This is a genomic window from Pseudomonas sp. R19M, assembly GCF_050312585.1.
In the GTDB taxonomy this organism is placed as follows: Bacteria; Pseudomonadota; Gammaproteobacteria; order Pseudomonadales; family Pseudomonadaceae; genus Aquipseudomonas; species Aquipseudomonas palleroniana.
This window is the reverse complement of sequence record NZ_JBNPJV010000048.1, coordinates 1-55612: the sequence shown is the minus strand read 5'-3', so window position 1 is coordinate 55612 and position 55612 is coordinate 1. Positions and strand designations below refer to the sequence as shown.

Sequence of the window (55612 nt, the reverse complement as noted above, 5' to 3'; positions counted from 1 at the left end):
GTGAAGGTCATAAAGGCATCGCGCACATGTTGTGGCCGAATTTCGAATTCACCTGGCCGCTGCTCAACAACCCGGACCCGAAACTCTTCCCGCCGCCGGAAGGCACCATCAGTCCGTGGGGCTTGCCGCTGGTGAATACGATCTTGCTGGTCAGCTCCAGCGTGACCATCACCATTGCCCATCACGCGTTGCGTAAAGGTCATCGTGGCGCGCTGAAATTATGGCTGGCGCTCACCGTGCTACTGGGTTGGGCGTTCCTGGGCTTCCAGGCCGAGGAGTACATGCATGCCTATAAGGAGCTGGGGCTGACCCTGGGTTCGGGGGTGTATGGCGCAACTTTCTTCATGCTCACAGGCTTTCATGGCGCTCACGTGACCATCGGCACGCTGATTCTGTTTGTGATGCTGATGCGCATCTTGCGTGGGCATTTCAATGCCGAGCATCAGTTCGGCTTCGAGGCGGCCAGTTGGTATTGGCATTTCGTGGATGTGGTGTGGATCGGCCTGTTTTTCTTCGTTTATGTGCTGTGAGGCGCCTTACCACGGCGCATGAGAAACCAGCTGGCCGCTGAAAAAGCCCCAGGCGATCAAGCCCACGGTGATTGCGGCCAAGACGACACGCACGGTCAGGGCGGTGACGAGGCGGTTGGAGTGGCCTTCGTCCTTGACCAGAAAGAACAAGCCACTGAACAGGCTCACGACAGTCGCTATCAGCATCAGGGCAATGGCGGCTTTGAGCATGGTCTGGCTCCAGGGCGTTTATAGGGAGGGGCGATGAAAACCAGTATAGCCAGTGCCATCGCGCGCTTTCGCCCCGGTATCGCTCCCACGTTGGTGGTGCTGGTGTTGCTGCCGTTGATGGTGGGCCTGGGGTTCTGGCAGTTGGCTCGCGGCCATGAAAAACAGCTGCTGGTGGACCGGTATGCCGAGCGGCGTGTGGCCGACCCGATCAGCGGCGCGCAACTCGGTGACATGGCCGATCCCGCCTTCCACCGCGTGCGCTTGCGTGGTCAGTTCGACGGCGAACATAGCGTGCTGCTCGACAACCGCATGCGTGACGGCCGTGCGGGGGTGGAACTGCTGCAGCCGTTTCACGACCAGGCCAGCGGCCTGTGGTTGCTGCTCAATCGTGGTTGGCTGCCTTGGCCGGACCGACGCACGCCGCCGGTCTTCACGACACCTGAACACCCTGTGAATCTGGACGCCTGGGTGTACGTCGCCCCTGGCGAAACCTTCCAGTTGCAGGCCGACCCGGCAACTCGGCAATGGCCGCGCCTGCTCACCGCCCTGCACCCCGCAGCGTTGTGGGCCGAGTTGGGCCGTAGCGGGTTCGCCTACGAGCTGCGCGCCGAGCCCGGCCCTGGTACGTACGACACCACCTGGGCGGTGGTCGCCATGGGTCCGGAAAAACACTTGGGATACGCCGTGCAGTGGTTCGCCATGGCACTGGCGTTGCTGGCGCTTTACCTCTACCTCGGATGGCACAACAAGAAGGAGAAGTCCCATGGGAGCGGCCATGAATCCACCCAGCATGTCTGAGGCCCCTGACCGGCGCAAAGGCCGCTGGCAGCTGATTTTGATCCTGATGATGGTCATCGGGCCAATGGTGCTGGCCACCTTCATGTACAAGTTGCAGTTCTGGGTGCCGGACAGTCGCAGCTACCACGGTGAAATGATCGGCAACGGCCAGACCCGCGCCGACATCGGCGTGCAGGCGGATGAAGAGCGCTGGCAACTGCTGGTCACCGCGCCCGCCCCCTGCGCCGACGATTGCCGGCAACTGGTGTACCTGGCGCGCCAGCTGCAAATCAGCCTGGGCCGCGATGCTTCCCGGGCCAGTCACGCACTGGCCAGTGCCCAGCCGGTGAGCGTTGAGTACGAGGCCAGGCTCAAGGCCGAGTACCCGCAACTGCAGCGCTATGCGCTGGACCTGTCGACCTTCACCAAAGACGCTGCCGCACCGGGTGAGGCGCAACTGTGGATCGTCGATCCTCACGGCAACCTGGTGTTGCGCTACGACGCCAAGGTCAAGGGCAAGGACCTGCTCAACGACCTGCGCCTGCTGCTGAAACTGTCGAACATCGGATAAGGGCATCGTCATGGCCAAACCTGGATTTCGCCTCGCGTTGTTTGCCACCTTGCTGGCGCTGCTGGTCGTGCTGTTGGGTGCCTACACCCGCCTGACCCACGCCGGCCTGGGTTGCCCGGACTGGCCCGGTTGCTACGGCTTTATCAGCGTGCCCAAGACCGAAGCCCAGTTGGCCCATGCCGAGCTGCATTTTCCCGACACGCCGGTGGAGGCGGACAAAGGCTGGGCCGAAATGACTCATCGCTACTTTGCCGGCACCTTGGGCGTGCTGATCGTGCTGCTGGCGGCGCGTTCGTGGAGCCATCGGCGTGACCCCGGCCAGCCGGTAAAATTGCCGCTGTTCTTGCTGACGGTGGTGTTCGCCCAAGCGGCATTCGGTATGTGGACAGTGACATTGAAGCTGTGGCCGCAGGTGGTCACCGGCCATCTGCTGGGCGGCTTTGCGACCCTGAGCCTGCTGTTCCTGCTGACTCTGCGCTTGTCCGGCGTGTTGCCCGCGTTGATCGTGCCCAAGCGCCTGCAATATTGGGCAACGGCAGGGTTGGTGCTGGTGATAGGGCAGATCGCGCTGGGCGGCTGGGTCAGTTCCAACTATGCGGCGGTGGCCTGTATCGACCTGCCGACGTGCCACGGCCAGTGGTGGCCGGCGGCGGACTTTGCCAATGGTTTTCACCTGACCCAGCACATCGGCCCCAACTACCTGGGCGGGCAGCTCGATAGCGATGCGCGCACGGCCATCCACCTGACCCACCGTATCGGCGCGGTTATCGTCGCGGTGGTGTTATTCGGCCTGGCCTGGCAGTTGCGCGCCGTGGGTATGACCCGGCTGGCGGGCTTGCTGCTGATCGCCCTGGCGGCGCAAATCGGCTTGGGCCTGAGCAATGTGTATTTCCATCTGCCGTTGCCGGTGGCCGTCGCGCATAACGCAGGGGGCGCGGCGTTGTTGCTGACGCTGGTGCTGGTCAATTACCACGCGCGTACCAGCCTGGTCCAGGTGCGCAATCAGTTGCCGTTCGGTTGGCGCTTCATTGCGCGCAAACAGGTGTCGGGCCTCATTACGCTCAAGGGAGAAATGCCATGGCGGCCTTGATCGGCGCACGTCACGATCAGGCGATCTGGCGTGACTACCTGGAGCTGACCAAGCCTAAGGTAGTGGTGCTGATGCTCATCACGTCTCTGGTGGGCATGTTCCTCGCCACCCGAGCGGGCGTGCCATGGACGGTGCTGGTGTTCGGTAACCTGGGCATTGCCCTGTGTGCCGGTGGCGCGGCGGCGGTCAACCATGTGGTGGATCGACGGATCGATGCGGTGATGGCGCGCACCCACAAAAGGCCATTAGCCGAGGGGCGGGTCTCTCCAGTGGCCGCGTTGGCCTTTGCATTGTTTCTGGCGGTTGCGGGCCTGGTTCTGTTGCTGGTGTTTACCAACCCACTGGCGGCGTGGCTGACATTGGCCTCGTTGCTCGGTTACGCGGTGATCTACACCGGTTTTCTCAAGCGTGCGACCCCGCAAAACATTGTTATCGGCGGCCTGGCCGGTGCAGCTCCGCCGCTGCTGGGCTGGGTTGCCGTCACCGGGCACGTCAGCGCCGAACCGCTGTTGCTGGTGTTGATTATCTTCGCCTGGACCCCGCCACACTTCTGGGCCCTGGCCATTCACCGCAAGGAGGAATACGCCAAGGCCGATATCCCGATGCTGCCGGTTACCCACGGCGAGCATTACACCAAGGTGCATATCTTGCTCTATACCTTTGCCTTGCTGGCGGTGAGCTTGATGCCGTATGTGATTCACATGAGCGGCCTGCTGTACCTGGCCTGTGCGCTGGTATTGGGTGGGCGCTTTCTGCAATGGGCCTGGGTGCTGTACCGTGGCAGCAAGCCGCACGCGGCGATCAGCACCTTCAAGTACTCTATCGGGTACCTGTTTTTGCTGTTTATCGCCCTGCTCGTAGACCACTACTTACTGTTGAACCTATGACCCGAACTCAAAAAACCGTGTTTATCCTGGTGGCCATCGTCGCGTTGATCATGGGCCTGACCGTCAATAAAGTGCTTTCGGGCAAGGGTCAGGGCGATCCTACCGCGCTGATCGACGCCGGCATCATCTTGCTGCCCCAGAGTCGCCAGTTGCCGCCGGTGACCATGACCAATCAGGACGGCCAGCCCGTGCTGGTCAACGAATTGAAAGGCAAGTGGAGCCTGCTGTTCTTCGGCTACACCTTCTGCCCGGACATCTGCCCGACGACGCTTGCGCAGCTGCGTCAGATCAAGAGCGAACTGCCCAAGGAGGCGCTGGACAAGCTGCAGGTGATCCTGGTCAGTGTCGACCCGAACCGCGATACGCCGACCCAGCTCAAACAGTACCTGGGCTATTTCGACCCGCAGTTCCAAGGTTTAACCGGCGCAAATGTCGAGGAGGTGCAGAAGGTCTCGAATGCCGTGAGCATTCCGTTCATTCCGGCTGATACCAGCAAGCCGAACTACACCGTCGACCACAGCGGCAACCTGGCGCTGATCGGGCCGGATGGAACGCAGCGTGGGTTTATTCGCGCGCCGTTGAACAACCAGAAGCTGGTGGCGCAGTTGCCGGTTTTGCTACAGCGCAAATGAAGCGGGACGCAGAGCGTCCCGGGCTGCTTTCCCACGCGGAGCGTGGGAACGATCACTAGGTTGGATCAGAACGCCGGCAGAATCGCGCCCTTGTACTTCTCCAGAATGAACGCTTTCACTTCAGGCGTGTGCAGGGCTGCCACCAGCTTCTTCACCGCATCCGAGTCCTTGTTGTCTTCACGGGTCACCAGGATGTTCACGTAAGGCGAGTCGTTGCCTTCGATCACCAGCGCATCCTTGGAAGGGTCCAGCTTGGCTTCCAGGGCGTAGTTGGTGTTGATCAGCGCCAGATCGACCTGGGTCAGCACGCGCGGCAAGGTGGCGGCTTCCAGTTCGCGGAATTTCAGGTGCTTGGGGTTGGCGGTGATGTCCTTGATGGTCGACAGGATGTTGGTCGGGTCCTTCAGGGTGATCAGGTTGTGCTTGGCCAGCAGCAACAGTGCGCGGCCGCCGTTGGTGGCGTCGTTCGGGATCACCACGTTGGCGCCGTCCGGCAGGTCTTCCAGCTTTTTGTACTTGCTGGAGTAGGCGCCCAGGGGCTCCAGGTGCACCGCGCCGACGCTCACCAGGTGAGTGCCCTTGGCCTTGTTGAACTCATCCAGGTACGGCTGGTGCTGGAAGAAGTTGGCATCCAGACGCTTTTCAGCCACTTGTACGTTCGGCTGTACATAGTCGGTGAAGACCTTGACGTTCAGGTCCACGCCTTCCTTGGCCAGGGCCGGCTTCACGAATTCGAGGATCTCTGCGTGTGGCACCGGCGACGCGGCGACCGTGAGGGTCTCGGCAGCATGGGCGGAAAACGCGGCAACGGCGGCGAAAGCAACCAGTAGTTTTTTCATCCAGCAAGCTCCTTGTTCGGGCATGTGTCGGCAGGGCCGGCAATGGCCGTTATTTTCGAGAAAAGTGCACCACCAGCTTGTCGCCGACGGTTTGCAGAATTTGCACCAGGATCAACAGCAGCACCACGGTGACCACCATCACATCGGTCTGAAAACGCTGGTAGCCGAAGCGGATCGCCAGGTCACCCAAACCACCGGCGCCGACCACACCGGCCATGGCGGTGTAGGAAACCAGTGTAATTGCTGTCACCGTAATCGCCGCGAAAATGCCGGGGCGTGCTTCGGGCAGCAACGCGTTGGTGATGATCTGGCGGGTGCTGGCGCCCATGGATTGGGTGGCTTCGATGATGCCGCGGTCCACTTCACGCAAGGCGGTTTCCACCAGGCGTGCGAAGAACGGCGTAGCACCTACCACCAGTGGCGGAATCGCGCCGGCCACACCCAGCGAAGTGCCGGTGATCAGGACCGTGAACGGGATCATCACGATCAGCAGGATGATGAACGGCAACGAGCGCAGGATGTTCACGATCAGCGACAGCAACGCGTACAGGCCCTTCTGTTCAAACAGTTGGCGCGGGCTGCACAGGAACAGCAGCACGCCCAGCGGCAGGCCGAGCAGTACGGTGAAGAACAGCGAGCCGAAGAGCATGGTCATGGTGTCGCCGGTGGCGAGCCAGATTTCGGACCAGTCGATATTGGCGAAGAAACTCAACAGGACTTCCATTAGCGCAGAACCTCCATGTGGACGTCTGCCGCAGTAAAGCGGGCGAAAGCGGCTTCCATGTCCCCGCCGGTAACGGCGAGGGTCAGTTGGCCATAGGGAATATCTTTGATGCGGTCGATACGACCGGCCAGGATGCTGTAGTCCACACCGGTTTCACGAGCGACGGTGCCCAGCAGCGGCGCGTAGGTCGCTTCGCCCTGGAACGTCAGGCGAATGATTCGACCCGGTACATGGGCAAAGTCATCCCGTTGCTCGCTTTCATCGATCTGATCGGCTTCCTGCACGAAACGCTTGGTGGTCGGGTGCTGAGGGTGCAGGAACACTTCGGCGACCGAGCCTTGCTCGACGATCACACCGGCGTCCATCACGGCCACCTGGTCGCAGACGCGGCGGATCACGTCCATTTCATGGGTGATCAGCACGATGGTCAGCTTCAGCTCGCGGTTGATCTCGGCCAGCAGTTGCAGCACCGAAGCGGTGGTCTGTGGGTCGAGGGCACTGGTGGCTTCGTCGCACAGCAGGATTTTCGGTTTGGTCGCCAAGGCACGGGCGATGCCGACGCGTTGCTTCTGGCCGCCGGACAACTGCGCCGGGTACTTCCTGGCGTGGTCCGACAGGCCGACGCGGGCGAGCAGTTCGGCCACGCGCAGGTCGATGTCCTTGCGTGACAATTCGCCGGCCAGGGTCAGCGGCAGCGCCACGTTGTCGGCGACGGTCTTGGAGGCCAGCAGGTTGAAGTGCTGGAAGATCATCCCGACTTGCTGGCGGAAACGACGCAGGCCGTTGGCATCCAGCGCGGTGACTTCTTCACCGTCGACAGTAATTTGGCCGCCGCTGGGTTGCTCCAGGCGGTTGATCAGGCGAAGCAGTGTGCTTTTACCCGCCCCGGAGTGGCCAATCAGGCCGAATACCTGGCCGTTTTCGACGCGCAGGCTGGTGGGGTGCAGGGCGGGGATTTCCTTACCGGCGACGCGGTAGGTTTTATGGACGTTATGAAACTCGATCACGTAGCGAACCTTGTGGGGCGCATGGAAAAGGGAGCAGCGGTTAGCCGGGCGCGCATTTTAGCCTGTCCGTATAGCGTTTCTTAGCATTTATTTCGCATTCAACCAGCGATTTGGCAATAACGCGATCAAAGGTCATAAAAAAGGAACGGTGCATAAAGGGATCAGTCACTACTTAGGCAATTCGAAATCCCCAGGTGCCGTGCCTGGGGGTTGTTCTAGAAGAGCCGGGGATCGCTCTGGCCACTTAAGAAGGAGTTTTTGCCCGATGAGTACTAAAAAGCCAGTCACCCCGCCAAAGAGTGAACTTGCGGGGACCGACACCCTGGACCGTGGCAATACCAACGCCAAGCTGCAAGCGCTGGAGGAGTTTCGCTCCGATGCTACCGGCCAGGCCCTGCGCACCAACCAGGGTGTGAAGATTGCCGACAACCAGAACACCCTGAAAGTTGGCGCCCGTGGCCCCTCGTTGCTGGAAGACTTCATCATGCGTGAAAAGATCACGCATTTTGACCATGAACGCATCCCGGAGCGCATCGTGCATGCCCGGGGTACCGCGGCCCATGGTTATTTCCAGACTTATGAGAACCACTCGGCGCTGAGCAAGGCCGGGTTTTTGCGCAATCCTGAGCATAAAACCCCGGTATTTGTGCGCTTCTCCACTGTGCAAGGCCCTCGGGGTTCGGGCGACACCGTGCGCGATGTGCGCGGCTTCGCCGTGAAGTTCTTTACCGACGAAGGCAACTTCGATTTGGTTGGCAACAACATGCCGGTATTTTTCATACAGGACGCCATCAAGTTTCCTGACTTCGTACACGCGGTGAAGCCTGAGCCGCACAACGAGATTCCTACCGGTGGCTCGGCTCACGATACATTCTGGGATTTCGTTTCGCTGCAGCCGGAGTCGGCGCACATGGTGCTGTGGGCCATGTCCGACCGCGCCATCCCGAAAAGCCTACGCGCCATGCAGGGGTTTGGCGTTCATACTTTCCGCATGATCAACACCGAAGGTCAATCGAGCTTTGTGAAGTTCCACTGGCACCCGAAAGTCGGCACCTGCTCGCTGGTGTGGGACGAGGCGCAAAAGCTTGCCGGTAAAGATACCGATTACCACCGTCGCGACCTGTGGGAAGCGATTGAGAGTGGCGACTACCCGGAATGGGAATTGGGCGTGCAGATCGTAGCCGAAGAGGACGAGCACAAGTTTGACTTCGACCTGCTCGACCCGACCAAGATCATCCCCGAAGAACTGGTGCCGGTGACGCCGCTGGGCAAGATGGTGCTCAACCGCAACCCGGACAACTTCTTTGCCGAAGTCGAGCAGGTCGCCTTTTGCCCAGGCCATATCGTGCCGGGTATCGACTTCACCAATGATCCGTTGCTGCAAGGCCGTCTGTTTTCTTACACGGATACTCAGATCAGCCGACTCGGTGGCCCGAACTTTCATGAGTTGCCGATCAATCGCCCGGTCGTGCCTTTCCACAACGGCCAGCGTGATGCTCAGCACCGTACGGTGATCGACAAAGGCCGTGCCGCGTATGAACCGAATTCGATCGACGGAGGGTGGCCGAAAGAAACGCCTCCGGCTGCCGAGAATGGTGGTTTCGAAAGCTATTACGAGCGCGTCGACGCCAACAAGGTACGTGAGCGCAGCGAGTCGTTTGGTGACCACTTCTCGCAAGCCACGCTGTTTTTCAACAGCATGAGCCATCACGAGAAAGAGCACATCATCGCGGCCTACAGCTTCGAGTTGGGCAAGGTGGAGCGCGAGTTTATCCGCGCTCGCCAGGTGAATGAGATCCTGGCCAATATCGACCTGGAACTGGCCAAGCGCGTTGCACAGAACCTGGGCTTGCCGGCGCCGACCAAAGGTACGGTGCCACCACGTAAGGCGTCGTTGAAGGTATCGCCGGCCTTGAGCCAGGTGAACCTGCTGTCGGGCGATATCAAGACGCGCAAAGTCGCGATTCTGGCGGCTAACGGTGTGGATGGTGCGGCGATTGCGGCGTTGAAGGCAGCGCTGGAAGCCGAAGGTGCGCACGCCAAGTTGCTGGGGCCGACTTCAGCACCGGTGAAGACCGCTGATGGCAAGAGCCTGGCGGTAGATGCGTCGATGGAAGGCATGCCGTCCATTGCGTTTGATGCGGTGTTTGTACCGGGCGGTAAGGAGTCGATCAAGGCGCTGAGCGGGGATGGCGTGGCGTTGCACTACCTGTTGGAAGCGTACAAGCACCTGAAGGCGATTGCCGTTGCCGGTGATGCCAAACCCTTGCTGGAGCTGCTCAAGCTTGAGGTGGACGCGGGATTGATCGTGGGAGCGGATGCAAAAGCATTCAAGGCGTTTTTTGCCGCGATTGCCCAGCATCGGGTGTGGGAGCGTGAGCCGAAGGCCAAGGCTATTCCGGCTTAAGTGATCGCAGAACGCTATCGGGAGCAAGCCCCCTCCCACACTTGAATGATGAAGTTGTTCAAGTGTGGGAGGGGGCTTGCTCCCGATGCTTTTACTGGGTTTTGCGCGGAATCAGCACAACCTGCGCCGGGATCTTTTTCAGAATCTGCCGGTGGATCTTCAGGTCATATCCCGAATCAATTCGCTTCACCCGTTTGCTCAGCAAGGTGGACAGCCATGGGTAGTCCTGGGTGCGCGGCACTTGAATGCTCACGTCGCACTGGTAATTCACCACGTCGGTGGCAATCGCATCCAGTTGATGGCGAAGTTCTTCTATGTCGGTGAGGTTCAGCGCCACGGTCGTGCTTTCGGCTGCCGGGTCGATGACTTTGGCGACAGGCTTGGTTTCGGCGGCTTTCAACGCCGCTTCGGCTTTATCCAGCTCGGCTTTGCGGGCGTGGCTGATGGCGTTGTTGACGCCGCCGGTCAGCGCGGGCGCCTTTGGCATCAATGCGCGTGCACGGCTCAGCGCCGTGGCGGCGGCGTTGACGTCACCCTTTTGCAAGACGATCTGGCTGCGTTGCAGGTAGGCTTCGGCCAACTGGCGTTGGTAAGTTTCCAGGGCCGGGTCGTCAGGCGACTGGGCCTGCAATGCGGCGAGTTGATCTTCAGCGGTGGCCAGCTCGCTACTGGCCAGGTTTTGCTCCAGTTGCGCGATGGCCGCGGCACGCGCATCCGGGGCTGCGGGAGCGGCCGGCGGTGTGCTTTGGCAGGCGCCCAGCAGCAGGGAAATTGCGGCAAGGAGCAGATAACGTGCGTTGAACGGCTTCATTCCTGCGACTCTCTAATTGCGCAAAAAGCGAGCAAGTCTACACCCCTCGACGGGGCAGGACAAAACTCAGCAGAAACAGGGCGGCCGCCGTTACCACAATCGACGGTCCTGCGGGCGTGTCCTTGAACCAGGACAGCGCCAGGCCCCCGCACACTGCCAGCATCCCCAGCAGGCTGGCGCCGATGGCCATCTGCTCGGGGGAGCGGGCATGGCGCTGGGCGGCTGCGGCGGGAATGATCAGCAGCGACGTGATCAACAATACGCCGACTATCTTCATCGCAACAGCAATCACCACCGCGATCAACAGCATCAGGGCCATGCGCAGGGCCGGCACGGGCAAGCCTTCCACCGTGGCCAGTTCTTCATGCACCGTGATTGCCAGCAACGGGCGCCACAGGGTTACCAGCAAAACCAGTACGGCGGCGCTGCCGCCGAGTATCCAGGCAAGGTCGCCGGGGCTGATTGCCAGCAGATCGCCAAACAGGTAGGCCATCAGGTCGATTCGTACTTCGTGCATGAAGCTCAGTACCACCAGGCCCAGGGATAGGGTGCTTGGCGCCAGGATGCCCAGTAGCGTGTCGGAGGCCAGCGGCTGGCGTTGTTGCAGCATCACCAGCAGGACCGCCAGCAGCAGGCAGCCCACGGTGACGGCGAGGGTCGGGCTCACATCCAGCAAAAAGCCCAAGGCGACGCCCAGCAGGGCGGCGTGGGACAGGGTGTCGCCGAAATAGGCCATGCGCCGCCAGACCACGAACGAGCCCAATGGGCCCGCCACCAATGCCAAAGCCAAGCCTGCCAGCAGGGCGTAGAGCAGAAAATCAGCCATGCTTGCAGCTATCTCCATGAACGTGGGTATGAGGTTTGGCCGGATCAGTCACGACGGCGCCATGCAAATCATGGGCATGATCGTGATGGTGGTGGTAGATCGCCAGGCTCTGCGCGTTCTTGCCGAACAACTCGACGAAGGCCGGGTCACCGCTGACCTGTTCCGGGTGGCCGGAGCAGCACACATGGCGGTTGAGGCACACCACTTGGTCGGTGGTGCTCATCACCAGGTGCAGGTCGTGGGAGACCATCAGCACGCCGCAGCCATGGCGGTCGCGCAGGCGGGTGATCAGGCTGTACAGCTCGGCCTGGCCTGCGACGTCGACGCCTTGTACAGGTTCGTCCAGTACCAGCAGTTCGGGCTCGCGCAACAGGGCGCGGGCCAGCAAGACGCGCTGCATTTCGCCGCCGGAGATGCTTTGCACCGGGCTGTCGATGACCTGCTCGGCGCCGACCTCCTTGAGCGCGGCCAGCGCGCGGGTACGGTCGACACCGGGCACCAGGCGCAGAAAGCGCAGTACCGACAGGGGCAGCGTCGGATCGACGTGCAGCTTCTGCGGCATGTAGCCGACACGCAGCTTGGGTTTGCGCCATACACGGCCGCTGTCGGGCTTGAGCAAACCGAGCACGGCACGCACCAGGGTGGTCTTGCCCGCGCCATTGGGGCCGATCAGCGTGACGATCTGCCCGGGCTCGACGCTCAGCGGGATGTTATCCAGTACGTTTTGCCCGGCGAACGTGACCGTGACCTGTTCAAGGCGGATTAACGCGTTGCTCATCAAGCCCCCTGGCAACCCGAGCAGAGCCCGACCACTTCGACCGTTTGCCCTTCAACCTTGAAGCCGACGTCGGCGGAGCTCTGGATGATGGCATCGCTGATGCTTTTCTGTTCAAGCTCGATGGCGGCGTGGCACTCCCGGCAGATCAGGAACTGGCCTTGATGCGCGTGCTCCGGATGGCTGCAGCCGACAAAGGCGTTGAGGGAGGCGATGCGATGCACCAAGCCGTTTTCCAGCAGGAAGTCCAGCGCGCGGTATACGGTCGGCGGCGCGGCGCGGCGGCCGTCCTGCTCGCTGAGCACGCCAAGAATGTCGTAGGCGCCCAGCGGCTTGTGGCTTTGCCACACCAGTTCCAGTACCCGACGGCGCAATGCGGTCAGGCGCAGGCCCTTCTGCGTACACAGGGTGTCGGCTTCCGACAGCGCGGTATGCACGCAGTGGGAGTGGTCGTGGGGACGGCTGGCAAGCGGTGTTTTAGGCATGAGCGGCGACAGACATTTGATAGAGACGTTATTATGTTACCCGTTCCTACGCCATCGAGTGGTCATCGTGTTCCGACTTTTTCCCGTTTTTGTCGTATTTGTCACCAGTTTGTTCGTTACCGCAGCCGCTCAGGCTGAGGTCAAGGTGTTGACCAGCATCAAGCCGTTGCAGCTGATTGCCGCTGCCGTGCAGGATGGCGTGGCGATCCCGAAGGTCTTGTTGCCACCTGGCGCGTCGCCGCATAACTATGCCTTGCGCCCATCCGACGTACGGCGCGTGCAGTCGGTGGACCTGCTGTATTGGATCGGCCCGGACATGGAGAGCTTCCTGCCGCGTGTGCTCAAGGGGCGTAGCCTGCCGACCGTCGCGGTACAGGATCTTCCAGGCATGAAGCTGCGTCGTTTCGCCGAAGATAGCCACTCCCACGCTGACGAAGCCGACGAACATGACCACGATCATCGCCCGGGCAGCCTGGATGCGCACCTGTGGCTATCGACGGTCAACGCGCGCGTGATCGCGGCACGCATGGCTGCTGATCTCAGCGCTGCCGACCCGGCCAATGCCGCGCGTTATCAGAGTAACGTGAAGGCTTTCGATGAGCGTCTGGATGCGTTGGACGCACGGTTGAAGGCTCGCCTGGCGACCATCGGCGACAAACCCTACTTCGTGTTCCATGAGGCCTTTGATTACTTCGAAGACGCCTATGGGCTCAAGCACACCGGTGTGTTCAGCGTGGCTGCCGAAGTGCAGCCGGGTGCCCAGCACGTCGCGGCGATGCGCACGCGCCTGCAGGAAGTGGGCAAGACATGTGTGTTCAGTGAGCCGCCATTGCGTCCGCGTTTGGCTGAGACGCTGGTGGCCGGCCTGCCGGTGAAGTTGGCGGAGCTGGATGCATTGGGCGGCTACACACCGGCCACGGCTCAAGGGTACGAGCAGGTGCTGGAGAAGCTGGGTAACGATTTGGCCGGGTGCTTGGAGTCGCTCTGACGGTTAACGCATGTGGGAGCTGGCTTGCTCCCACATTTTTTGACCGAGTGGGTCTTTTAAAGGGCGAACGGCAGTTGGATCGTAACCTGCTGGCGCTGCGCCAAGCGGTGCTCGAACTCGGCGGGGTCGTGAATCAGCACATCCTGCCCGGCAAACGACTCAGCGGCGATCAGCCGTGACAGCCAGAACCGCACACAAGCCACCCGTAACATCGTCGGCCACAATTCGGCCTCCTTCGCCGTGAACGGCCGCAGGCTCGCGTAGGCGCCCAGCAGTGCGCGGGCACGCGGCCCATCAATCACGCCTTGCGCATCCGAGCACCAGTCATTCAGGGCGATTGCCACGTCGTACAGCATCGGGCCGGAGCAGGCGTTGTAGAAGTCGATCAATCCTGTGAGATGCGTGCCTTCAAACATCGCATTGTCGCGGAACAGGTCGGCATGCACGTTGGCGCGTGGCAAGGCCAGGATCTCGGCCTTGTGGGCGTCGATCTCGGTCAATGCCGCTTGCAGTAAACGTTGCTGCGCTTCGTTCAAGTGCGAAATCAGCTGTGCCCCTTCACTGAGCATCCAGTCCAGCCCGCGATCGGTCTTGCGTTCCAGCACCTTCTCGCCTTGGGTGGCCAGGTGCAGGTGGCCCAGCAAGTCACCGACCTGGGCGCAATGCTGGGCGTTGGCGTCCTTGATGTGCTTGCCGGCCAGGCGCGGTTGCAGCAGCGCCGGTTTGCCGGCCAGCGTGCGCAGGGCGACGCCGTCGGTGGTGCGCAGGGCATAAGGCACTGGCAGGTCAGCGTCGTGGAGCACGTCGAGCAACTCGATGAAGAACGGCATCTCCGCGACGGGGCCGCGCTCAACCAGGGTCAGGACGAATTCGCCCTGTTCCAGGCTGATAAAGAAATTGGTGTTTTCGCTGCCAGCGGCAATCCCCTGGAAATCAAGCAGGCGGCCGAGCCCATAAGGGGCGAGAAAGGTTTCCAGCTCGGGCCGAGCCAGGGGGGTAAACACAGACATGGTTAAAACTGCCAGTACGGGCGCCGCGATGTGCGGCGCCAATTGAAGTTAAGAAATCATTTCCATTCGAAGATCTTCCATGACGGGATCAGCATATCCGGCTGGTCAGAGCGGATGAAGTTCGCGTCGGTTCCGTCCGCGCGCACCAGGAAATACGGTGGGGCACCCTTTACAGTGACCTTGATTGCGTACAGGAAACCGTTTTGGCGGTACTCCTGGATGGTTCTGTCGCCTTCCGTGCGAATGGTAACTTCCGGATCGCCCGAAGGGGCGCTGTCTGCCGCCATGGCAGCCATCGGAGCGAGTGCAATCAAGCCAGTGAGGAGCAGGCGATTGAATGTACGCATGATAACCTTGTCCCTTTGTCGTCATTGGTCCGGCTATTCTAGCGCCTGACCCGCCGAAAAGGTTGATCCTGCTCATGAGCCAAGCCCCCCTCGTCCTGGTGGACGGTTCTTCTTATCTGTATCGCGCGTTCCACGCGCTGCCACCGCTCACCACTTCCAAAGGCCTGCCGACCGGTGCGGTCAAGGGCGTGTTGAACATGCTCAAAAGCCTGCGCAAGCAGTACCCGGACAGCCCTTTCGCCGTGGTGTTTGACGCCAAGGGTGGGACTTTTCGCGATGACATGTACGCCGAATACAAGGCCAATCGCCCGAGCATGCCCGATGACATGCGCCTGCAGATCGAGCCGCTGCACCAGAGCGTGATTGCCCTGGGCTTCCCGCTGTTGTGCGTCGAAGGCGTCGAGGCCGATGACGTGATCGGCACCCTGGCCCGCAGTAGCGCTGCGGCCAACCGACCGGTGGTGATTTCCACGGGTGACAAAGACATGGCGCAGCTGGTCGATGGGCACATTACCTTGGTCAATACCATGACCGGTAGTTCGATGGACATCGAAGGCGTAAAGGAGAAATTTGGCGTCGCTCCGGAGCAGATCATCGACTATCTGGCGTTGATGGGGGATTCGTCTGACAACATTCCGGGCGTTCCGGGTATTGGTCCGAAGACCGCTTCCGGCTTGCTGGTGGGCGTGAATGGTGGGATCAAAGAGCTGTATGAGCAGTTGGATATCGTGCCGACCCTGCCGATCCGTGGGGCCAAGACCCTGCCGGCCAAGTTGGAAGAGCATAAGGAGATGGCATTCCTTTCTTACCAACTGGCGACGATCAAATGTGATGTGCCGCTGCACGTCGGCCTGGAAGACCTGCACCTGATCGAACCGGATCGTGAAAAGCTGCTGGAGCTGTACACGCTGCTGGAGTTCAAGAGCTGGTTTGACGAGATCCAGCGTGATGCCAAGCGCGTGGAACTCAACACGGCGCCCGTTGCTGAAGCCGTTGTGGAGGCGGTGGTGGTTGCGCCTGTCGAGGCGCGTTACACCACAATCCTTGACCAGGCGACCTTCGATACCTGGCTGCAGAAGCTCAATGACGCGAAGTTGTTCGCGTTCGATACCGAAACCACCGGCATCGACGCCCAGCAGGCGCAGCTGGTCGGGGTTTCATTCGCGGTGCAGCCCCATGAAGCCGCGTACATTCCGTTGACGCATTCCTACATCGGCGCGCCGCCGCAGCTGGATCGCGACAGCGTGTTGCTCGCGTTGAAACCATTGCTGGAGGATCCGACCAAGCTAAAGGTCGGCCAGCACGCCAAGTTCGACATGAACATCCTGGCCAACTGCGCCATCGGTGGCGACCCGGCGCGGGGCATTACCGTGCGTGGTATCGCCTTCGACACCATGCTCGAATCCTATGTGCTCAACTCCACGGCAACCCGGCACGACATGGACAGCCTGGCCAAGAAGTACCTGGACTACGACACCGTCAGTTTCCAGGACATCGCCGGCAAGGGCGCCAAGCAGCTGACATTCGACCAGATCCCGCTTGAACAAGCCGGTCCTTACGCGGCGGAAGATGCCGATGTGACCTTGCGTCTGCATCAGGCGCTGCATGCGCAACTGGCGGCCATTCCAAGCCTGGCCGGCGTACTGACCGACATCGAGATTCCACTGGTGCCGGTGTTGGCGCGGATCGAGCGTCAGGGGGCCTTGGTGGATAAGGATCTGCTGGGCGTTCAGAGCATCGAGCTGGGCAACAAGATGGTTGAGCTGGAGCGTCAGGCGTTCGAGATCGCCGGTGAGGCGTTCAATCTGGGCTCGCCCAAGCAGCTAGGGGCGATTCTCTACGAGAAACTGGGCCTGCCGGTATTGAAGAAGACCGGCAAAGGCCAGGCGTCGACTGCTGAAGAAGTACTGGCCAAGCTGGCCGAAGATGACTTCCTGTTGCCCAAGGTGCTGATGCAGTACCGCAGCATGAGCAAGCTCAAAAGCACCTATACCGACCGGCTGCCGGAGCAGATCAACCCACGCACCGGGCGCATTCACACGTCTTATCACCAGGCGGTGGCGGCAACCGGGCGTTTGTCTTCCAGCGATCCGAACCTGCAGAACATACCGGTGCGCACCGCCGAAGGGCGGCGGATTCGCCAGGCATTCGTCGCGCCCAAGGGCTACAAACTGCTGGCGGCGGATTATTCCCAGATCGAATTGCGGATCATGGCGCACTTGTCCAAGGACGAGGGCCTGATGAATGCCTTCCGCAACAACCTGGACGTGCATACGGCGACGGCCGCCGAGGTGTTCAAGGTCGAGTTGGCCGAGGTCACGTCCGACCAGCGTCGCAGTGCCAAGGCGATCAACTTTGGCCTGATCTACGGGATGGGGGCGCAGAAGCTCGGCAAGGATATTGGAGTCGATACCAAGACCGCCAAGGCCTACATCGATGTGTACTTCGCACGTTACCCGGGCGTTCGCGAATATATGGAGCGCACCCGCGCCCAGGCTGCCGACCAGGGCTATGTAGAAACCTTCTTCGGGCGTCGGCTGTATTTGCCCGACATCAACTCCAATAAACCCCAGGACCGCGCAGCCGCCGAGCGCACGGCGATCAACGCGCCGATGCAAGGCACCGCGGCGGACATCATCAAGAAAGCCATGGTGCGGGTGGATGACTGGCTGACGGAGTCGGGTCTGGATGCCAAGGTTATCCTCCAGGTGCACGACGAACTGGTGCTTGAGGTGCGTGAAGACCTGGTGGCGCAAGTCAGCGAAAAGATCCGCGAACACATGAGTGCGGCGGCGCAATTGGATGTGCCGTTGGTGGTGGATGTGGGAGTGGGCAATAACTGGGACGAGGCGCACTGATTTGGCGGCTCTGCCATCACCAACCGTGATGGCAGGGCGCTTTAGATCAGAAATCGATACTGGTTATTTCCAATAGTTTTTTGGATCTGCCGGAACTTAACCCGTGAACTGCCACTCAGAGTTACTGAATGGGTGGTGAAGCCCTTCAATGCTCCTATGTTGTGTTAAGTGTTGGCAGATATCTGGACCCCGCCCTAGCGGTCCGGAACTTGAACCCCGAACTTCCCCTCCCCATACGAAGTCCGGGGTTTTTTTTGCCCGCAGAAAAGCTATTCCGCGATTTCAGCACCCTTGTCCGCCAATTCCATCCAGCCGGCCAGCACGGTGTAAGCCTCTTCCAGGCCCATGCGCTTGGGTGCCGAGAACAGTTGGATGGTGATCGCATCACCCCAACCTTTGCGGATTTCCGATTGGACCTTGAGCAGCGTGTTCTTGGCTGCGCCGTAGGTCAGCTTGTCGGCCTTGGTCAGCAGGATATGCATCGGCATGCCGCTGGCTACGGCCCAGTCGAGCATCAACAAGTCGAAGTCGGTCATTGGATGACGGATGTCCATCATCAGGATCAGGCCCTTCAAACTCTCGCGGCCACCCAGGTAAGCCTCCAGGTGACGCTGCCAGTGCAGCTTCAGCGGGATAGGTACTTTTGCGTAACCGTAGCCCGGCAGGTCGACCAGACGCCGATCATCGTCTAGCTTGAAGAAATTGAGCAGCTGCGTGCGGCCCGGGGTTTTCGAGGTGCGCGCCAGGCTGGCATGGGTCAGGGTGTTCAGTGCGCTGGATTTACCGGCGTTGGAGCGACCGGCAAAGGCGACTTCAAAACCTTCGTCATCGGGGCATTGGTCAACTTTGGCGGCGCTGAGCATGAACGTGGACTGTTGGCACAGACCGAGGATGGGATTCTTGAGTTGCATGAGATTTCCGATGTGGGCGGTGCCGAGAAAGGGTGCGGCAAGCGGTGTCGTTTCCGTTTCAGTAGCGCCAGTATATAATGCCGCAGATTTTGTGTGTGCTTTGTCCCAGCGAAGGATGAAGTTCACGGGAGCGAAAGACCTTCATTGCGCATTAGAACGCAAAACGCTCTCAAACCCTGAAAAGGTCGATGTATGACCCGCAGGTTGCTCGCTTTTGGTGTCCTGATTCCGCTTTATGGCGCTCAGGCTACACAGGAACCGGAAGCGGTGTACAACCGAGTTTGCGTGGCTTGCCATGCCGGCCAACTGCCCAACGCCCCTGAACGGGGTGATCAGGCAGCGTGGGCGCCCAGACTGGCGCAGGGCATGGATACGCTGGTGCAACACGTAACCCAGGGTTTCAAGGCAATGCCGCCGCGTGGTTTGTGCATGGACTGCAGTACTGAGGATTACCAGGCCGTCATTGAATTGATGGCGAGTAAACCCGGTAGATAACTCTTAAACCCTTAGCCGTAGTTGGATTAGCTGATGAACAAACTGATCGTGAGTCTGCTGTTGACCTTGGGCATCACCGGTGTTGCCCATGCTGCAGGCGACGCTACAGCGGGCCAGGCGAAAGCCGCCGTGTGTGGTGCTTGCCATGGACCGGATGGCAACAGCCCGGCGCCGAACTTCCCCAAACTGGCCGGCCAGGGTGAGCGTTACCTGACCAAGCAGATGCACGACATCAAGGATGGCAAGCGCACGGTGCTGGAAATGACCGGCTTGCTGACCAACCTCAGTGATCAGGACCTGGCAGATATCGCGGCGTATTTTGCCAGCCAGAAAGGCAGTGTGGGAGCTGCCGATCCGAAATTGGTCGAAAAAGGCCAGGCATTGTTCCAAGGTGGCAAGCTCGCTGAAGACCAGCCTATTGGTGGCATGCCCGCCTGCAAGGCGTGCCACATCCCGGACGGCGGCGGTCTCGCTGCTGCAGGCTTCCCTCATCTGAGTGGCCAGCACGCCCAATACACCGCCAAGCAATTGAAGGATTTCCGCGAGAAAGTTCGTTATATCGATGGCGATGCGGGTAACAAAATGATGGGCGACATTGCTGCCAAGCTTTCGGATAAAGATATCGACGCAGTGTCCAGCTACATCCAAGGGCTGCACTGACAGGGCCGGCGACGTTAACGCTCGATTAATCCATCGATGCAAGCATAAAAAGGGTGGCTTAGGCCGCCCTTTTTTGTGGCCGCTGCCGTTACACTAACGAAATCATGTCCGCGTAGACCTGTCATAACAAAGGTCGCGTGAGGCGACTTTATTTGTCCAGGAGTAAAGCATGCGTAATCTGATCCTCAGCGCCGCTCTCGTTACCGCCAGCCTCTTCGGCATGACGGCACAAGCTGCCGATGTGCCGCTTGAAGCCGGTAAAACCTATGTTGAATTGACTAACCCTGTACCGGTTTCGGTGCCTGGCAAGATCGAGGTCGTGGAGCTGTTCTGGTACGGCTGCCCGCATTGCTATGCTTTTGAGCCAACCATCAATCCATGGGTTGAAAAACTCCCGTCCGACGTGAACTTCAAGCGCATCCCGGCCATGTTCGGCGGCCCATGGGATGCCCACGGCCAATTGTTCCTGACCCTGGAAGCCATGGGTGTTGAGCACAAGGTCCATAACGCCGTATTCGACGCGATCCAGAAACAAGGCAAGCGCCTGACCAAGCCGGAAGAAATGGCCGACTTCGTCGCCACCCAGGGTGTCGACAAGGACAAGTTCCTCGCCACCTTCAACTCTTTCGCTATCCAGGGCCAGATCAAGCAGGCCAAGGAACTCGCGCAGAAGTATGGCGTGCAAGGCGTACCGACCATGATCGTCAACGGTAAGTACCGTTTCGACCTCGGCACTGCCGGTGGTCCGGAAGCTGTTCTCAACGTTGCAGACCAATTGATCGCCAAAGAGCGCGCCGCCAAGTAAGGGGGCTCACCATGCGCCGCCGGGGTACCGAACGTGTCGTAGGCCTGCATGAGCCGCGGGTCAACGAGCATCATCTGGAGTCCACAGGCTTGCCGGCTGACAGTCGCTTGCGCCTGCTCAGCTTCAATATTCAGGTGGGCATCAGTACCGAGAAGTACCGCCACTACCTTACCCGTGGCTGGCAGCATCTGCTGCCGCATAACGGGCGGGCCGGCAACCTGCAAAAAATCGGCAACCTGCTCAACGACTTCGATCTGGTCGCCTTGCAGGAAGTCGATGGCGGCAGCATTCGCTCCGGCTACATCAATCAGGTGGAGCACCTGGCTCAGTTGGGGGCCTTCCCCTACTGGTATCAGCAACTCAATCGCAACCTCGGGCGCCTGGCACAGCACAGTAATGGTGTGCTCAGCCGCCTGAAGCCAACTGCCATCGAAGACCATCCATTGCCAGGCCCCAAAGGGCGTGGGGCGATTCTGGTGCGCTTCGGCGAAGGCCCCGAAGCCCTAGTGGTGGTGATGATGCACCTGGCGCTCGGAGGGCGTACGCGCAACCTCCAGCTTGCCTACGTGCGTGAGCTGATTGGCAACTACAAGCATCAGGTGCTGATGGGTGACATGAACACCCATGCCAATGACCTGTTGCAGAATTCCCCGTTGCGTGACCTTGGGTTACTGGCGCCGCAAGTCGAAGCCACGTTCCCCAGTTGGCGCCCGCAACGCTGTCTGGATCATATCCTGCTGAGCCCTACCCTCACGCTCGAAAGTGTGCAGGTTTTGGCGCAGCCCATTTCCGACCACCTGCCGGTCGCGGTCGAGATTCGTCTGCCGGGTTCGCTCACGGCAGATGCATTGCCCGCGTTGAGCCCAGGCACCAGCGGACCCCTTGCATGAGCGACGACGCCCAGCGCTGGAAAGAGAAATACCTCAAGAGCATCGAGCAACAAGACAAGCTCGAACGCCGCTGGGCTGCCCGCCTCGACCTGCTGCGCCGTGGGCTGGTACGCAGCACGCTGGCCGCTGAAGGAACGGACCGCGCAGTCGATCAATGCATGAAGGAAATGCGCGACGTCGTGCGCAGCGACGACATGGATGCCGCCCTCGCCGCCTTGCTGCCGCGCCTGGAAAAAGCCGTGCTGGATTCGGAACAGCGCCGCGAAACCCGGGTTGACCAGATCAGCACTGCGCTCACGGCCCTGGTCGCGCAGTTGCAGAAGTTACCGCTGCCCCGTGAAGTGGCCCGCCCGCTGAAAACCTTCGCCAAGCAACTCGATGGTCGTGTCGGGCAGGCGCGGGAGATACCGTTGCTCCTGAGTGAACTCAGTAGCCTGCAAGGGCAGGCACTGGACAACCTGGAGCCGGACAGCGAAAGCCCCCGTTCAGGGCCGGGTCTGCTGCAACGCCTGTTCGGCAGTAAAGATACTGCAACCGAAGCCGGCGAGCCGGTCCCCGTAGCTACGCCGCAGCCGGGGGCGCCAAAACCTGCGCCCGAGCCCCAGGAAACGGCGCAGTCCGAGGCGCTGGCCGAAGCGTTGCGGGCATTCGAGCCAGCGCCATCAGCGCCGGCGGCGTCGCCGCCTGAACCCGTTGTGCCCGTTGCGCAGGCCCAGGTCGCCAGCGAAACGTTTGTCTTCGAAGCCCCTGCGCAGTCGGTGGCCGCTGCCCCACCTGTCGAAGCCCCTGACGTTGAGGAGCCGGAGCCAACTCTGGAGGCGCCGGCATCCGAGAGTGCGCTCGCCGCTTTTATCGAAGCGCCCGAGGTGCAGGTCGACAGAGTGGAGGCGACGACCATCGGCAGCCTGTCGCTCCCGCCTGTGCTGGACAGCGCCGAACCCGACCCTGATGCGTTGCAAGCGGACGGCGTCTACGCCCTGCCCGACTCGCCCGAGCCGTCCTACAGCTCGGTCGCCAAACATATCGAAAGCACTTTGCTCGGCTTGCTGGAAGACCTCGACCTGCCCGAACGCCACCGGCCCCAGGCCGAGGCCATGCGCGAGCGTCTGGCCAATGGTTTGAACTGGTACGAGCTGCTGCCGATCCTGGATGACCTGGCGGTGTTGATGCTGGCGATCACCGACAGCGGCCAGCATGAGTTCGAGGCTTATCTCAAGCAGCTCAATGAGCGTCTCGAAGCGTTTCAAGGCCATTTGCAGGTTGCCAGTGAGGGCCACGCCGATAGCCGTTCGGCCGCGCGCGAATTGGATACGCAGATTCGTGAACAGGTCGATGGCTTGCAAAGCAGCGTACAGGAAGCGTCCGACCTGAACAGCCTCAAGCAGGTGCTGGAAAGCCATCTTGAAGGTTTGCTCGGCACCATGGATGAGCATCAGCAGCAGCGCGACCAGCGTGAACAGGAAGTGGCGGCGCGTTTGAAGGGCTTGGCTGAGCGGGTTGCGAGCATGGAGCAGGAAGCTCAAGGCTATCGCGAACACCTGGAGGTGCAGCGTCAGAAAGCCTTGATTGACCCGCTCACCGGCCTGCCTAACCGCGCCGCCTGGAGTGAGCGCCTGGACCAGGAGGTCAATGCCTGGCACCAGCGCGGCAACAGCTTGTCGCTGGCGATACTGGACCTGGACCATTTCAAGCGCATCAACGACGGTTATGGGCACCTGGCCGGTGACAAAGTCTTGAAGATCATCGCCAACGTGCTGAGCAAGCGCCTGCGGCCAAGCGATTTTATTGCGCGTTTTGGTGGCGAGGAGTTTGTGTTGCTGATGCCCGACTCATTGCTGGCCGATGCCTTGGCCGTGGGTGAGGTGCTGCGTGCGGCGATTGAAGCGTGTCCGTTCCACTTCAAAGGCGAGCCGGTGACGATCACGGTGTCCATGGGCGTGGCGCAGTTTCTGCCGGGTGAGCGTAGTGATCTGGCGCTCAAGCGTGCCGACGAGGCGTTGTACCGAGCCAAGGCGGCAGGACGTAACAAGGTGCTGGCAGCTTAAAAGATGTTCCATTTTGTGATTTGACCGCCGCGCTACCCTTCATACGTTACACTGTTGCATTATCGTCTTCAGTGTAACGTGATCTGCCATGAAATCCCTGTACATCGCTTTTGTGTTTCTTCTACTCGCCGGCTGTGCAAGCGGCCCCCGTCTCGATACCAGCCACCCTTCGGCGAACCACGACAACCGCATACAGTTCGTCATCGTCCATTACACCTCCGCCAACCTTGAGCGTTCCTTGGCCCTGTTGACCCACGGCCAGGTCAGCAGCCATTACCTGATTGGTAACGATGCCTCGGGCACTATCTACAAGTTGGTGGATGAGAGCCAGCGGGCCTGGCATGCAGGCGAGAGCGAGTGGTTGGGGCGCACCTGGCTCAACTCCAGTTCCATCGGTATCGAAATCGTCAACCCGGGGTATCGCGACACCCCGACAGGCCGCGTCTGGTACCCGTACTCCGAGGCGCAGGTACAGTCACTCATCGTGCTGTTGAAAGACATCAGCAAGCGCAACGGAATTGACCCTAAGCACATCATCGGTCACAGCGATATCGCGCCGCTGCGCAAGCTTGATCCAGGCCCACTGTTTCCGTGGAAACGGTTGGCGGCTGAAGGGTTGGGAGCCTGGCCGGACGCGCAGGCAGTCGCTCGTTTCCAGGCGCAGTATGCCGCGCAGTTGCCGAGCGTGGCCTGGTTCCAGGAAGAGCTGGCGCGCCTGGGCTACCAGACACCTCAAACCGGCGAGCTGGATATCGCCACGCGCCATGTAATAGCGGCTTTCCAGATGCATTTCAGGCCATCGCTGTTTGACGGCACGCCGGATGCCGAAAGTGCCGCGATCTTGAGTGCGTTGAATCATCGCTAATCGCCGGCGCGGGTAGACGCTCGCCTACAAGGGCAGTGCCATGTAGAACTGTGTGCCCTGCCCTGGCCGTGAGTACACACCCATGCGGCCCCCGTGCAATTGCACGATCTCCTTGCACAGCGCCAGTCCAAGGCCGGCGCCGCCTTTCTTGCGGCCCACTTGTACGAAAGGTTCGAAGATGCGTCCCTGTTGGCCGTACGCGATACCTTCGCCGTTATCCTCCACGCTGATAATCACTCGTTCGCCATGGCGACGGGCCTGCAGGCGAATCTGCCCGCCTTCGGCGGTATGGCGCAGGGCATTGGCCAGCAGATTGTCGAGCACGCGCTCCAGTTGGGCCTGGTCAGCGTGCAGTCGCGGCAAATCGGCTTGGGCTTCCACCAGCAACTCGATGTGTTGTGCATTCGCCGGTTCCGCAAACCGCGCTTGGGCGTGCTCCAGCAAGTCCGTGATATCGCACGGCGCCAGAGTGAGTTTCTGCAGGCCATTCTGGTAACGCGAAAAATTCAGCAAGTCGTTGATCAACTGCATCAGGCGCTGCATTTCTTCGTTGACCGTATCCAGCAAGTCCGCTTCCCGGGACTCTGCGGGAAACTTTGCCCGCTCGCGAAACAAGCCGAAGGCCATATGCATGCCGGTCACCGGCGTGCGTAACTCATGGGAGGCGCGCAGGACAAACTCGCTGCGCACCCGCTCAAAGGCGCGCTGCTCCGTAACGTCGTGCAGCACCATCACCGCTCCGAGAATATGCCCCTGGGTATGGCTCACCGGGGTCAGGCTGTAGGTCAGCAGGCGCAACTCGCCTTCGACTTCCACCTCCAGATCTTCCGGTGCTCGCTCCAGATTGCCGCCGCGCAACACCAGTTGCAGTTGTTCATCCATTTCCGGGCGTGCGAGAGCCTCACCCAGGCCCTGGCCGAGGCGTTCCTCGTCCCACCCCAACTGGCGCTGTGCCACGGGGTTGAGGTGTTCCAGGCAGCCTTGGCGGTCAATCATCAGCAGGCCGTCATCAATACTGTCGAGCACCGCTTGCAGGCGTTGCTGGCCGGCCAGCAGCTCGTCGACATTGGTCGCCTGATGCTGGCGCAATGCTTCGGCCATGATGCCGAAGCGGCGCGTCAGCTGGTTCATCTCTGCTGCCGAGGAGATGGGCAGGGTGACTTCAAAGTCGCCCTGCCCGATCTTGTCGGCGGCTTTAGCCAGCGCTTCGATGGGCCCGCCGAAGCGTCGAGCGATGCCATGTGCCGTGATGAAACCGATGATCAGCACCGCAAGCCCGACCAGCCCGAGCAGGCCGGAGATTACCAGCGCGCGTTCGCGGGACTCGTGTTCACTGTTGCTGATGTTTTCCAGAGCCTGCTTATGATCGACGATCAGGCCGTTGCGCAACACATTGAAGGCTTCGGTGAGTTGTTCCCTGCTGCCGGGCGGCGGCGATGGCTGCTGGGATTTGTCAAACGCTTCCAGCAGGTTTTGGTAGTCGATGCGCGCCTGGCTGAAGCCATTGCCGCGACCGTTTTGCTGTTCATGGGCGATGCCCTGGTCCAGCAGTTCGAAATAGTGTTGCTTGGAGGCTTGCAACGCCTGCGTGTCAGGCGGCTTTTCCAGCATCATGATCAACTGGTCGCCCAGGCTCTGGCGCAGCTTGAGCCCCAGTTCCAGGTTGATGAAGCTGCTGCGGATCAATGACTCCTGGGTCTTGGCCATTTGCATGACGCTGACCAGGCCCAGGATCAACCCCAGCAGGGCGACGCTGATCAGCGCTGAGATACTCAGGAACAACCGAGTACGCAGTTTCATCGCAAGCTTCATAGGGTGTGGTTCACAGGTTGTACTGTTTGCGTTTGCGGTACAGGGTCGACGCGTCGATGCCCAGCGTGCGTGCCGCCTGGTCCAGGGTGTCGCTGGTGGCGAGCACAGCGCCGATATGCGCTTTCTCCAGCTCGTCCAGGCTCAGCGCCGCGCCGATGCGTGGCGCATTGTTGGTCGGCTGTTCAGCCATGCCGAGATGGCTGATCTCGACCTTCTCTTGAGGGCAGATGATGCTGGCCCGCTCCACCACGTTGCGCAGCTCACGGATATTGCCCGGCCAGCGATAGTTGAGCAGCGCTTCGCGTGCCTGATCACTGAACCCTCGGGCGGGCCGTGCGTACTCCTTCACGAACCGCGCCAGGAAACGGTCGGCCAGGGTCAGGATGTCTTCACTGCGTTCGCGCAGCGGCGGCAGGTGCAGGGTGATGACGTTGAGGCGGTAGAGCAAGTCTTCCCGGAAGCGGCCGTCGCGCACCATGTCTTCCAGGTTCAAGTTGGTGGCTGCGAGGATGCGCACATCGGCCCGTCGGGTCACGGGGTCGCCGACACGCTCGTACTCTTTGTCCTGGATAAAACGCAGTAACTTGGGTTGCAACGTGAGTGGAAAGTCGCCAATCTCGTCGAGAAAAAGCGTTCCGCCATCGGCCTGGTTGACTCGGCCCAATGTGCTCTCGCTGGCGCCGGTAAACGCGCCGCGGCTGTGGCCGAACAGCTCGCTTTCCATCAACTCCGCTGTCAACGACGGGCAATTGATGGTGACGCAGGATTTTTTCGCGCGCTTGCTCCAACCATGAATGGCGCGGGCCAATTCACCTTTACCGGTACCGGACTCGCCCAGGATCAGGATATTGGCGTCGGTACCCGCCACTTGGCGTGCGGTTTCCAGCACCACCATCATGGACGGGCTGTGGGAGTCGAGGCCGTCCTTGGGTTGGCGCACTTCGCCTTCCAGCGCCTCCAGGCGTGCCGACAATTGGCGCACTTCCAACTGCTTGGCCGTGGCCAAGCGCAATTGGTCAGGACTGCATGGCTTGACCAGATAATCGGCGGCACCGGCCTGGATGGCGTCCACGGCGGTATCCACGGCCGAATGCGCGGTGACGATCACCACACGCATCCACGGTGCCTGGATGCGCATCTGGGCCAGTACGTCCAGGCCGTTGTCCTCGCCCAGACGCAGGTCGAGGAAACACAGGTCGAACACTTGGCGTTGCATCAAGGCATCGGCTTGGGCGGCGCTGTTGGCTGTGGCTACGGTGTAGCCCTCGTCTTCCAGGCAGTATCTGAACGTGCGCAGGATTGCGGATTCGTCATCCACTAAAAGAATGCGGCCTTGAAGTTCCTTGGCTGATTCCATCTGTCCCGCGCTCCTTAACTATGAATGATGGTGGTTAGTCCCGGAATAATCGGGCAAGTTGCATGGTTCATTCTGATTCATAAAAAGCATCTTCGTGCAGCTATCTGCGCGCCTTCCTACAAACCCGCTGATTAGTGGCGTATTCATGCCTTCGTGCCACTTCGGCAACTCGATGAGGGCTTTCGATCCCTTTACCCGACCATTGGCTATCGTGCAATTCGCACGGCCCTGGGCAGGGCATCGTGCAGGATGCTGGGCGGCGCCTTCAAAGCAAAGTCGTAACGTTATGATTTTATTGGGTTTTTTTGTTTAAAAAAACTGGCATGCACTCTGCAATAACTCTCCCAACAGTGTCATGAACGAATAATCAGAATGCGGGAGAAATACAGCATGACTCGTCAACACCTCAGCCAACTGCGTATTTCGTCCCTGCGTTTGCAGCAAGGTCTTTTTGCCAGCCTGGCGCTGATGGTCACGTTGATTGTCGGGCAGCAAATGCAGGCTTGGCAGCAGAGTCATCAGCAGCAAGTCCCTCAGTTTGAACGTCCGATCATGACCCAGACCCATTTCTCTTCTCTTGAGAGCCGTTCTCTTGGCAACGTGACGGCTCCGCAATTGAGAGTGGTCGATCAGGATTCCACCCTGGGCGAACTGCCCGTCCAAGAACGTTGGGTGTTCTAGGCAAGAAAAGGTCGTTCTGGTTGAGCGGCTGCACGGTAATACCCCTGTTACCCCTATAGAAGCGTAAGGAGAATCACCATGTTGAGTTGGGCTATCACATTTCTGATCATCGCCATTGTGGCTGCCGTCTTGGGCTTCGGTGGTATCGCGGGCACCGCTACGGGTATCGCCAAGATCCTGTTCGTGGTTTTCCTGGTGATGTTCATCGCTTCGTTCTTCTTTGGTCGTCGCGGCCGAGGCTGACTATGACCACTTCGTCCTTTAAAACCTTGGCTGCCGTCCTGCTTCTGGGCGGCAGTAGTTGGGCAATGGCCGCCAATGACGGCCAATCCCGGGCCAACGAGTTGCTGAGTTCCGATTCGCAGTTTCGTGAGACCTGGCAAGGCGTGGTGAAGAAAGAAGAGCGCCTGCCGGAATGGGTCATGAACTTGTCGGGCGCGGCCGAGCAGATGAATGCCGTCGAAGAGGATGGCGACAAGTACTTGGTGGGGCCGCTCTGCGAGACGGCAGACACCTGTCGCAGCAAGCGTCTGATCGTCGCGTTCAGTTATGACAAGAAGCACGCCTACGCCATGTTGGTACAGGTACCGGCCGGGTTGCCGGCGGACAAGTCGCCGACACGCCACGCGGACTACCGTTTCCTTGGCAAGCCGGACGAAGGCATGCAAAAGCTGCTGATGGAGCAGCTCAAGAAAGATCCGAATTGGTACTAGGTTGCGTCTGACGCTTGCCGCGTCTACGAAACCTGCATCCATAGAAAGAAGCCGCTGCGCTTCTTTCTGTCTGCATCGCTCGCCAAGGGCGATGCATGACCAGGGGGCCGGGTTGCTCTGATCGATCGAGATCGGCGTGACCTACGGGCACAGGGAGTGCCTGCGCGAGGGCCGGGTCAGGCGAAAAGCTGCGACGCCAGTTCACAAGTGTTTTTTTGCTTGCTGAACTTGCGGCGAGCTTATGACTCTCATCATCCGCCTCGCATGCCGCTCTTCGCATACCGCGCATAGCAACTATTTTCTCTTTCGCTGCTGACTAACCATTACTGGGTATGTCGGCGTGACCATCTATCGAGAAATTTTTTGCCGCACCATAGGACACTTCTGGCGCTAGGTCATGGATTTTCCGGGCAATTGCGCCACCGCCTGAAAGTCGTCCAGCATCTCTGAGCGAGCCGGGTTTGGCAGGTTCACGGCATATTTGCCAGACAATATGTCGCATTTGAACTGACCATTCGGACAGTTATTATCAAAAAAACTCATGCCGATTCGGCATAGGGTAGGCGTTTACGGCATTAGACGTCGCTCCCTTGCATCGGAATAGTTGCGCCTTTTTTCGCCTGCCAGTAAGCCATTTCGGCCACGCTGCGGTGACCTTCCATGGAGGCCGATGCTCACACTTTTTCGCTTTCGAGCGTTCCAGCTGGCGCATTCGCCTTAAGTCCACTTGAAGTAAGGGTAATGACATGAAGAAGGCAAAGCTAAGCCTCGCCTGGCAGATCCTCATCGGTTTGGTGCTGGGGATCGCAATCGGTGCAGTGCTCAACCATTTCAGTGCTGAAAAAGCCTGGTGGATCAGCAATGTGTTGCAGCCAGCGGGCGATATCTTTATCCGCCTGATCAAGATGATCGTGATCCCGATTGTGATTTCCTCTCTGATCGTCGGCATTGCCGGGGTCGGTGACGCGAAAAAGCTCGGCCGGATTGGTGTCAAAACCATCCTTTACTTCGAAATCGTCACCACCATTGCCATCGTGGTCGGCCTGCTGTTGGCCAACCTGTTCCACCCGGGCGCGGGTATCGACATGAGCACCCTGGGCACTGTCGATATCTCCAAGTACACCGCCACGGCTGCTGAAGTGCAGCATGAGCATGCGTTCATCGAGACCATTCTCAACCTGATTCCATCGAACATCTTTGCCGCCGTAGCCCGTGGCGAAATGCTGCCGATCATTTTCTTCTCGGTGCTGTTCGGCCTGGGCTTGTCGAGCCTCAAGCCTGAGCTGCGCGAGCCGCTGGTGACAATGTTCCAGGGCGTCTCCGAGAGCATGTTCAAAGTCACCCACATGATCATGAAGTACGCCCCGATCGGCGTCTTTGCACTGATCGCGGTGACGGTCGCGAACTTCGGCTTTGCTTCCTTGCTGCCGCTGGCCAAGCTGGTGATTCTGGTCTACGTCGCCATCCTGTTCTTCGCCTTTGCGGTGCTGGGCCTGATCGCTCGTCTGTTTGGCTTCTCGATCCTCAAGCTGATCCGCATCTTCAAGGATGAGCTGGTACTGGCCTACTCCACTGCCAGTTCCGAGACCGTGCTGCCACGCGTGATCGAAAAGATGGAAGCCTACGGTGCGCCGAAAGCTATCTGCAGCTTTGTGGTGCCGACCGGCTACTCGTTCAACCTCGACGGTTCGACGCTGTACCAGAGCATCGCGGCGATCTTTATCGCCCAGCTGTACGGCATCGACCTGTCGGTCGGCCAGCAACTGATGCTGGTGCTGACCCTGATGGTCACCTCCAAAGGTATCGCCGGCGTGCCGGGTGTGTCCTTCGTCGTGCTGTTGGCCACCCTGGGCAGTGTGGGTATTCCGCTGGAAGGCCTGGCGTTCATCGCCGGTGTCGACCGCATCATGGACATGGCGCGTACCGCACTCAACGTCATTGGCAACGCCTTGGCCGTATTGGTCATCTCCCGTTGGGAAGGCATGTACGACGACGCCAAGGGTGAGCGCTACTGGAACTCCCTGCCGCACTGGCGCAGCAAGACAGCCTCGGTGATCGGCGAGACCAGCCGTAGCTGATAGCAATGTGATCTGAACCAACCCCGGGAAATCCGGGGTTTGTCGTTTCTGTCAGCCCCGCTATCATTCGCCCCATCTTTCGGGGGATTCATCTGATGCTCAATGGCCTGTGGCTTGGCTTCTTTGTCGTGGCAATGGTGTCGGCACTGGCGCAATGGCTGGTCGGCGGTAACGCCGGGATTTTCGCGGCGATGGTGGAAAGCATTTTCGCCATGGCCAAACTGTCGGTGGAAGTGATGGTGCTGCTGTTCGGCACCTTGACGCTGTGGTTGGGTTTTTTGCGCATCGCTGAAAAAGCCGGCATCGTCGACTGGCTGGCCAAGGCCCTCGGCCCGCTGTTTCGGCGCCTGATGCCCGAGGTGCCCGCCGGCCATCCGGCCATTGGCTTGATCACCCTGAACTTCGCCGCCAACGGCCTGGGCCTGGACAACGCCGCCACGCCGATTGGCCTCAAGGCGATGAAGGCACTGCAAGAACTCAACCCCCTCCCCAACACCGCAAGTAACGCACAGATCCTGTTCCTGGTGCTCAACGCTTCGTCGCTGACGCTGCTGCCGGTGACCATCTTCATGTACCGCGCGCAGCAAGGCGCCGCCGACCCGACGCTGGTGTTCCTGCCGATCCTGCTGGCCACCAGCGCTTCGACCCTCGTCGGCCTGCTGTCGGTGGCGATCATGCAGCGCTTGCGGCTGTGGGACCCGGTGGTGCTGGCCTACCTGATTCCCGGCGCCTTGGTGTTGGGTGGTTTCATGGCGTTGCTGGCGACCTTGTCTGCCACGGCGTTGGCAAGCTTGTCTTCGATCCTCGGCAACCTGACGCTGTTTGGCCTGATCATGCTGTTCCTGGTAATCGGTGCGTTGCGCAAGGTCAAGGTGTACGAAGCGTTTGTCGAGGGCGCCAAGGAAGGCTTCGACGTGGCCAAGAACCTGCTGCCGTACCTGGTGGCGATGCTTTGCGCCGTGGGTGTGCTGCGCGCCTCCGGAGCGTTGGACTTCGGCCTGGAAGGCATTCGTCATGTGGTGGCCTGGACGGGCATGGATACGCGCTTTGTCGACGCGTTGCCGACCGCAATGGTCAAGCCGTTTTCCGGCAGCGCGGCGCGGGCGCTGTTGATCGAGACCATGCAGACCAAGGGCGTGGACAGCTTCCCGGCGCTGGTGGCGGCGACGATCCAGGGCAGTACGGAAACCACCTTTTATGTGTTGGCGGTGTACTTCGGCTCGGTGGGCATCCAGCGAGCCAGGCATGCGGTGGGGTGTGCGTTGCTGGCGGAGTTTGCCGGCGTGGTGGCGGCTATTGCGGTATGCTACTGGTTCTTCGGCTAACCCTTAGACCGCTATCGGGAGCAAGCCCCCTCCCACCGTTTGAATGTATTCACAGATCAAAATGTGGGAGGGGGCTTGCTCCCGATGAGGCCCTCAGCGTTTCGCAGTAGCATTGCCCTGCGCCACCACCCAATCCACCACCTGCCTGTTCAACTGGTCTCCCGCCAGCCCGAATGCGGCAACCACCGCAGGCACCTTGGTATCACTTACCGGCTGGTGCACCTCAAATCGCCGGCTGGCGATGATCCGCTGATCACTGCCGCGCACCAGCCGCGCATCCAGGCGGATCACCACTTCCACCGCCCCGCCCCGGTATTCGCTCTGAAACGCCTGCAACTGCCCGCCCAGCTCATAGTCGGCTTGCAAGTTGGTCTCATCGGTACTCAGCAGCGTCACCCGTCCATCACGTTGGAAGCCGTCCATGAACCGATTGCGCAGCAAGACGGGCGATGGGTCGCTCCAGCGTGAATTGGCATAGCTGCTGATCAGGTTGCCATCAGGCACCACGGCAATGCGTGGGCTGTCGAGAAATTCGCTGGTTTGCGGCTTAGCGATACGCAGCGACCAACTGACCGCTGCAACTTGGGTCGCTGTCTGGGTCGAGGCCAGACGGTACACGTCCGAAGGGTCGGCCTTGGGCAGGATCGAGCACGCGCCGACCAGCACCAGTGCCAGAGGGGCGATCATTTGGTAAGCACGCTTCATGGCGTGAACTCCTTGTTCTTGTCGCTGCCCAGCAAGTAGCCACTGGGGTTGGCTTCCAGGCGACGGGAGATGGCGCGCAGCGAACCCAGGGTTTCGCGCAGTTCACGCACCGCCGGTGCCAGTTCGTTGAGACCCTGCATGCCGCTGTTCACCGAGTCTTTGTTGTCGGTCAGCAAGGTGTTGAGGGTCGCGGTGCTTTGTTCGAGGGATTTCATCGCCTGCTCAGCGCTGCCGAAAGCTTGCTTGCCTTGCTCATTGAGCAGCCCGTTGGCGCTACGCATCAGCGTGGTGGTTTGCTCCAGCGCGGCGCCGGCCTGCTTGCTCACCTGCAGCAACTGCTGCATCACCACTTTGATATCGCCGCGCTGGTCGGCGATGGCACCGGTGGTTTGCTGCAAGTTGTCCAGGGTTTTGCTCAAACGCTCGACGTTCTCGCCGGAGAAGACGCGATTAGCGTTGTGCAGCAACAGGTTGACGCTGGTCATCAGGTCGTTGCTGTTGTTCAGCAGGCGTGCGATGGGCGACGGTGAGGCGATGATTTCCGGCAGGTTACCGTCCTTGCCCTTGAGTACCGGGCTTTGCGGTGTACCGCCGCTGAGCTGGATGATCGAGGTGCCGGTGATACCGGTCAGGGCCAGTTTGGCCTGGGTGTCTTCCTTGATCGGCGTCTGCCCGGCCAGGCGGATGCGGGCGAGTACGCGGCGTGGGTCTTTGGGGTCCAGGCGCAGGCTGGTGACATCCCCTACCTTGATCCCGCTGTACTGCACCGAGCTGCCCTGGGACAGGCCGCTGACCGCCTCGTTGAACACGACTTCATAATCCTGAAAGGCGCTGTCGACGCTGGACTTGGCCAGCCACAGGCCAAATAGCATCGCGCCGACCACCACGATTACGCTGAACAGACCGATCATCACATGATGGGCTCGGGTTTCCATGTCATACCTCGTTGAGCGATTGAGCGGCATCCAACGCCGCGCGGCCACGGGGGCCGTGGAAATATTCGTGAATCCAGGCGTCGTCCGTTTCCGAGACGATATCGATGGCGTCCGCCACCAGCACTTTTTTCTGAGCCAGCACCGCGACGCGGTCGGTGATGGTGTATAGCGTGTCGAGGTCGTGGGTGACCAGGAACACGCTCAAGCCCAGGGCATCGCGCAGGGTCAGGATCAACTGGTCGAATTGCGCCGCGCCGATCGGATCGAGGCCGGCGGTGGGTTCATCGAGAAACAGGATGTCCGGGTCCAGCGCCAGCGCTCGGGCCAGGGCTGCGCGTTTGATCATGCCGCCGGACAGCGACGCCGGGTACTTGTCGGCCGCCGACAGCGGCAGCCCGGCCAGCGCCAGTTTGACCGCCGCCAGATGCTCGGCGTCGGCGCGGCTGAGGCCGGCGTGTTCGATCAATGGCAGGGCGACATTTTCGGTGACGGTCAGCGAAGAAAACAGCGCGCCCTTCTGGAACAGCACGCCAAAGCGCCGTTCCACCAGCGAGCGTTCATGTTCCGACAGGTTCGGCAGGTTCTTGCCGAACACGCGCACCTCGCCTTCGTTGGGCCGGCGCAGGCCGACGATGCTGCGCAACAGCACCGACTTACCGCTGCCGGAGCCGCCGACCACCGCAAGGATCTCGCCTTTATACAGATCCAGGTCGAGGTTCTCGTGCACGCTCTGGCTACCGAAGCGGTTGCACAGCCCGCGTACTTCAATGACCGCCTCAGTGGGCGCACGGTGTAGACGACTCACCAGCCCATCTCCATGAAGAACATCGCCGCGACCGCATCCAGCACGATCACTACAAAAATCGATTGCACCACGCTGGAGGTGGTGTGGGCGCCGACCGACTCGGCGCTGCCACTGACCTTGAAGCCTTCCAGGCAACCGATGGCGGCGATCAGGAAGGCGAAGATCGGTGCCTTCACCATGCCCACCAGAAAGTGCTGCACACCGATGTCCGATTGCAGCAGCGAGAGAAACATCGCCGGCGAGATATCCAGCGCCACCGCACACACGACGCCGCCACCAATGATCCCCGAGAGCATCGCCAGAAAGGTCAGCATCGGCAGCGCCACCAAGAGCGCCAACACACGAGGCAGGACCAGCAGTTCCATCGGGTCCAGGCCCAGGGTGCGGATGGCGTCGATTTCTTCGTTGGCCTTCATCGAGCCGATTTGCGCGGTGAAGGCGCTGGCGGTGCGGCCGGCGATCAGGATCGCGGTGAGCAGTACGCCGAATTCGCGCAGAAATGAGAAGGCTACCAGGTCCACGGTAAATATCGTCGCGCCGAAACTTTTGAGCACCGTGGCCCCAAGGAACGCCACCACGGCACCCACCAGAAACGTCAGCAGGGCCACGATGGGCGCGGCGTCGAGGCCGGTTTGTTCGATATGCGCCACCATGGGCGTCAGGCGCCAGCGTTTGGGGCGCAAAATGCCACGGGCGAAGGTTTCGAGGATCAGGCCGATAAAACCCAGCAGTTTCATCGCGTCCTGCCACACCGTGTCTACCGCTCGGCCGATGCGGGCCAGCAGTTGAATGCCGGTGGCTTCTTCGGGTTCCTTGAGCGGCACGCAGAAATCATTCAACGAGTGGTAGACGGTCTTGAGCAAGGCGCGGTCGGCGGCGGACAGGCTGCAATCGGCTCGCTCGGCGGAGTGCTCGATACGGTCCGGGCCCAGCAGTTCCACCAGCAGCGATGCGCCGGCGGTATCCAAAGTGCCGAGGCCATTGAGGTCGATGTGGGCACCGGCGTCGTATTGGCCGTCGAGCGTGTTCGACAGCTTTTTCAGGTGGGCGTAGTGGGCAAGCGTCCAGTCCCCCGTAATCCTGAGTAACGGCGGAGTGGTGGACGTATCGAGGTGGGCTGCGCCGGCCGTCGTACTGGTGGTCATAAGCTCCGAGCTTGTCTGGTTATCCACAATTGCTACGTAATAGCACGATCCGCCCTACTTCGGGTTGTCCGTTTGTGCGGTGTCAGTGACTTTGAAGCGCAACACGCCGATGACTTGCCCGTCTTCGGTCAGCACGCGCACTTGCCAGCGGCCCACCGAATCCGCCGGGAAGTTCTGCTTATGGGTCCAGGCGCGATAGCCTTCCTTGCGCCCGCCGTGGATATCCAGGGCAATGCGATCAACCTCTTTGCCATTGAATTTCCATACATGATAGATCCGCTCATCCAAGCCGCGCGGCGCGTTGATCGCGGTATAGGCGTATAGCCCGTCGCTGCGCAGTTGGGCGGCGTTGACCTCCTTGAGGTCATCGCCGGGCGTGCGATCTTGCAGTTGGGTGCTGATAGCCACCTCGGTCATCCACAACGTGGCCGGCGGCACCCAGGTGCGCAGGAACCAGCCGGCGCAACCAATGGCCGCCGTCACCCCCAGCAGCATCGCCCAGCCTTTGACGCTGCGCAGCGGCAGGCTTGCGGCCAGGCTTGGGATCGACAGTGCCATGGCCACGCCCAGGGCCAATTTGTAACTTTCGGCGGTGGTCAGGTGCAGGATGATTGGCAGCGCAGTGAGCAGCGCGGCGAACAGGGTCAAGGTGTGCAGTGCGAGGAACAGCGAGCGCTTGGGCGCCAGCCACTTGTAGTACAGCGGGTCGGTGATCGACACCAGTGCCGCTGCGCCGAGTAAACCGGTGAAGATCGATTGGCCGCTGTTCCAGGTGGTGGTGACAAAGAAAAACGGCAACACAAAAAACAGACTCTCCTGATGGATCATCTGGGTGGCGTAGCGCAACAGGGGCTCGGGGATTTCCCGGTTGAAGACTTTGGCAAACAGTTGGGTAAAGCTGTTCTCCAGCATCAGCCACAGCCAGCTCACTAGCATGATCACCGCGATCCAACTGGCCATGCCTTGCTGGCGATCCACCAGAATGAAGCTGCACACGCCCGAGATAAAACCGCCGAGTGCGATCACCCCGGGGTAGCGCTTGATCAGCTCCAGGATTCGCTGGATAAGGGGCGGCAGGTTTGGCATGGGCGGTTCACAGTCGGAGTAGGAAAAATCGCCGGACAGAATAACGTCTTAGCCTGGTGTGCGGTGCTTCATTGCGTGATCCGTTTGCGATAAAGCCTGAGGCCAATCAATAGCATGGCGATCAGTCCCAGCACGCCGGCACCGATCCACGTCAGGGCGTCATAGCTCAATAGCGGCTTTTCGATACGCCAATAGCCCGGCTGGTTGAATACTTGGCGCATGGCCTGGTTGGTTTGCTCAAGGTTAACCGCCTTGATGCGTTTGACCGGGTCGCTGAAGTGTCCGTCGGCGTAGTCGCCCGATGCGCGCCAGTAATAGTCGGCCAACTCGCTGTTGCCCTGCACGGCCCAGGCTTGGCGCGCGATGGCGGCTTGTTGCAGGCGGCTGAAAGTGGCCGGGTCGAGGCCGTCCTTGAGCAATTGCGTCTTGAGGTCTTGCAGTACCTGTTCCGCTTCGCCGAGGTCGCCCCGTTCAAGGTCGGCATTCAGGCTCAGGAAACCTACGCCGCCGAGCACTTCGCGCTCACTCCAGGGGCCGTAGGACAAACCGTGCTTGAGGCGCAGTTGGCGGTACAACGCCCAGTCGAGGTAGTCCTTGAGCAGGTCGTAGGTTTCATCATGCTGGTCGTCCAGCACCGGTTCCGGGAACAGCCAGTGCAACTTGGCGCCGTTACCGAGCCAGCCGTGGATCAAGTCACGGTGGCTGGCGGCGGCGTGCTGGATCTCCGGCAGCGGCCGATGCTCGCTCGGCTCCACCGGCTCAAGTTGGCCATAGGTGCGTTCCAGATAGGCCGGCAGCACCTTGTCGAGCTCGCCGACGACGATCAGGGTCATGTTGTTGGGGGCGTACCAATTTTTGCGCAGCGCCTCCAACTGATTGCGGGTCAGGTGATTGACCTGAGCCCGTTCGGCGCATTTGAGTCCCAGTTCGACAGCCAGTTGATTGCTGGCGCTGTGGCCCAGGTCCTGGCGGTCGAGCAAGCGTTGCAGGTGCGAGTAATGGCCTCCGTCTTCGCGTTCGACCACTTGCCTGGCCGCATTGATGTGCGCGTCGGTGAGTTCGGTGCGGGTAATGATGGCCAGCAGCAGGTCCAGCACCTTGCGCTGGTTTTGTGCCGGCGCCTCGATCACAAAGGTGGTGTCGGCGTTGCTGGTATAGGCATTCCATTCGCCGCCCAAGGCTTGCATACGGTCTTCGAGGTCACCCTCGCCTGCGCCGTCGATGCCGCTGAAGAGCACATGTTCGAGCAGGTGCGGCAGTTCTTTGTCCTCACAACTGAAGTCATCCAGGCCGACACCGACCACCAGGCGGATGGCCACGTGCCCGCGTTCGGTGCCCGGCTTGAGCAGCACTTGCAGGCCGTTGGGCAAGGTGTAGCCCTCGACGTGCAGGCGGTCAAAGGCAAAGGTATATGCCGAACCCATGAGCAGGCAGGCGAATAACAGGCGACGCATAACAAACTTCCCGGCGGGTGAGGTCCACTGTTAACTGACTTCACGCGCCATCGTACGTTCAGGGCGAATGGGTGATGTCGGCAATATCTTCAGTGGAGAGCGCACCGGTGTCAGAGGTTTCCAGCACCACATAAGCGCTGCTGCAAAACAGCGAGTTGAGGCGCTTCATGTCGGCAATCAGTTCCAGGTGCAGGGAACTGGTCTCCAGGCTTTGTACGATCTTGCGTTGCAGGCGGCTGACATGGGCGTGAGCCAAGCGCCGTTCCTGGGCACGAAAGCGGCGCTTCTCGCGCAGCAATTGCCGGGCACTTTCCGGGTCGGCGCTGAGGAATACCGACAGCCCCAGGCGCAGGTTGGCGATCAACTGGCCGTGCAGGCCGGTGAGTTCTTCCAGGCCCACTTCGGAAAACTGCCGGCGCTGGGAGGTTTTCTGCTGCTGGACTTTGCGCAGCATGCGTTCGATCAGGTCGCCGGCCAGTTTCAAGTTGATCGACAACTCGATGATCTCGGCCCAGCGGCGGCTGTCGTGTTCACTGAGGTCTTCGCGGGGCATTTGCGCGAGGTACAGCTTGATTGCGCTGTAGAGCGCCTCGACGTCATCGCTGAGGCTGCGCATTTCCTGGGTGATGGCGGTCTGCTTGCCGCGTAGCACCTCTTGCATGGCGGTGAGCATGTTGTCGATCAGGTCGCCCAGGCGCAGGGTTTCGCGGGCGGCGTTGGCCAGGGCCAGGCTGGGTGTATCCAGGGCGGCCGGGTCCAGATGGCGCGGCTTGGCTTTGCCATTGGTTTCCGGTTGTTCCGGCAGCAGCCAGGCGCAGAGACGGGCCATCGGGCCGATGCTGGGCAGCAGGATCAAGCAGCGGCTGACGTTGTAGAGCAGATGGAAGGTGATGACCATGCCCTGGGTGCTGAAGTCCAAACCGTCCATCCAGCGTACGAGGGGGTCGAGTATCGGAATGATCAGCAACAAGCCGATCAGTTTGTACAACAGGCTGCCCAGGGCCACCTGGCGTCCGGCGGCGTTCTGCATGTTGGTGCTGAGGAAGGCCAGCACGCCGCTGCCGATGTTGGCACCGATCACCAGGCCGATGGCCACGTGCAGGCCGATCACCCCGGCACCGGCCAGGGTCGCGGTCAGCAGCACAGCGGCCAGGCTGGAGTAGGAAATCATCGCGAACAGGGCGCCGACCAGGGCATCGAGCAAGATATCGCCGGTCAGCGAGGCAAAGATGACTTTGACGCCCTGGGCATGGGTAATCGGCCCAGCAGCTTCGACAATCAATTGCAGCGCCAGAATGATCAGGCCCAGGCCGATGCCGACACGGCCCATCTGCCCTGCCCGCGTCTGTTTGCGCGACAGGAAGAAAATCACCCCGAGAAAAATCAACAGCGGCGAAAGCCAGGACAAATCGAACGTCAGCACCCGCGCCATCAACGCTGTACCGACGTCGGCGCCGAGCATGGTTGCCAGGGCGGGCATCAACCCCATCAAGCCCTGGCCGACAAACGAAGTCACCAGCATGGCCGTGGCGTTACTGCTCTGCACCATGGCCGTCACCAGGATCCCGGCGACAAACGCCAACCAGCGTTTGGACATGTTCTGCCCGATGACTTGGCGCAAGTTGGAACCGTAGACCCGCAAGATGCCGGTACGGACGATGTGCGTGCCCCAGATCAGCAGGGTCACGGCGGAAAGCAGATTGAGCAAGGTCAGCATGCTCGGCCCCCCGTATAGGTGCGCTCCAAAAAGAGCGAAGGAAAGTTGCCGCGTGCCGTTCTACGTCTTGTAGTTAAGCTGTAGTTGGCGAATGGGCTCTGCGCCAGCATCGCATAGCTAAAGTGAGGTTTGAAATAAAACTGTCATGAAATCGACTTTTCGTGGATGAAAAAAAGAGACTTAAAAAGCCTCTTTTTTTGTCTGGCTCGGGTTATTGACCCGGAATGTCCTTGCGCAGTTTCACCGGCTCCTGCTGTTTCTTCTTTTTCGCAATGGCGGTGCGCATCTTGATGTTGATCGCTTCCACCGCCAGCGAGAACGCCATGGCGAAGTAGACGTAGCCTTTTGGCACGTGCACGTCGAAGGATTCGGCGATCAGCACCGTACCCACCACCAGCAGGAACGACAGCGCCAGCATTTTCAGCGACGGGTGCTTGTCGATGAATTCGCTGATGGTGCCGGCGGCCATCATCATCACCAGTACGGCGACGATGATCGCGGCCACCATGACCGGCACATGAGACACCATGCCGACGGCGGTGATCACCGAGTCCAGGGAGAACACGATGTCGATGATCGCGATCTGGATAATGGTGTAGATGAACTTGCCACCGGCACCCTTGGGCTCGTCGTGAGTTTCGTCTTCGCCTTCGAGCGCGTGGTACATCTCCTGGGAGCTTTTCCACAACAGGAACAAGCCACCGAAGAACAGGATCAGGTCGCGCCCGGAAATGCCTTGGCCAAACACCACGAACAGATCGGCGGTGAGTTGCATCACCCAGGTGATCGACAGCAGCAACAGGATTCGCGTGACCATGGCCAGGGCCAGGCCGAAGATCCGGGTGCGGGCCTGCATATGCTTGGGCATGCGGCTGACCAGGATCGAAATCATGATGATGTTATCGATACCCAGGACGATCTCGAGGGCCGTCAGGGTGAAGAAGGCAATCCAGATTTCCGGATTGGTCAGCCATTCCATGTGTATTCCTTTGAGCGAGTGTTAAACCGCGCGGCTGTCGCGCCGCGCGGTGGGGTTGTTACGGTTATAGAGTGCTGAACAGCGGAAAAATCCCCATCAGCAACGCGGCGAACATTATGCACAGGCACACCAGCACTGCCCACTTGAGGGTGAAGCGCTGGTGATCGCCAAACTCGATGCCGGCCAGGGCCACCAGCAGGTAGGTCGAGGGTACCAACGGGCTCAGCAAGTGCACGGGCTGGCCAACGATGGAGGCGCGGGCCATTTCCACGGCGGTGATGCCGTAGTGGCTGGCGGCTTCGGCGAGTACTGGCAGTACGCCGTAGTAGAACGCATCGTTGGACATGAAGAAGGTGAACGGCATGCTCACCAAAGCGGTGATCACCGCCAGGTAAGGGCCCAGCGCATCCGGGATGACCGCCAGCAGGCTCTTGGACATGGCGTCGACCATGCCGGTGCCTGACAGGATGCCGGTGAAGATACCGGCGGCGAAGATCAGCCCGACGACCGCCAGCACACTCCCTGCGTGGGCCGCGACGCGGTCCTTCTGCTGTTGCAGGCACGGGTAGTTGACGATCATGGCGATACTGAACGCCACCATGAACAGCACCGGCAGCGGCAGCAGGCCTGCGATCAGGGTGCACATCAGGGCGAAGGTCAGCGCGCCGTTGAACCAGATCAACTTTGGACGACGGGCGTCCGGGTATTGCGAGACGCTGATCTCGCTGTGGTCGATCTCGTCGCCCTGCAGGTGCAGCTCACCCAAGCGGGCACGCTCACGCTTGCCGTACAGGTAGGCAATCACCAGGATGGCAACCACACCAGCGGCCATGGCCGGGATCATCGGTACGAAGATGTCCGAGGGGTCCACATGCAGTGCGCTGGCGGCGCGTGCGGTCGGGCCGCCCCAAGGCGTCATGTTCATCACGCCACCGGCGAGGATGATCAAGCCGGCCATGATTCGCGGGCTCATGCCGATGCGCTGGTACAACGGCAGCATGGCGGCCACGCAAATCATGTAAGTGGTGGCGCCGTCACCATCGAGGGACACCACCAGGGCCAGGACGGCGGTGCCGACCGAGACTTTCAGTGGGTCGCCCTTGACCATCTTGAGGATCTTGCGCACGGCCGGGTCGAACAGGCCGGAGTCGATCATCAGGGCAAAATAGAGAATGGCGAACATCAGCATCACGCCGGTCGGCGCAAGCTTGGTGATGCCCGCGAGCATCATCGGGCCTATCTCCGGTGCAAAGCCACCAAACAAGGCGAACAGGATCGGTACGATGATCAAGGCGATCAGCGCGGACAGGCGCTTGGTCATGATCAGGAACATGAACGTAATGACCATGGCAAAGCCAAGGAAAGTCAGCATAGGGAAACTCCAGGCGTAGCGCGGCTAGGGAATGGCGAACCGGGTGGGGTCAGCGCAGAACGAAAAGCACGAGGCGTACGGGGGGAGTAGGGCTGAACAGGCGGGTACGGACGGACATCGGGAATCACCATTGTTGTTGTTAACAGTCGGTCTGTTGCCGACAGTGGGGCGATCCTAGACTTGAAACCTTTCAACCAGCTTTCGCTGAGTAAACAGGTGGTGGTGGACAGATGCGCGGTCTATGAATTTATGTAGATCCCACATTTGGACGGTGTTTGGCAGTGATTTTTCAGGGCAGTTCGAGGCCGCCGGCGGCCTTGTGCAGTTGGCGCAGATGCTCGCCCATTTGCTTGAGGTTGGCTTCGCAGGCGGCAATCTCGTCGGCACGGGAAGGGTCCAGCAGCGCCCTGACCTCTTTATCCAGATCGCCGGTCAACGACTGCAATTGCTTCTGGCGCTCGGCGCTTTCCGATTCCAGGCGTTTGGACTCCGACGGTTGCGGCAGGCCGTAGCCACCGCTGCCCAGCAGTTCAGCCGGACGGCTGAGGAAGCCACTGTTGGCGAGGATTTGCTGCAGGGTGTTGTTGGCTTGTTCCATGCCACCGTTTTTCAGCTCGCGGGCGCTGAGGTAGCGTTGCTTGACTTCGTCCTGGGCCAGCATCAGTTGTCTGCGATAGCTGGCTTGTTCCAGCAGTAGCAGTGCGGCGCTGGTGCGTAAGTCGGCCTGGCTGAACCACTGTCGTCGCTCGGCCGCACTCAGGGACAGCCAATCTTCAACCTGGGTCTGCTGGATTGGCAGGCGTTTGCGCAGCACATCAAACATTGCCTGATAGCGTTCGCGGAACGAGTCGAAGTGATAGCCCAGGCGCAATGCCTCGCGCTTGTCGTCAAGTACGCTGGTATCGGCCAGGCCGCGTGCGCTGAGTACTTCCAGCAAGCCGTTGGGGGTGATGTTATCCAGGCCGGTCAGTTGTGGATTGGCGCTGCCGCTGCGCAACAGTTTCAGGCTTTCCACCGCGCAGTTGTTGGAAATGAAGAAGTAGTTGCCGTCGTAGCTCCAGTGCATTTCGGCGGCGTGCTCGACGGTGTCGGTGATCTCCTGGCGGTTGAGCTTCAGTGGCACCGAGGCCAGGCCGCGCAGTTCCGTCTTGGTGTACTCATCGATCACTTGGGCCAGCGGCAGTACGAACAATCGCGACGGGTATTTGCCGACCAGGCCATCCCAGCTCGACAGTTGCACGTCACCCACGAAAGCGCGGTACGACAGCACCAGGTGCTGGTCGAGGTCCAGGCGACAGTCCGGGCCGCGCGGGCGGCCCGGTGCGCAGATCACCAGGCGCAACATGCTGTGGCCCCAGCGGCTCACCAGGTTCTGGTTGGCTTCGGCCAGCAGGTAGTCGATTTCGTAGACGCGCTCGGGGTCGACCTGACCCAGCGGCGTCTTGGCAAAGTCGTTGCCGGCATTCAGGAACGCGTAGGTCTTGGCGCAGGTGTCCTGCTCAGGTGGTGCCCAGCCGAAGTGTTCCTTGTAGTAGCGAAACAGCGCAGGACGGCGGCAGGCGTAGCTGGGGTCGAGGAGAAAATACTCCATGTTGACCGCTACGAACTCCAGTGGGCTGGTGGTTTCGTAGAGATCCGGGCTGCGCGCAACTTGATGGTTGTGTTGCTCGCGCTCGCCGCGGCGGCCGACGTATTGCGGCCAGCCGGCAAGGTCGAGCAGGCGGGGGTCGTCGCTGAGGGTAAAGCGGCGGTCATTCTGACCCCGGCATTGATCGGGCAGGCCGATCAGGCCGGTGATGTTGTTCTGGCGGCTGCAGCGATTGATCAGAGCGCGGTCGTCTTTGGACCATAGGCGTGCACGATCGTAGATATGGGTCAGTTCATGCAGCACAGTGGCGAGCATTTCCCGGCGCACGGTGCCGTGGGGGCGATTGGTTTTCTGGGTGGCGGCGCTGCCATCGGTCAGGCTGGCGAGCAGGTTCCGGTTGAGGTCCAGCTCGGACACCAGAGAAGCCTGGCCGTAGGCGTTTTCCGGCATCTTGTCGGTCCAGCCGACATCGATGCGCCGGTCCAACTGCTCGATAAAGCGCGGCGGCAGGGAGCGCATCGCTTCATCGAGCAACGCCTGGCTGGCCTGCTGTTCGGCCGGGCTCAAACCCTCGGTTATGAGCCTCAGTTGCAGGCTGGCCTGGGCGGTACCTGCGCACAGCAGCACAGCCCAGGCCAGTAGCCAGGCGGCGACGCGCCTCACAGTGCGAGGATGGCTTCAGCGAGAGTCTGGTCACTGGCATCGCGGGCTTCAGGTACGCGAGTTCGCAGGGTGTCGAAAGCAGCTTCCAGTTGGGCGCCGCGGATCTCGCCATTGGAGGCGACGAAACTGGCTGCATCATCGTGGGCTTCACGCACGATTTTGGAATCGCGGATGGAGGTGGTGGTGTCCGAAGTGAAATCAATCGTGCGGGCCGAAGCACGTACGATGATGTTACTGGTGGCTTTCAGGGTTTGCGCGTGGGCGACATCGGCCAACAACAGCAGGCCGAGAGCGGCGGCGATCAGCGGGCTACGCATGGACTAACTCCAGAATACAAAGATGACTATTGGACGAGAATTGCTTGCGCCAGTTCAAGGTCGCTGGCGTTAAGTTTTGGCTGGGTACGGCGCAGGTAATCCAGTGCGGATTCCAGTCGGGCGCCCCGCCATTGGCCGTCTGTGGCTATATACGCGGCAGCGTCATCCCGGGCGGCCAGTATTCTTTTTCTGTCAAAGGGCGCTGATGTCACCTTGCTGGTGGCATAGGCACTGATGACGGTGCTCTGGGTGGACACATCAAAGGCTGATGCCAGTGGTGACCAGCAGGCGCAAATCAATACAGGAACAAACAACAGGCGGTATGAAAATGCCATGGGTCTCGACAACTGAAAGCGAGCGCCAAGGCTAGCGCAATGCCCGGGCGAGAGCCAGCGGCGATGCGTCCGGGAGCGGCGGCGCTCCCGGAATTTCATCTGCGATCAGATTGCCAGGATTGCCTGGGCCAACTGCGCATCAGTCGCGGTATTCAACTGTGGCGCTTGTTGGCGGATGTGGGCCAGGGCGCTTTCCAGTTTCACGCCACGGATGGCGCCTTCGCTGGCGACGAAGCTGGCGGCGTCGTCACGGGCGGCTTGTACCACCTTGTGGTCACGCAAGGAGGAGGTTGCATCGGAGCTGGCATCGGAAGTGGCTTTGAGCGCACCGACGATCGAGTCAGTGGTCACGATGAGGCTGCTCGCGTTGGCGTTGGCAGTGATGGCCAACAGGGCAGCAGCACTCAGCAGGCGGAGACGGGACATGGGTTAACTCCTGTAGATAGACAAATAATGCGGCGCAGAGCGGCCACTGTGAAACGGACATGGGTGCTATTGGGCATCAGACGTCTGTTCTACAAAGTTCGCCACGTGGTGGTGGATATTAAGCCGTCGTCTGTCCGTTCGGAAGCCTGCAATTTAATTGTACTGGTGTTTTTTGGAATTTATAAAACTGTACTAGTCCACGTAAACCAGGCCGCTGATTCGGCGCCCATAAACAGCAAAGCCCGCCTCCGGTTTCCCGGGGCGGGCTTTGCTTTGACAAATCAGGGTGCTGGCGGTGGACCCGGCGGGTCAGGGCCAGCGGGCGCCAATTAGCGCCAGAACGGCTTGCTCAGCTCTTCGTAGCGTTGAGCTTCACTGATACCGGCGTCAGCCAGCAGACGCGAATCCAGACGAGCCAGTTGGTGGCGGCTGGAGATGCGGCGCTGCCACAACATCAGGTTGGCGAGAACGCGCAAAGGCAGGGAAGCCTGGGAGTTTACAGCTTTTTCTTCGAAGAACAGTTCGGAACTGAGTGTACGTTCCATGATGACATCCTTCCGCTTGTGGCGGGATTAGGTAGTGGTTTAACTGATGCCAATGATCCTCCTCTCGCGCAAGACTCTCTAGATACAGTTCACCTGTATTGTGAGAGGCCAGTTAACTGTTTATAGGTGCTGTACCGTACGGAAATAGGGCAACTGTACCTGTCTGCACTGAAACAGTGCGAAATAGGCATTTTCGGTGAGGGGAGTAGGATAATTCGGTAGGAAAAGACCGGTACAGCAGTACAGTTTTTTACGGATGTGTGGTTTGACCTGCCGAGCTGATGAAACTGTGTTTGCATCAGCCCGGATCTGTACCAATCAAGCCTTGAGCATATGCCCGGTTTCTTCCAGGTTGATGTGCCAACTCAGTGCTTCGCGCAGGATGTGTGGAGTATGCCCACCGATTGCACAGGCCGCGTCGAAGTAGCGGTTGAGCGCATCGCGGTAGGCCGGGTGCACGCAGTTGTCGATGATCACGCGGGCCCGTTCCCGCGGCGCGAGGCCGCGCAGGTCGGCCAGGCCGACTTCGGTTACCAGGATGTCGACATCATGTTCGGTGTGGTCCACATGGCTGACCATCGGTACCACGCTGGAAATCGCGCCGCCCTTGGCTATCGACTTGGTCACAAAGATCGCCAGGTGTGCGTTGCGGGCGAAATCCCCGGAGCCGCCGATGCCGTTCATCATCCGCGTACCGCAGACGTGGGTGGAGTTGACGTTGCCGTAGATGTCGAATTCCAGCGCGGTATTGATACCGATAATGCCCAGGCGGCGCACCACTTCCGGATGGTTGGAGATCTCCTGCGGGCGCAGTACCAGCTTGTCTTTATAGTGTTCCAGGTTGCCGAATACATCGGCATTGCGCCGTTCCGACAGCGTGATCGAGCTGCCGGATGCAAAACTCAGCTTGCCGGCGTCGATCAGGTCGAACGTCGAATCCTGCAACACTTCCGAGTACATGGTCAGTTCTTCGAACGGCGATTCGATCAGGCCGCACATCACTGCGTTGGCGATATTGCCGATACCGGCCTGCAGCGGACCCAGTTTGTTGGTCATGCGCCCAGCGTCCACTTCCTGCTTGAGGAAGTTGATCAGGTGATTGGCGATGCCCTGCGTGTCGCTGTCGGGCGGCGTCACGGTTGAGGCTGAGTCGGCCTGGTTGGTGATCACAATGGCGACGATTTTTTCCGGTGGGATCGGAATTGCAGTGCTGCCGATGCGGTCGTCGACTTTGACCAGCGGAATCGGTGTGCGCGTCGGCCGGTAAGTCGGGATATAGATGTCGTGCAGCCCTTCCAGGTTCGGGTTGTGCGCCAGGTTGATCTCGACGATGACCTGCTTGGCGAATATCGCAAAGCTGGCCGAGTTGCCCACGGAGGTGGTCGGTACGATGTGCCCTTGTTCGGTAATCGCCACGGCTTCGATCACCGCGATGTCCGGCAACTTGAGTTGGTTGTTGCGCAGTTGCTCGACCGTTTCCGACAAATGCTGGTCGATAAACATCACTTCGCCGGCGTTAATCGCCTTGCGTAGGGTGCTGTCGACCTGGAATGGCATGCGGCGGGACAGCACGCCGGCTTCGGTCAGCTGTTTGTCCAGGTCGTTGCCCAGGCTGGCGCCGGTCATCAGGGTGATTTTCAGTGGAGAGGTCTTGGCGCGTTCCGCCAGTGCATGCGGAACGGCCTTGGCTTCACCGGCACGGGTGAAGCCGCTCATGCCGACGGTCATGCCGTCCTCGATCAGTGCGGCGGCGTCGGCCGGGCTCATGACCTTATTCAACAGCGAAGGCAAGCGGATACGATCACGGTACATGAATGGTTATCTCAGGCTACGGAAGCAAGGTGCGCAGTTTAGTGATTTCAAAAAAATTCGGCCCGCTACCATGGTCGAATGCCGGGCAGCGATTTAGAGCCTTTGGTCGGGTTTCATCAGGCCAATAAAAAACCCCAGCCTACCGGAGGCCAGGGTTTTGGGTATTGCGCTGGCGCAGTGTTATTCGACGGCCTTGACCATATCTTCGATGACCTTCTTGGCGTCGCCGAAGACCATCATGGTCTTGTCCAGGTAGAACAACTCGTTATCCAGGCCGGCATAACCGCTGGCCATCGAACGTTTGTTGACGATGATCGTCTTGGCCTTGAACGCTTCGAGGATCGGCATGCCGGCGATCGGTGAGTTCGGGTCGTTCTTGGCGGCTGGGTTGACCACGTCGTTGGCGCCCAACACCAGCACCACATCGGCCTGGCCGAATTCAGAGTTGATGTCTTCCATCTCGAACACTTGATCGTAAGGCACTTCGGCCTCGGCGAGCAGCACGTTCATGTGCCCTGGCATCCGACCTGCCACGGGGTGGATCGCGTACTTCACGGTGACGCCGTGGTGGGTCAGCTTCTCGGTCAGCTCCTTGAGCGCGTGTTGCGCCCGAGCCACCGCGAGGCCATAGCCCGGCACGATGATCACGGTGTCGGCGTTGGTCAGCAGGAACGTCGCGTCGTCGGCCGAGCCCGACTTCACTGGGCGCGCTTCCTTGGAACCGGTCGCCGCGCCGGCGTCCGAGGTATTGCCGAAACCCCCCAGCAATACATTAAAGAAGGAGCGGTTCATTGCCTTGCACATGATGTACGACAGGATCGCGCCGCTGGAGCCTACCAGGGAGCCGGCGATGATCAGCATCGAGTTGTTCAGCGAGAAGCCGATACCCGCCGCCGCCCAGCCGGAGTAGCTGTTGAGCATCGATACGACGACGGGCATGTCGGCGCCGCCAATCGGGATGATGATCAGCACGCCGAGCACGAAGGCCAGGGCCAGCATCAGCGCGAACGCTGTGAGGTTGCCCGTGAACATGAACGCCAGGCCCAGGCCCAATGTTGCGAGGCCGAGCACCAGGTTCAGCTTGTGCTGGCCGCCGAACTGTACGGGTGCGCCCTGGAACAGGCGGAACTTGTACTTGCCCGACAGTTTGCCGAACGCGATCACTGAGCCTGAGAAGGTAATCGCACCGATGGCGGCACCGAGGAACAGCTCCAGGCGGTTGCCGGCAGGGATCGAGTCGCCCAGGTGTTTGACGATACCCAGGGATTGCGGCTCGACCACGGCGGCAATCGCGATGAACACGGCTGCCAGGCCGATCATGCTGTGCATGAAGGCTACCAGCTCCGGCATCTTGGTCATTTCTACGCGCTTGGCCATGATCGAGCCGGCCGTGCCGCCGATCAGCAGGCCGACAATCACGTAGCCGATACCGGCGGTGGCCAGCTCCGCGCCGAGCTTATAGATGAGGCCTACGGTGGTGAGTACAGCCAGCGCCATGCCGAGCATGCCGAACAGGTTGCCACGTCGCGAAGTGGTGGGGTGCGACAGGCCTTTGAGGGCCTGGATGAAGCAGATCGACGCGATCAGGTAGAGCGTCGTTACCAGGTTCATACTCATTACTTCTGCACCTCTTCTTTAACTTTGGGCGCTTTCTTCTTGAACATCTCCAGCATCCTGCGAGTGACCAGGAAGCCGCCGAATACGTTGACCGCCGCCAGGGCGACAGCCAGGGTGCCCATGGTCTTGCCCAGTGGCGTCACGGTGAGTGCCGCGGCCAGCATGGCGCCGACGATGACAATTGCGGAAATAGCGTTGGTCACGGCCATCAATGGCGTGTGCAGTGCGGGGGTAACGTTCCAGACCACGTGATAACCGACATAAATGGCCAGCACAAAGATGATCAGGTTGTAGATACCGGGGGAGATAAGCTCTTCCATCGTCTGAGTCCCTGCTTAGGCGTTTTTGCGGATGACTTGGCCGTCGCGGCACATCAGGCACGCGGCGACGATGTCGTCTTCGAGGTTGATTTCAAACTGCCCTTCCTTGGTGAAGACCAGCTTCAGGAAGTCCAGCAGGTTGCGCGCATACAAGGCAGACGCGTCCGCGGCGACGGCACCGGCCAGGTTGGTTGGGCCGCAAATGATGACGCCGTTTTCCACCACTACCTGGTCAGCCACGGTCAGCGGGCAGTTGCCGCCTTGGGCGGCCGCGAGGTCGATGACCACTGACCCCGGCTTCATTTGTGCAACCGTTTCTGCGCTCAGCAGAGTCGGTGCCTTGCGGCCTGGAATCAACGCCGTGGTGATGATGATGTCAGCCTGCTTGGCGCGTTCGTGCACTGCCAGGGCCTGGCGCTGCATCCAGCTGCTCGGCATCGGGCGTGCGTAACCACCGACACCGACGGCGCATTCGCGCTCTTCATCGGTTTCGTACGGAACGTCGACGAACTTGGCGCCGAGGGATTCGATCTGCTCTTTGACGGCCGGGCGCACGTCGGAAGCTTCGATCACTGCACCCAGACGTTTCGCTGTCGCGATAGCCTGGAGACCGGCAACCCCGGCACCCAGGATCAGTACACGGGCAGCCTTAACGGTGCCTGCGGCGGTCATCAGCATCGGCATGAAGCGTGGGTAGTGGTGAGCGGCGAGCAACACGGCTTTATAGCCGGCAATGTTGGCCTGGGAGGACAGCACATCCAGGCTCTGGGCCCGCGACGTGCGTGGAGCGGCTTCGAGTGCGAATGCAGTGATGCCGTGCTCGGCCAGCTTGGCGATGGTTTCGTTGCTGAACGGATTGAGCATGCCCACCAATACGGTACCGCTTTTGATCAGCGCCAGTTCGCTGTCGCTGGGGGCAACCACCTTGAGAATCAGCTCGGCACCCAATGCATCGTTGGCACTGCCAATGGTTGCGCCTGCCGTTTCATAGGCACTGTCGACGATGCTGGCTTTGACGCCCGCTCCGCTTTGCACAGTGACCTTATGGCCCTGGCCGATCAGCTTCTTGATGGTTTCCGGGGTGGCAGCCACCCGCGTTTCACCGGTCTGGGTTTCGAGAGGAACACCAATGTGCACGTCAAATCTCCTGCATGATCTTTTTGCTTTTGATCTTTTTGTAAAAAGGCCAGTGCACCGCGAGTGGCGCATCTGGGGCGGCCGATCAGCACGATCCCGCTGAAATGACAGCGGGGCGCGGCATTTTGCAGGCGAACTTTACGGCCTTCAAGAGATTATGACGGGTGACGAAAAATTAACTACAAGTCACCCTGTGACTGATTGTCGCAATGCCCTGGAATAACCTCTTTAAATACAGGTGTTTAAAGGTATTCAGGTGTTTTTTTGGTTTTTTTGCATCGTTGCTGTGAATGGTCGCGTATTGGCCGTTTTAAGTCGCTACAGGCCATGTAGATTGTGGCTTTTGGCCTCATTTTTTATCAATCAGTACAGTCTGCTTAAATGCGACATATACGTATATCTGTAGGATTAAAATTTATTTGACTACACGGTCAATAATCCGTGATCTCCCCTTTAAATGCTTGGGATGTAGCGTTGTGATTGATCGATCAGCCAATCCCTGAATGCGTGCAATGACGCTGATTCGACTTTTCGCTCGGGAATCATCAGGTAGTAAGCCTTCGAGCTGCTCAGTGCCTTGGCGTTGGCAATCACCAACTGCCTCTCATCCAGTTCGCGTTGGATGAGAAAGGGTGGAATCAGGGCGATGCCCATGTCATGCATGGCTGCCTGGGACAACATCGAGAATAGCTCGTAACGGGGGCCTGTCATGTCGCGGGGTATGTTCAAGTGTTGCGCGTTGAACCATTGGCGCCAGGCATAGGGTCGAGTGGTTTGCTGCAGCAGCGGCAGTTCTGCGATCTGCTGGGGGCTGAAGTGAGTGTGGGTACCCAGTAAGCGCGGGCTGCACACGGGAACCGGGTTTTCACCCATCAGTCGATGGGATTCGGTGCCGGACCAGTCGGCATCGCCAAAGTAGATTGCGGCATCGAACTCGGTGTCGGCAAACAGAAAGGGGCGCGTGCGATTGGTCAGGTTGACCGTGACTTCCGGGTGCTGGCGTTGAAAATCCTTGAGCCGTGGGATCAGCCATTGAGTGCCGAAAGTAGGGACTACGGCCAGTTCGATGACATTAGTGCCCTGCTGCCCCATGACCGACAAGGTGTCGCGTTCCACGGCATCCAATTGCATGGCGACGCGACGGCTATAGGACAGCCCTGCTTCCGTCAGCTTTACCCCGCGCCGCGAGCGCCGAAACAGCTCGACACTTAAAAACTCTTCAAGACTGGCAATCTGTCGACAGATGGCGCCCTGGGTAATGGAAAGCTCATGCGCCGCCTTGGTAAAGCTCTCGTGGCGGGCCGCCGCTTCGAAACTGACGAGGGCGGTGGTACTGGGGATTTTTCTGCGCATGTACGGTGTACTCACTTATAAAACGCGTGTGTGTGGTTCTTGGCGTTTTCGAAGTGAGAAATTAGCACAACCCTATGAGGAAACCTCGTTTGCCCTCTGCGTTTGCTCGGCCTAGGCTCCATCCACGACTTCTGATTCTTTGCGCGAGGACTTATTCATGGCTGGCAAGGCAAGCTTCAACTGGATCGATCCGCTGTTGTTGGATCAACAGCTCACCGAAGAAGAGCGCATGGTGCGTGACAGCGCTGAGCAATTTGCCCAGGACAAGCTGGCGCCGCGTGTCCTCGAAGCTTTCCGCCATGAAAAAACCGACCCTGCGATCTTCCGTGAAATGGGGGAAACCGGCCTGCTGGGGGCGATGATTCCCGAGCAGTACGGTGGCAGTGGTTTGAACTACGTCAGCTATGGGCTGATTGCGCGTGAAGTAGAGCGCGTAGATTCCGGCTATCGTTCGATGATGAGTGTGCAGTCGTCACTGGTCATGGTGCCGATCAATGAATTTGGTACTGAGGCACAGAAGCAGAAGTACCTGCCGAAATTGGCCTCTGGCGAATGGATTGGCTGTTTTGGCCTGACCGAACCCAATCATGGGTCTGACCCGGGCGCAATGATTACCCGCGCGCGCAAGGTGGAGGGTGGCTATAGCCTGACGGGCGCCAAAATGTGGATCACCAATAGTCCCATCGCCGATGTGTTTGTGGTGTGGGGCAAGGACGATGCCGGCGATATCCGTGGTTTTGTCTTGGAGAAAGGCTGGAAGGGTCTGAGCGCTCCGGCGATTCATGGCAAGGTTGGGTTGCGTGCTTCCATCACTGGCGAGATCGTCATGGATAACGTGTTTGTGCCGCAAGAGAATATCTTCCCGGATGTGCGAGGTTTGAAAGGGCCGTTCACCTGCCTCAACTCTGCGCGTTACGGTATTTCCTGGGGGGCGTTGGGTGCAGCTGAATTTTGCTGGCATACCGCCCGTCAATACACCCTCGATCGTCAGCAGTTCGGCCGTCCTTTGGCGGCAACCCAACTGATCCAGAAGAAGCTGGCCGACATGCAAACCGAGATCACTCTTGCCCTGCAAGGCTGCCTGCGTCTGGGGCGTATGAAGGATGAGGGTACGGCCGCGGTTGAGATTACCTCGATCATGAAGCGCAACTCGTGTGGCAAGTCCCTGGATATCGCGCGTATGGCGCGGGACATGCTGGGGGGTAACGGTATCTCCGATGAGTTCGGCGTCGCGCGTCACTTGGTCAACCTGGAGGTGGTGAATACCTACGAAGGTACTCATGACGTGCATGCCCTGATCCTGGGGCGTGCACAAACCGGTCTTCAGGCCTTCTATTAATAGGAGCACGGCATGGGCGCGCTTTCGCACCTGAGGGTGCTGGATTTATCGCGAGTATTGGCGGGGCCATGGTCCGGGCAGATTCTCGCGGACCTTGGGGCGGAAGTCATCAAGGTCGAGCGGCCAGGTGTGGGCGACGATACGCGAGCATGGGGTCCGCCGTTCCTCAAGGACGCTGATGGCGAGAGCACCAGCGAGGCGGCGTATTATCTGTCGGCGAATCGTAACAAGGAGTCGGTGACCATCGATTTCACGCGGCCAGAGGGGCAGAAACTGGTACGCGACCTGGCGGCCAAGTCCGACATCCTGATCGAGAACTTCAAGGTGGGTGGGCTGGCAGCCTATGGGCTGGATTATGAGTCGCTCAAGGAGCTCAATCCGGAGCTGATCTATTGCTCGATAACGGGCTTCGGCCAGACGGGGCCTTATGCGACGCGTCCCGGTTACGACTTTATGATTCAGGGGCTGGGCGGACTCATGAGTCTGACCGGTCGACCCGAGGGTGATGATGGGGCTGGGCCGGTGAAGGTTGGCGTGGCGTTGACCGACATCCTGACGGGGCTTTACTCGACCGTGGCGATCCTCGCCGCGCTGGCTCATCGGGATCATGATGGTGGTGGCCAGCATATCGATATGGCTCTGTTGGATGTGCAGGTGGCATGTCTGGCTAACCAAGCCATGAATTACCTGACGACGGGAGTGCCGCCAAAGCGTCTTGGTAATGCGCATCCGAATATCGTGCCCTATCAGGATTTCCCCACGGCTGATGGTGACTTCATATTGACGGTGGGTAACGACGGTCAATTTCGTAAGTTCGCTGAAGTGGCCGGCCGGCCGATGTGGGCAGATGACCCGCGCTTTGCAACCAATAAGGCGCGAGTGGCCAACCGTGCAGAGCTGATTCCGTTGATTCGCCAGGCTACGGTCTTCAAGACGACGGCTGAGTGGGTGTCACAGTTGGAGCAAGTGGGCGTGCCGTGTGGGCCTATCAATGATTTGGCGCAGGTGTTCGCCGACCCTCAGGTCAGGGCGCGTGGCTTGGCGATGACGCTACCCCATGGCTTGGCGGGGGTGGTACCTCAGGTTGCCAGCCCGATCAGGTTGTCCAAGACTCCAGTGGAGTATCGGAGTGCGCCTCCTCTATTAGGTGAGCATACCGTCAAGGTGCTGCAAGACGTTCTGGGATTGATGCCGGCCAGTGTCGCTGCTTTAAGAGAGGCAGGAGTAATCTGAAAGCGGTCTTCTATATAGAAGGCGCTGGAGCGGCTTGGTTGTTTTTTGAACAAAGGCAACTGTTTGATAGGAAAGAAGAATTAATGGTTGACGGCGAATTATATCTGTCTATAATTCGCCCCACTTCCGGCGCAGTCGAAACTCAAAACTCCTTGGTAAACAAGAAGTTACGAAGATTCAGGCAGCGAATAGCTTCAGTTCATCGAAGCCCAGAAGGAGTTGATAGGGCGGTGTTGTTTGACTCTATCAACGGTTCGATCTTCTCGGTCGAAAGCGGAGAAAAAGAGGTGTTGACAGCAGCGTGTAACGCTGTAGAAT

Annotated in this window: 55 protein-coding genes (1 of these 55 cut by a window edge); 23 read left to right on the top strand and 32 right to left on the bottom strand. The window is 60.0% G+C overall.

Annotation, left to right across the window (positions count from 1 at the left end):
* Positions 1 to 530, top strand: partial view of a cytochrome c oxidase subunit 3 gene (locus ACQRBT_RS08880; protein WP_060756509.1) — the 3' portion only. 358 nt of this gene lie to the left of the window's left edge; only the last 530 of its 888 coding nucleotides appear in the window; its start codon lies beyond the left edge, outside the window; its stop codon occupies positions 528 to 530.
* Positions 531 to 536: 6 nt separating this feature from the next.
* On the opposite strand, the gene ACQRBT_RS08875 is transcribed toward ACQRBT_RS08880, so the two are convergent.
* Positions 537 to 740 carry a twin transmembrane helix small protein gene (locus ACQRBT_RS08875; protein WP_060756508.1) on the bottom strand — a complete coding sequence of 68 codons (204 nt, stop codon included), beginning with the start codon at positions 738 to 740 and terminating at the stop codon, positions 537 to 539.
* A 33-nt stretch (positions 741 to 773) separates the two neighbouring features.
* Between ACQRBT_RS08875 and ACQRBT_RS08870 the strand changes: the two genes are divergently transcribed.
* Genes ACQRBT_RS08870 through ACQRBT_RS08850 form a run of 5 tightly spaced genes read left to right on the top strand, consistent with a single transcriptional unit; the run spans position 774 to position 4697 of the window.
* Entirely contained in the window at positions 774 to 1538 is a 765-nt protein-coding gene (locus ACQRBT_RS08870; protein WP_412047612.1) for an SURF1 family protein, read from the top strand.
* A complete protein-coding gene (locus ACQRBT_RS08865; RefSeq protein WP_412047613.1) occupies positions 1504 to 2088 on the top strand; it encodes a hypothetical protein in 585 nt (194 codons plus the stop codon). The genes ACQRBT_RS08870 and ACQRBT_RS08865 overlap by 35 nt, the downstream gene beginning before the upstream one ends.
* Before the next feature lie 10 nt (positions 2089 to 2098).
* Positions 2099 to 3178 (top strand): COX15/CtaA family protein, encoded by a 1080-nt coding sequence (locus ACQRBT_RS08860; protein ID WP_198761118.1) that lies wholly within the window; start codon positions 2099 to 2101, stop codon positions 3176 to 3178.
* Complete coding sequence (gene cyoE / locus ACQRBT_RS08855) at positions 3166 to 4065, top strand: heme o synthase (protein WP_090367725.1); 900 nt, start codon at positions 3166 to 3168, stop codon at positions 4063 to 4065. Before ACQRBT_RS08860 ends, cyoE begins: the two co-directional genes overlap by 13 nt.
* Positions 4062 to 4697: an SCO family protein gene (locus ACQRBT_RS08850; RefSeq protein ID WP_090367723.1), complete on the top strand. Its 636-nt coding sequence runs from the start codon at positions 4062 to 4064 to the stop codon at positions 4695 to 4697. Before cyoE ends, ACQRBT_RS08850 begins: the two co-directional genes overlap by 4 nt.
* A gap of 65 nt (positions 4698 to 4762) precedes the next feature.
* Here the strand turns inward: ACQRBT_RS08850 and ACQRBT_RS08845 are convergent, their stop codons facing one another.
* Genes ACQRBT_RS08845 through ACQRBT_RS08835 form a run of 3 tightly spaced genes read right to left on the bottom strand, consistent with a single transcriptional unit; the run spans position 4763 to position 7267 of the window.
* Positions 4763 to 5536, bottom strand: a complete 774-nt coding sequence (locus ACQRBT_RS08845) for a MetQ/NlpA family ABC transporter substrate-binding protein (RefSeq protein WP_412047614.1) — start codon at positions 5534 to 5536, stop codon at positions 4763 to 4765.
* 49 nt (positions 5537 to 5585) lie between these two features.
* Entirely contained in the window at positions 5586 to 6260 is a 675-nt protein-coding gene (locus tag ACQRBT_RS08840) for a methionine ABC transporter permease (protein WP_060756501.1), read from the bottom strand.
* Positions 6260 to 7267, bottom strand: coding sequence for a methionine ABC transporter ATP-binding protein (locus ACQRBT_RS08835; protein WP_161548500.1), 1008 nt, complete (start codon positions 7265 to 7267; stop codon positions 6260 to 6262). The genes ACQRBT_RS08840 and ACQRBT_RS08835 overlap by 1 nt, the downstream gene beginning before the upstream one ends.
* 265 nt (positions 7268 to 7532) lie before the next feature.
* On the opposite strand from ACQRBT_RS08835, the gene katE reads away from it, so the two are divergent.
* Positions 7533 to 9674 carry a catalase HPII gene (gene katE, locus ACQRBT_RS08830; protein ID WP_104995109.1) on the top strand — a complete coding sequence of 714 codons (2142 nt, stop codon included), beginning with the start codon at positions 7533 to 7535 and terminating at the stop codon, positions 9672 to 9674.
* Positions 9675 to 9765: 91 nt separating this feature from the next.
* On the opposite strand, the gene ACQRBT_RS08825 is transcribed toward katE, so the two are convergent.
* The 4 genes from ACQRBT_RS08825 to ACQRBT_RS08810 are packed head-to-tail and all read right to left on the bottom strand — an operon-like array spanning position 9766 to position 12571.
* A complete protein-coding gene (locus tag ACQRBT_RS08825; RefSeq protein ID WP_412047615.1) occupies positions 9766 to 10485 on the bottom strand; it encodes a PA5502 family lipoprotein in 720 nt (239 codons plus the stop codon).
* A gap of 37 nt (positions 10486 to 10522) precedes the next feature.
* Positions 10523 to 11311, bottom strand: coding sequence for a zinc ABC transporter permease subunit ZnuB (gene znuB, locus ACQRBT_RS08820; protein ID WP_412047616.1), 789 nt, complete (start codon positions 11309 to 11311; stop codon positions 10523 to 10525).
* Positions 11304 to 12089: a zinc ABC transporter ATP-binding protein ZnuC gene (gene znuC, locus ACQRBT_RS08815; protein WP_161548498.1), complete on the bottom strand. Its 786-nt coding sequence runs from the start codon at positions 12087 to 12089 to the stop codon at positions 11304 to 11306. The genes znuB and znuC overlap by 8 nt, the downstream gene beginning before the upstream one ends.
* On the bottom strand, positions 12089 to 12571 hold the full coding sequence (locus tag ACQRBT_RS08810; protein WP_060756495.1) for a Fur family transcriptional regulator: 483 nt from the start codon (positions 12569 to 12571) through the stop codon (positions 12089 to 12091). Before ACQRBT_RS08810 ends, znuC begins: the two co-directional genes overlap by 1 nt.
* A gap of 58 nt (positions 12572 to 12629) precedes the next feature.
* Between ACQRBT_RS08810 and ACQRBT_RS08805 the strand changes: the two genes are divergently transcribed.
* Positions 12630 to 13559 (top strand): zinc ABC transporter substrate-binding protein, encoded by a 930-nt coding sequence (locus tag ACQRBT_RS08805; protein ID WP_412047621.1) that lies wholly within the window; start codon positions 12630 to 12632, stop codon positions 13557 to 13559.
* 56 nt (positions 13560 to 13615) lie between these two features.
* On the opposite strand, the gene ACQRBT_RS08800 is transcribed toward ACQRBT_RS08805, so the two are convergent.
* Both ACQRBT_RS08800 and ACQRBT_RS08795 read right to left on the bottom strand, forming a co-directional pair.
* A complete protein-coding gene (locus ACQRBT_RS08800; protein ID WP_060756493.1) occupies positions 13616 to 14569 on the bottom strand; it encodes a homoserine kinase in 954 nt (317 codons plus the stop codon).
* Positions 14570 to 14625: 56 nt separating this feature from the next.
* The gene (locus tag ACQRBT_RS08795; protein ID WP_060756492.1) at positions 14626 to 14916 is read right to left on the bottom strand and encodes a DUF2782 domain-containing protein; all 291 of its coding nucleotides are present in this window, start codon (positions 14914 to 14916) and stop codon (positions 14626 to 14628) included.
* 74 nt (positions 14917 to 14990) lie between these two features.
* On the opposite strand from ACQRBT_RS08795, the gene polA reads away from it, so the two are divergent.
* On the top strand, positions 14991 to 17774 hold the full coding sequence (polA, locus tag ACQRBT_RS08790) for a DNA polymerase I (RefSeq protein WP_412047617.1): 2784 nt from the start codon (positions 14991 to 14993) through the stop codon (positions 17772 to 17774).
* Positions 17775 to 18043: 269 nt separating this feature from the next.
* Here the strand turns inward: polA and yihA are convergent, their stop codons facing one another.
* Positions 18044 to 18685 carry a ribosome biogenesis GTP-binding protein YihA/YsxC gene (gene yihA / locus ACQRBT_RS08785; RefSeq protein ID WP_025854318.1) on the bottom strand — a complete coding sequence of 214 codons (642 nt, stop codon included), beginning with the start codon at positions 18683 to 18685 and terminating at the stop codon, positions 18044 to 18046.
* A gap of 192 nt (positions 18686 to 18877) precedes the next feature.
* On the opposite strand from yihA, the gene ACQRBT_RS08780 reads away from it, so the two are divergent.
* The 6 genes from ACQRBT_RS08780 to ACQRBT_RS08755 all read left to right on the top strand — a co-directional run bounded on the left by ACQRBT_RS08780 (position 18878) and on the right by ACQRBT_RS08755 (position 24445).
* Entirely contained in the window at positions 18878 to 19180 is a 303-nt protein-coding gene (locus ACQRBT_RS08780; protein ID WP_090367707.1) for a c-type cytochrome, read from the top strand.
* Positions 19181 to 19213: 33 nt separating this feature from the next.
* The gene (locus tag ACQRBT_RS08775) at positions 19214 to 19840 is read left to right on the top strand and encodes a c-type cytochrome (protein WP_090367705.1); all 627 of its coding nucleotides are present in this window, start codon (positions 19214 to 19216) and stop codon (positions 19838 to 19840) included.
* Between the two features lie 169 nt (positions 19841 to 20009).
* Positions 20010 to 20645, top strand: coding sequence for a thiol:disulfide interchange protein DsbA (dsbA, locus tag ACQRBT_RS08770; protein ID WP_198761129.1), 636 nt, complete (start codon positions 20010 to 20012; stop codon positions 20643 to 20645).
* A gap of 11 nt (positions 20646 to 20656) precedes the next feature.
* Positions 20657 to 21535: an endonuclease/exonuclease/phosphatase family protein gene (locus ACQRBT_RS08765; RefSeq protein WP_090367703.1), complete on the top strand. Its 879-nt coding sequence runs from the start codon at positions 20657 to 20659 to the stop codon at positions 21533 to 21535.
* Positions 21532 to 23580, top strand: coding sequence for a GGDEF domain-containing protein (locus ACQRBT_RS08760; RefSeq protein WP_412047618.1), 2049 nt, complete (start codon positions 21532 to 21534; stop codon positions 23578 to 23580). Before ACQRBT_RS08765 ends, ACQRBT_RS08760 begins: the two co-directional genes overlap by 4 nt.
* Before the next feature lie 88 nt (positions 23581 to 23668).
* On the top strand, positions 23669 to 24445 hold the full coding sequence (locus ACQRBT_RS08755; protein ID WP_198761132.1) for an N-acetylmuramoyl-L-alanine amidase: 777 nt from the start codon (positions 23669 to 23671) through the stop codon (positions 24443 to 24445).
* Positions 24446 to 24469: 24 nt separating this feature from the next.
* Here the strand turns inward: ACQRBT_RS08755 and ACQRBT_RS08750 are convergent, their stop codons facing one another.
* Together ACQRBT_RS08750 and algB are read right to left on the bottom strand one after the other, a co-directional pair.
* The gene (locus ACQRBT_RS08750) at positions 24470 to 26257 is read right to left on the bottom strand and encodes an ATP-binding protein (protein ID WP_104995119.1); all 1788 of its coding nucleotides are present in this window, start codon (positions 26255 to 26257) and stop codon (positions 24470 to 24472) included.
* 10 nt (positions 26258 to 26267) lie between these two features.
* Complete coding sequence (algB, locus tag ACQRBT_RS08745) at positions 26268 to 27614, bottom strand: sigma-54-dependent response regulator transcription factor AlgB (RefSeq protein WP_060756483.1); 1347 nt, start codon at positions 27612 to 27614, stop codon at positions 26268 to 26270.
* Positions 27615 to 28004: 390 nt separating this feature from the next.
* Between algB and ACQRBT_RS08740 the strand changes: the two genes are divergently transcribed.
* From ACQRBT_RS08740 to ACQRBT_RS08720, 5 genes are all read left to right on the top strand, one after another.
* Positions 28005 to 28295 (top strand): hypothetical protein, encoded by a 291-nt coding sequence (locus ACQRBT_RS08740; RefSeq protein WP_060756482.1) that lies wholly within the window; start codon positions 28005 to 28007, stop codon positions 28293 to 28295.
* A 78-nt stretch (positions 28296 to 28373) separates the two neighbouring features.
* A complete protein-coding gene (locus ACQRBT_RS08735; RefSeq protein ID WP_003170804.1) occupies positions 28374 to 28538 on the top strand; it encodes a DUF1328 domain-containing protein in 165 nt (54 codons plus the stop codon).
* Between the two features lie 2 nt (positions 28539 to 28540).
* Positions 28541 to 29008: an inhibitor of vertebrate lysozyme family protein gene (locus ACQRBT_RS08730; RefSeq protein WP_060756481.1), complete on the top strand. Its 468-nt coding sequence runs from the start codon at positions 28541 to 28543 to the stop codon at positions 29006 to 29008.
* 746 nt (positions 29009 to 29754) lie between these two features.
* Positions 29755 to 31086 carry a glutamate/aspartate:proton symporter GltP gene (gltP, locus tag ACQRBT_RS08725; protein ID WP_060756480.1) on the top strand — a complete coding sequence of 444 codons (1332 nt, stop codon included), beginning with the start codon at positions 29755 to 29757 and terminating at the stop codon, positions 31084 to 31086.
* 95 nt (positions 31087 to 31181) lie between these two features.
* Entirely contained in the window at positions 31182 to 32411 is a 1230-nt protein-coding gene (locus ACQRBT_RS08720) for a nucleoside recognition domain-containing protein (protein ID WP_060756479.1), read from the top strand.
* Positions 32412 to 32504: 93 nt separating this feature from the next.
* On the opposite strand, the gene ACQRBT_RS08715 is transcribed toward ACQRBT_RS08720, so the two are convergent.
* The 19 genes from ACQRBT_RS08715 to ACQRBT_RS08625 form a co-directional block, all read right to left on the bottom strand.
* Positions 32505 to 33116, bottom strand: a complete 612-nt coding sequence (locus ACQRBT_RS08715) for an ABC-type transport auxiliary lipoprotein family protein (RefSeq protein ID WP_412047619.1) — start codon at positions 33114 to 33116, stop codon at positions 32505 to 32507.
* A complete protein-coding gene (locus ACQRBT_RS08710; protein ID WP_060756477.1) occupies positions 33113 to 34051 on the bottom strand; it encodes an MlaD family protein in 939 nt (312 codons plus the stop codon). Before ACQRBT_RS08710 ends, ACQRBT_RS08715 begins: the two co-directional genes overlap by 4 nt.
* Position 34052: 1 nt before the next feature.
* Positions 34053 to 34856 carry an ABC transporter ATP-binding protein gene (locus ACQRBT_RS08705; protein ID WP_060756476.1) on the bottom strand — a complete coding sequence of 268 codons (804 nt, stop codon included), beginning with the start codon at positions 34854 to 34856 and terminating at the stop codon, positions 34053 to 34055.
* Positions 34853 to 36001: an MlaE family ABC transporter permease gene (locus ACQRBT_RS08700; protein ID WP_060756475.1), complete on the bottom strand. Its 1149-nt coding sequence runs from the start codon at positions 35999 to 36001 to the stop codon at positions 34853 to 34855. The genes ACQRBT_RS08705 and ACQRBT_RS08700 overlap by 4 nt, the downstream gene beginning before the upstream one ends.
* A gap of 54 nt (positions 36002 to 36055) precedes the next feature.
* Entirely contained in the window at positions 36056 to 37087 is a 1032-nt protein-coding gene (locus ACQRBT_RS08695; protein ID WP_060756474.1) for a DUF5924 family protein, read from the bottom strand.
* A gap of 68 nt (positions 37088 to 37155) precedes the next feature.
* On the bottom strand, positions 37156 to 38541 hold the full coding sequence (locus ACQRBT_RS08690; RefSeq protein WP_412047620.1) for a M16 family metallopeptidase: 1386 nt from the start codon (positions 38539 to 38541) through the stop codon (positions 37156 to 37158).
* A gap of 58 nt (positions 38542 to 38599) precedes the next feature.
* Entirely contained in the window at positions 38600 to 40258 is a 1659-nt protein-coding gene (locus ACQRBT_RS08685; protein ID WP_060756472.1) for a Na/Pi cotransporter family protein, read from the bottom strand.
* Between the two features lie 211 nt (positions 40259 to 40469).
* Positions 40470 to 41237, bottom strand: a complete 768-nt coding sequence (locus tag ACQRBT_RS08680) for a TerC family protein (RefSeq protein WP_060756471.1) — start codon at positions 41235 to 41237, stop codon at positions 40470 to 40472.
* Between the two features lie 64 nt (positions 41238 to 41301).
* On the bottom strand, positions 41302 to 42609 hold the full coding sequence (locus ACQRBT_RS08675) for a CitMHS family transporter (protein WP_060756470.1): 1308 nt from the start codon (positions 42607 to 42609) through the stop codon (positions 41302 to 41304).
* A gap of 289 nt (positions 42610 to 42898) precedes the next feature.
* Positions 42899 to 44860 carry a DUF4105 domain-containing protein gene (locus ACQRBT_RS08670; RefSeq protein ID WP_411985771.1) on the bottom strand — a complete coding sequence of 654 codons (1962 nt, stop codon included), beginning with the start codon at positions 44858 to 44860 and terminating at the stop codon, positions 42899 to 42901.
* Positions 44857 to 45177 (bottom strand): DUF2388 domain-containing protein, encoded by a 321-nt coding sequence (locus ACQRBT_RS08665; RefSeq protein WP_060756468.1) that lies wholly within the window; start codon positions 45175 to 45177, stop codon positions 44857 to 44859. The genes ACQRBT_RS08670 and ACQRBT_RS08665 overlap by 4 nt, the downstream gene beginning before the upstream one ends.
* A gap of 26 nt (positions 45178 to 45203) precedes the next feature.
* Positions 45204 to 45512 (bottom strand): DUF2388 domain-containing protein, encoded by a 309-nt coding sequence (locus ACQRBT_RS08660; RefSeq protein ID WP_081087082.1) that lies wholly within the window; start codon positions 45510 to 45512, stop codon positions 45204 to 45206.
* A 105-nt stretch (positions 45513 to 45617) separates the two neighbouring features.
* Positions 45618 to 45938 (bottom strand): DUF2388 domain-containing protein, encoded by a 321-nt coding sequence (locus tag ACQRBT_RS08655; RefSeq protein WP_060756467.1) that lies wholly within the window; start codon positions 45936 to 45938, stop codon positions 45618 to 45620.
* A 329-nt stretch (positions 45939 to 46267) separates the two neighbouring features.
* Entirely contained in the window at positions 46268 to 46483 is a 216-nt protein-coding gene (locus tag ACQRBT_RS08650) for a DUF1127 domain-containing protein (RefSeq protein ID WP_003170833.1), read from the bottom strand.
* Positions 46484 to 46801: 318 nt separating this feature from the next.
* A complete protein-coding gene (locus tag ACQRBT_RS08645) occupies positions 46802 to 48295 on the bottom strand; it encodes an acetyl-CoA hydrolase/transferase family protein (protein WP_060756466.1) in 1494 nt (497 codons plus the stop codon).
* Positions 48296 to 48475: 180 nt separating this feature from the next.
* Entirely contained in the window at positions 48476 to 49912 is a 1437-nt protein-coding gene (locus ACQRBT_RS08640; RefSeq protein ID WP_060756465.1) for an NAD(P)(+) transhydrogenase (Re/Si-specific) subunit beta, read from the bottom strand.
* Entirely contained in the window at positions 49912 to 50232 is a 321-nt protein-coding gene (locus ACQRBT_RS08635) for an NAD(P) transhydrogenase subunit alpha (protein WP_025854291.1), read from the bottom strand. The genes ACQRBT_RS08640 and ACQRBT_RS08635 overlap by 1 nt, the downstream gene beginning before the upstream one ends.
* A 15-nt stretch (positions 50233 to 50247) precedes the next feature.
* Positions 50248 to 51369 carry a Re/Si-specific NAD(P)(+) transhydrogenase subunit alpha gene (locus tag ACQRBT_RS08630; protein WP_060756464.1) on the bottom strand — a complete coding sequence of 374 codons (1122 nt, stop codon included), beginning with the start codon at positions 51367 to 51369 and terminating at the stop codon, positions 50248 to 50250.
* Between the two features lie 453 nt (positions 51370 to 51822).
* The gene (locus ACQRBT_RS08625) at positions 51823 to 52722 is read right to left on the bottom strand and encodes a LysR family transcriptional regulator (RefSeq protein ID WP_060756463.1); all 900 of its coding nucleotides are present in this window, start codon (positions 52720 to 52722) and stop codon (positions 51823 to 51825) included.
* Positions 52723 to 52879: 157 nt separating this feature from the next.
* Between ACQRBT_RS08625 and ACQRBT_RS08620 the strand changes: the two genes are divergently transcribed.
* From ACQRBT_RS08620 to ACQRBT_RS08610, 3 genes are all read left to right on the top strand, one after another.
* Positions 52880 to 54061: an acyl-CoA dehydrogenase gene (locus tag ACQRBT_RS08620; protein ID WP_090367687.1), complete on the top strand. Its 1182-nt coding sequence runs from the start codon at positions 52880 to 52882 to the stop codon at positions 54059 to 54061.
* 12 nt (positions 54062 to 54073) lie between these two features.
* A complete protein-coding gene (locus ACQRBT_RS08615; RefSeq protein ID WP_090367684.1) occupies positions 54074 to 55294 on the top strand; it encodes a CaiB/BaiF CoA transferase family protein in 1221 nt (406 codons plus the stop codon).
* Between the two features lie 38 nt (positions 55295 to 55332).
* Positions 55333 to 55612, top strand: a 280-nt coding sequence (locus ACQRBT_RS08610) for a hypothetical protein (RefSeq protein ID WP_427851673.1), incomplete at its 3' end; no start/stop codon positions are given.

What these genes read in the sequence shown, in the direction of transcription:
- ACQRBT_RS08800 (WP_060756493.1), bottom strand. Translation starts at nt 14,569, where the DNA reads ATGTCTGTGTTTACCCCCCTGGCTCGGCCCGAGCTGGAAACCTTTCTC.
- ACQRBT_RS08620 (WP_090367687.1), top strand. Translation starts at nt 52,880, where the DNA reads ATGGCTGGCAAGGCAAGCTTCAACTGGATCGATCCGCTGTTGTTGGAT.
- ACQRBT_RS08825 (WP_412047615.1), bottom strand. Translation starts at nt 10,485, where the DNA reads ATGAAGCCGTTCAACGCACGTTATCTGCTCCTTGCCGCAATTTCCCTG.
- ACQRBT_RS08840 (WP_060756501.1), bottom strand. Translation starts at nt 6,260, where the DNA reads ATGGAAGTCCTGTTGAGTTTCTTCGCCAATATCGACTGGTCCGAAATC.
- ACQRBT_RS08715 (WP_412047619.1), bottom strand. Translation starts at nt 33,116, where the DNA reads ATGAAGCGTGCTTACCAAATGATCGCCCCTCTGGCACTGGTGCTGGTC.
- ACQRBT_RS08795 (WP_060756492.1), bottom strand. Translation starts at nt 14,916, where the DNA reads ATGCGTACATTCAATCGCCTGCTCCTCACTGGCTTGATTGCACTCGCT.
- ACQRBT_RS08860 (WP_198761118.1), top strand. Translation starts at nt 2,099, where the DNA reads ATGGCCAAACCTGGATTTCGCCTCGCGTTGTTTGCCACCTTGCTGGCG.
- ACQRBT_RS08665 (WP_060756468.1), bottom strand. Translation starts at nt 45,177, where the DNA reads ATGCGTAGCCCGCTGATCGCCGCCGCTCTCGGCCTGCTGTTGTTGGCC.
- ACQRBT_RS08655 (WP_060756467.1), bottom strand. Translation starts at nt 45,938, where the DNA reads ATGTCCCGTCTCCGCCTGCTGAGTGCTGCTGCCCTGTTGGCCATCACT.
- ACQRBT_RS08660 (WP_081087082.1), bottom strand. Translation starts at nt 45,512, where the DNA reads ATGGCATTTTCATACCGCCTGTTGTTTGTTCCTGTATTGATTTGCGCC.
- ACQRBT_RS08675 (WP_060756470.1), bottom strand. Translation starts at nt 42,609, where the DNA reads ATGCTGACTTTCCTTGGCTTTGCCATGGTCATTACGTTCATGTTCCTG.
- ACQRBT_RS08765 (WP_090367703.1), top strand. Translation starts at nt 20,657, where the DNA reads ATGCGCCGCCGGGGTACCGAACGTGTCGTAGGCCTGCATGAGCCGCGG.
- ACQRBT_RS08865 (WP_412047613.1), top strand. Translation starts at nt 1,504, where the DNA reads ATGGGAGCGGCCATGAATCCACCCAGCATGTCTGAGGCCCCTGACCGG.
- polA (WP_412047617.1), top strand. Translation starts at nt 14,991, where the DNA reads ATGAGCCAAGCCCCCCTCGTCCTGGTGGACGGTTCTTCTTATCTGTAT.
- ACQRBT_RS08720 (WP_060756479.1), top strand. Translation starts at nt 31,182, where the DNA reads ATGCTCAATGGCCTGTGGCTTGGCTTCTTTGTCGTGGCAATGGTGTCG.
- ACQRBT_RS08650 (WP_003170833.1), bottom strand. Translation starts at nt 46,483, where the DNA reads ATGGAACGTACACTCAGTTCCGAACTGTTCTTCGAAGAAAAAGCTGTA.
- algB (WP_060756483.1), bottom strand. Translation starts at nt 27,614, where the DNA reads ATGGAATCAGCCAAGGAACTTCAAGGCCGCATTCTTTTAGTGGATGAC.
- ACQRBT_RS08685 (WP_060756472.1), bottom strand. Translation starts at nt 40,258, where the DNA reads ATGCTGACCTTGCTCAATCTGCTTTCCGCCGTGACCCTGCTGATCTGG.
- ACQRBT_RS08645 (WP_060756466.1), bottom strand. Translation starts at nt 48,295, where the DNA reads ATGTACCGTGATCGTATCCGCTTGCCTTCGCTGTTGAATAAGGTCATG.
- ACQRBT_RS08740 (WP_060756482.1), top strand. Translation starts at nt 28,005, where the DNA reads ATGACTCGTCAACACCTCAGCCAACTGCGTATTTCGTCCCTGCGTTTG.
- znuC (WP_161548498.1), bottom strand. Translation starts at nt 12,089, where the DNA reads ATGAGCAACGCGTTAATCCGCCTTGAACAGGTCACGGTCACGTTCGCC.
- ACQRBT_RS08710 (WP_060756477.1), bottom strand. Translation starts at nt 34,051, where the DNA reads ATGGAAACCCGAGCCCATCATGTGATGATCGGTCTGTTCAGCGTAATC.
- ACQRBT_RS08735 (WP_003170804.1), top strand. Translation starts at nt 28,374, where the DNA reads ATGTTGAGTTGGGCTATCACATTTCTGATCATCGCCATTGTGGCTGCC.
- ACQRBT_RS08870 (WP_412047612.1), top strand. Translation starts at nt 774, where the DNA reads ATGAAAACCAGTATAGCCAGTGCCATCGCGCGCTTTCGCCCCGGTATC.
- ACQRBT_RS08635 (WP_025854291.1), bottom strand. Translation starts at nt 50,232, where the DNA reads ATGGAAGAGCTTATCTCCCCCGGTATCTACAACCTGATCATCTTTGTG.
- katE (WP_104995109.1), top strand. Translation starts at nt 7,533, where the DNA reads ATGAGTACTAAAAAGCCAGTCACCCCGCCAAAGAGTGAACTTGCGGGG.
- ACQRBT_RS08690 (WP_412047620.1), bottom strand. Translation starts at nt 38,541, where the DNA reads ATGCGTCGCCTGTTATTCGCCTGCCTGCTCATGGGTTCGGCATATACC.
- yihA (WP_025854318.1), bottom strand. Translation starts at nt 18,685, where the DNA reads ATGCAACTCAAGAATCCCATCCTCGGTCTGTGCCAACAGTCCACGTTC.
- dsbA (WP_198761129.1), top strand. Translation starts at nt 20,010, where the DNA reads ATGCGTAATCTGATCCTCAGCGCCGCTCTCGTTACCGCCAGCCTCTTC.
- ACQRBT_RS08875 (WP_060756508.1), bottom strand. Translation starts at nt 740, where the DNA reads ATGCTCAAAGCCGCCATTGCCCTGATGCTGATAGCGACTGTCGTGAGC.
- ACQRBT_RS08640 (WP_060756465.1), bottom strand. Translation starts at nt 49,912, where the DNA reads ATGAGTATGAACCTGGTAACGACGCTCTACCTGATCGCGTCGATCTGC.
- ACQRBT_RS08700 (WP_060756475.1), bottom strand. Translation starts at nt 36,001, where the DNA reads ATGACCACCAGTACGACGGCCGGCGCAGCCCACCTCGATACGTCCACC.
- ACQRBT_RS08810 (WP_060756495.1), bottom strand. Translation starts at nt 12,571, where the DNA reads ATGCCTAAAACACCGCTTGCCAGCCGTCCCCACGACCACTCCCACTGC.
- ACQRBT_RS08625 (WP_060756463.1), bottom strand. Translation starts at nt 52,722, where the DNA reads ATGCGCAGAAAAATCCCCAGTACCACCGCCCTCGTCAGTTTCGAAGCG.
- ACQRBT_RS08615 (WP_090367684.1), top strand. Translation starts at nt 54,074, where the DNA reads ATGGGCGCGCTTTCGCACCTGAGGGTGCTGGATTTATCGCGAGTATTG.
- ACQRBT_RS08680 (WP_060756471.1), bottom strand. Translation starts at nt 41,237, where the DNA reads ATGGAATGGCTGACCAATCCGGAAATCTGGATTGCCTTCTTCACCCTG.
- gltP (WP_060756480.1), top strand. Translation starts at nt 29,755, where the DNA reads ATGAAGAAGGCAAAGCTAAGCCTCGCCTGGCAGATCCTCATCGGTTTG.
- ACQRBT_RS08755 (WP_198761132.1), top strand. Translation starts at nt 23,669, where the DNA reads ATGAAATCCCTGTACATCGCTTTTGTGTTTCTTCTACTCGCCGGCTGT.
- ACQRBT_RS08780 (WP_090367707.1), top strand. Translation starts at nt 18,878, where the DNA reads ATGACCCGCAGGTTGCTCGCTTTTGGTGTCCTGATTCCGCTTTATGGC.
- ACQRBT_RS08845 (WP_412047614.1), bottom strand. Translation starts at nt 5,536, where the DNA reads ATGAAAAAACTACTGGTTGCTTTCGCCGCCGTTGCCGCGTTTTCCGCC.
- ACQRBT_RS08730 (WP_060756481.1), top strand. Translation starts at nt 28,541, where the DNA reads ATGACCACTTCGTCCTTTAAAACCTTGGCTGCCGTCCTGCTTCTGGGC.
- ACQRBT_RS08750 (WP_104995119.1), bottom strand. Translation starts at nt 26,257, where the DNA reads ATGAAGCTTGCGATGAAACTGCGTACTCGGTTGTTCCTGAGTATCTCA.
- ACQRBT_RS08695 (WP_060756474.1), bottom strand. Translation starts at nt 37,087, where the DNA reads ATGCCAAACCTGCCGCCCCTTATCCAGCGAATCCTGGAGCTGATCAAG.
- ACQRBT_RS08775 (WP_090367705.1), top strand. Translation starts at nt 19,214, where the DNA reads ATGAACAAACTGATCGTGAGTCTGCTGTTGACCTTGGGCATCACCGGT.
- ACQRBT_RS08850 (WP_090367723.1), top strand. Translation starts at nt 4,062, where the DNA reads ATGACCCGAACTCAAAAAACCGTGTTTATCCTGGTGGCCATCGTCGCG.
- ACQRBT_RS08760 (WP_412047618.1), top strand. Translation starts at nt 21,532, where the DNA reads ATGAGCGACGACGCCCAGCGCTGGAAAGAGAAATACCTCAAGAGCATC.
- cyoE (WP_090367725.1), top strand. Translation starts at nt 3,166, where the DNA reads ATGGCGGCCTTGATCGGCGCACGTCACGATCAGGCGATCTGGCGTGAC.
- znuB (WP_412047616.1), bottom strand. Translation starts at nt 11,311, where the DNA reads ATGGCTGATTTTCTGCTCTACGCCCTGCTGGCAGGCTTGGCTTTGGCA.